The organism is Gemmatimonadota bacterium, from assembly GCA_016719105.1.
Classification (GTDB): Bacteria; Gemmatimonadota; Gemmatimonadetes; order Gemmatimonadales; family Gemmatimonadaceae; genus SCN-70-22.
Genome location: JADKAQ010000008.1, coordinates 230,686 through 287,626, shown reverse-complemented (window position 1 = coordinate 287,626; position 56,941 = coordinate 230,686). Strand labels below are relative to the sequence as shown.

At 68.9% G+C, this 56,941-nt stretch carries 55 protein-coding genes and 1 pseudogene (1 of these 56 cut by a window edge); 46 read left to right on the top strand and 10 right to left on the bottom strand.

Features of this window, described 5'->3' with window-relative positions; translation table 11 throughout:
- Positions 1–160: 160 nt before the first annotated feature.
- Positions 161–520, bottom strand: a complete 360-nt coding sequence (locus IPN47_11715; protein ID MBK9408691.1) for a sulfite exporter TauE/SafE family protein — start codon at positions 518–520, stop codon at positions 161–163.
- 64 nt (positions 521–584) lie between these two features.
- Positions 585–1,301, bottom strand: a complete 717-nt coding sequence (gene mtgA, locus IPN47_11710) for a monofunctional biosynthetic peptidoglycan transglycosylase (GenBank protein ID MBK9408690.1) — start codon at positions 1,299–1,301, stop codon at positions 585–587.
- 1,713 nt (positions 1,302–3,014) lie between these two features.
- On the opposite strand from mtgA, the gene IPN47_11705 reads away from it, so the two are divergent.
- Complete coding sequence (locus tag IPN47_11705) at positions 3,015–3,665, top strand: hypothetical protein (GenBank protein MBK9408689.1); 651 nt, start codon at positions 3,015–3,017, stop codon at positions 3,663–3,665.
- 110 nt (positions 3,666–3,775) lie between these two features.
- Here IPN47_11705 and IPN47_11700 read toward each other — a convergent pair whose 3' ends face one another.
- Entirely contained in the window at positions 3,776–4,537 is a 762-nt protein-coding gene (locus IPN47_11700) for a helix-turn-helix transcriptional regulator (protein MBK9408688.1), read from the bottom strand.
- 577 nt (positions 4,538–5,114) lie between these two features.
- Between IPN47_11700 and IPN47_11695 the strand changes: the two genes are divergently transcribed.
- The 6 genes from IPN47_11695 to IPN47_11670 all read left to right on the top strand — a co-directional run bounded on the left by IPN47_11695 (position 5,115) and on the right by IPN47_11670 (position 11,495).
- The gene (locus IPN47_11695; protein ID MBK9408687.1) at positions 5,115–6,290 is read left to right on the top strand and encodes a PQQ-binding-like beta-propeller repeat protein; all 1,176 of its coding nucleotides are present in this window, start codon (positions 5,115–5,117) and stop codon (positions 6,288–6,290) included.
- A gap of 133 nt (positions 6,291–6,423) precedes the next feature.
- Positions 6,424–6,780, top strand: a complete 357-nt coding sequence (locus tag IPN47_11690) for a PQQ-binding-like beta-propeller repeat protein (protein MBK9408686.1) — start codon at positions 6,424–6,426, stop codon at positions 6,778–6,780.
- 203 nt (positions 6,781–6,983) lie between these two features.
- Entirely contained in the window at positions 6,984–8,219 is a 1,236-nt protein-coding gene (locus tag IPN47_11685) for a DUF1343 domain-containing protein (protein MBK9408685.1), read from the top strand.
- Between the two features lie 46 nt (positions 8,220–8,265).
- Positions 8,266–8,895, top strand: coding sequence for an SDR family oxidoreductase (locus tag IPN47_11680; protein MBK9408684.1), 630 nt, complete (start codon positions 8,266–8,268; stop codon positions 8,893–8,895).
- A 104-nt stretch (positions 8,896–8,999) separates the two neighbouring features.
- A complete protein-coding gene (locus IPN47_11675; GenBank protein MBK9408683.1) occupies positions 9,000–10,241 on the top strand; it encodes an ABC transporter permease in 1,242 nt (413 codons plus the stop codon).
- A gap of 3 nt (positions 10,242–10,244) precedes the next feature.
- Positions 10,245–11,495: an ABC transporter permease gene (locus IPN47_11670; GenBank protein MBK9408682.1), complete on the top strand. Its 1,251-nt coding sequence runs from the start codon at positions 10,245–10,247 to the stop codon at positions 11,493–11,495.
- Positions 11,496–11,642: 147 nt separating this feature from the next.
- Here the strand turns inward: IPN47_11670 and IPN47_11665 are convergent, their stop codons facing one another.
- Positions 11,643–12,863 carry an HDOD domain-containing protein gene (locus IPN47_11665; GenBank protein MBK9408681.1) on the bottom strand — a complete coding sequence of 407 codons (1,221 nt, stop codon included), beginning with the start codon at positions 12,861–12,863 and terminating at the stop codon, positions 11,643–11,645.
- Between the two features lie 171 nt (positions 12,864–13,034).
- On the opposite strand from IPN47_11665, the gene IPN47_11660 reads away from it, so the two are divergent.
- The 4 genes from IPN47_11660 (at position 13,035) to IPN47_11645 (ending at position 16,619) form a co-directional block, all read left to right on the top strand.
- Positions 13,035–13,877, top strand: a complete 843-nt coding sequence (locus IPN47_11660) for a PAS domain-containing protein (protein MBK9408680.1) — start codon at positions 13,035–13,037, stop codon at positions 13,875–13,877.
- Between the two features lie 257 nt (positions 13,878–14,134).
- Positions 14,135–14,620, top strand: a complete 486-nt coding sequence (locus IPN47_11655; protein MBK9408679.1) for a fasciclin domain-containing protein — start codon at positions 14,135–14,137, stop codon at positions 14,618–14,620.
- A 291-nt stretch (positions 14,621–14,911) separates the two neighbouring features.
- Positions 14,912–15,958, top strand: a complete 1,047-nt coding sequence (locus IPN47_11650; GenBank protein ID MBK9408678.1) for a hypothetical protein — start codon at positions 14,912–14,914, stop codon at positions 15,956–15,958.
- Entirely contained in the window at positions 15,933–16,619 is a 687-nt protein-coding gene (locus tag IPN47_11645; GenBank protein ID MBK9408677.1) for a hypothetical protein, read from the top strand. Before IPN47_11650 ends, IPN47_11645 begins: the two co-directional genes overlap by 26 nt.
- 15 nt (positions 16,620–16,634) lie before the next feature.
- Here the strand turns inward: IPN47_11645 and IPN47_11640 are convergent, their stop codons facing one another.
- Positions 16,635–16,889: a DUF4342 domain-containing protein gene (locus IPN47_11640; GenBank protein ID MBK9408676.1), complete on the bottom strand. Its 255-nt coding sequence runs from the start codon at positions 16,887–16,889 to the stop codon at positions 16,635–16,637.
- Between the two features lie 259 nt (positions 16,890–17,148).
- Between IPN47_11640 and IPN47_11635 the strand changes: the two genes are divergently transcribed.
- The 17 genes from IPN47_11635 to IPN47_11555 all read left to right on the top strand — a co-directional run bounded on the left by IPN47_11635 (position 17,149) and on the right by IPN47_11555 (position 28,062).
- Entirely contained in the window at positions 17,149–17,559 is a 411-nt protein-coding gene (locus IPN47_11635) for a hypothetical protein (GenBank protein MBK9408675.1), read from the top strand.
- A gap of 38 nt (positions 17,560–17,597) precedes the next feature.
- Entirely contained in the window at positions 17,598–18,089 is a 492-nt protein-coding gene (locus IPN47_11630; GenBank protein MBK9408674.1) for a hypothetical protein, read from the top strand.
- Positions 18,090–18,288: 199 nt separating this feature from the next.
- Positions 18,289–18,786, top strand: coding sequence for a DUF411 domain-containing protein (locus tag IPN47_11625; GenBank protein MBK9408673.1), 498 nt, complete (start codon positions 18,289–18,291; stop codon positions 18,784–18,786).
- Positions 18,787–18,797: 11 nt separating this feature from the next.
- The gene (locus tag IPN47_11620) at positions 18,798–19,304 is read left to right on the top strand and encodes a hypothetical protein (GenBank protein ID MBK9408672.1); all 507 of its coding nucleotides are present in this window, start codon (positions 18,798–18,800) and stop codon (positions 19,302–19,304) included.
- 72 nt (positions 19,305–19,376) lie between these two features.
- Positions 19,377–20,141, top strand: coding sequence for a creatininase family protein (locus tag IPN47_11615; GenBank protein MBK9408671.1), 765 nt, complete (start codon positions 19,377–19,379; stop codon positions 20,139–20,141).
- On the top strand, positions 20,138–20,974 hold the full coding sequence (speB, locus tag IPN47_11610) for an agmatinase (GenBank protein MBK9408670.1): 837 nt from the start codon (positions 20,138–20,140) through the stop codon (positions 20,972–20,974). Before IPN47_11615 ends, speB begins: the two co-directional genes overlap by 4 nt.
- A 147-nt stretch (positions 20,975–21,121) precedes the next feature.
- On the top strand, positions 21,122–21,703 hold the full coding sequence (locus IPN47_11605) for a hypothetical protein (GenBank protein MBK9408669.1): 582 nt from the start codon (positions 21,122–21,124) through the stop codon (positions 21,701–21,703).
- Between the two features lie 112 nt (positions 21,704–21,815).
- Complete coding sequence (locus IPN47_11600) at positions 21,816–22,154, top strand: YbjQ family protein (protein ID MBK9408668.1); 339 nt, start codon at positions 21,816–21,818, stop codon at positions 22,152–22,154.
- 82 nt (positions 22,155–22,236) lie between these two features.
- Positions 22,237–22,515: a hypothetical protein gene (locus tag IPN47_11595; protein MBK9408667.1), complete on the top strand. Its 279-nt coding sequence runs from the start codon at positions 22,237–22,239 to the stop codon at positions 22,513–22,515.
- A gap of 114 nt (positions 22,516–22,629) precedes the next feature.
- Positions 22,630–23,070 carry a GNAT family N-acetyltransferase gene (locus IPN47_11590; GenBank protein ID MBK9408666.1) on the top strand — a complete coding sequence of 147 codons (441 nt, stop codon included), beginning with the start codon at positions 22,630–22,632 and terminating at the stop codon, positions 23,068–23,070.
- Between the two features lie 956 nt (positions 23,071–24,026).
- Positions 24,027–24,335, top strand: coding sequence for a hypothetical protein (locus IPN47_11585; protein MBK9408665.1), 309 nt, complete (start codon positions 24,027–24,029; stop codon positions 24,333–24,335).
- A 177-nt stretch (positions 24,336–24,512) separates the two neighbouring features.
- Positions 24,513–24,815, top strand: a complete 303-nt coding sequence (locus tag IPN47_11580; GenBank protein MBK9408664.1) for a hypothetical protein — start codon at positions 24,513–24,515, stop codon at positions 24,813–24,815.
- A 449-nt stretch (positions 24,816–25,264) separates the two neighbouring features.
- Positions 25,265–25,654, top strand: coding sequence for an MOSC domain-containing protein (locus IPN47_11575; protein MBK9408663.1), 390 nt, complete (start codon positions 25,265–25,267; stop codon positions 25,652–25,654).
- A gap of 77 nt (positions 25,655–25,731) precedes the next feature.
- Positions 25,732–25,953, top strand: a complete 222-nt coding sequence (locus tag IPN47_11570; protein MBK9408662.1) for a hypothetical protein — start codon at positions 25,732–25,734, stop codon at positions 25,951–25,953.
- A gap of 12 nt (positions 25,954–25,965) precedes the next feature.
- Entirely contained in the window at positions 25,966–27,138 is a 1,173-nt protein-coding gene (locus IPN47_11565) for an alanyl-tRNA editing protein (protein MBK9408661.1), read from the top strand.
- A gap of 31 nt (positions 27,139–27,169) precedes the next feature.
- Positions 27,170–27,649: a hypothetical protein gene (locus IPN47_11560; protein ID MBK9408660.1), complete on the top strand. Its 480-nt coding sequence runs from the start codon at positions 27,170–27,172 to the stop codon at positions 27,647–27,649.
- A gap of 95 nt (positions 27,650–27,744) precedes the next feature.
- Entirely contained in the window at positions 27,745–28,062 is a 318-nt protein-coding gene (locus tag IPN47_11555; protein MBK9408659.1) for a hypothetical protein, read from the top strand.
- A gap of 89 nt (positions 28,063–28,151) precedes the next feature.
- On the opposite strand, the gene IPN47_11550 is transcribed toward IPN47_11555, so the two are convergent.
- Positions 28,152–28,583 (bottom strand): hypothetical protein, encoded by a 432-nt coding sequence (locus tag IPN47_11550; GenBank protein ID MBK9408658.1) that lies wholly within the window; start codon positions 28,581–28,583, stop codon positions 28,152–28,154.
- 627 nt (positions 28,584–29,210) lie between these two features.
- Here IPN47_11550 and IPN47_11545 point away from each other — a divergent pair.
- Positions 29,211–29,687, top strand: coding sequence for a YbhB/YbcL family Raf kinase inhibitor-like protein (locus tag IPN47_11545; protein MBK9408657.1), 477 nt, complete (start codon positions 29,211–29,213; stop codon positions 29,685–29,687).
- 222 nt (positions 29,688–29,909) lie between these two features.
- Complete coding sequence (locus IPN47_11540; GenBank protein MBK9408656.1) at positions 29,910–30,401, top strand: nuclear transport factor 2 family protein; 492 nt, start codon at positions 29,910–29,912, stop codon at positions 30,399–30,401.
- Positions 30,402–30,473: 72 nt separating this feature from the next.
- Here the strand turns inward: IPN47_11540 and IPN47_11535 are convergent, their stop codons facing one another.
- Complete coding sequence (locus IPN47_11535; protein MBK9408655.1) at positions 30,474–30,899, bottom strand: hypothetical protein; 426 nt, start codon at positions 30,897–30,899, stop codon at positions 30,474–30,476.
- Positions 30,900–31,088: 189 nt separating this feature from the next.
- On the opposite strand from IPN47_11535, the gene IPN47_11530 reads away from it, so the two are divergent.
- The 3 genes from IPN47_11530 (at position 31,089) to IPN47_11520 (ending at position 32,932) form a co-directional block, all read left to right on the top strand.
- Positions 31,089–31,808: a hypothetical protein gene (locus IPN47_11530; protein ID MBK9408654.1), complete on the top strand. Its 720-nt coding sequence runs from the start codon at positions 31,089–31,091 to the stop codon at positions 31,806–31,808.
- Between the two features lie 90 nt (positions 31,809–31,898).
- On the top strand, positions 31,899–32,288 hold the full coding sequence (locus IPN47_11525) for a gamma-glutamylcyclotransferase (GenBank protein ID MBK9408653.1): 390 nt from the start codon (positions 31,899–31,901) through the stop codon (positions 32,286–32,288).
- A gap of 38 nt (positions 32,289–32,326) precedes the next feature.
- Entirely contained in the window at positions 32,327–32,932 is a 606-nt protein-coding gene (locus IPN47_11520) for a hypothetical protein (GenBank protein MBK9408652.1), read from the top strand.
- A 30-nt stretch (positions 32,933–32,962) separates the two neighbouring features.
- On the opposite strand, the gene IPN47_11515 is transcribed toward IPN47_11520, so the two are convergent.
- Entirely contained in the window at positions 32,963–34,471 is a 1,509-nt protein-coding gene (locus IPN47_11515; protein MBK9408651.1) for a GMC family oxidoreductase, read from the bottom strand.
- Between the two features lies 1 nt (position 34,472).
- The gene (locus IPN47_11510) at positions 34,473–34,925 is read right to left on the bottom strand and encodes a hypothetical protein (GenBank protein ID MBK9408650.1); all 453 of its coding nucleotides are present in this window, start codon (positions 34,923–34,925) and stop codon (positions 34,473–34,475) included.
- A 188-nt stretch (positions 34,926–35,113) separates the two neighbouring features.
- Here IPN47_11510 and IPN47_11505 point away from each other — a divergent pair, with 188 nt between their 5' ends.
- The 13 genes and pseudogenes from IPN47_11505 to IPN47_11445 all read left to right on the top strand — a co-directional run bounded on the left by IPN47_11505 (position 35,114) and on the right by IPN47_11445 (position 54,583).
- On the top strand, positions 35,114–36,526 hold the full coding sequence (locus IPN47_11505; protein ID MBK9408649.1) for an HD domain-containing protein: 1,413 nt from the start codon (positions 35,114–35,116) through the stop codon (positions 36,524–36,526).
- 240 nt (positions 36,527–36,766) lie between these two features.
- On the top strand, positions 36,767–37,036 hold the full coding sequence (locus IPN47_11500; protein ID MBK9408648.1) for a DUF485 domain-containing protein: 270 nt from the start codon (positions 36,767–36,769) through the stop codon (positions 37,034–37,036).
- A pseudogene (gene actP, locus IPN47_11495) lies at positions 37,033–38,627 on the top strand (cation/acetate symporter ActP). Before IPN47_11500 ends, actP begins: the two are co-directional and overlap by 4 nt.
- A gap of 133 nt (positions 38,628–38,760) precedes the next feature.
- Positions 38,761–40,911 carry an alpha-glucan family phosphorylase gene (gene glgP, locus IPN47_11490; protein MBK9408647.1) on the top strand — a complete coding sequence of 717 codons (2,151 nt, stop codon included), beginning with the start codon at positions 38,761–38,763 and terminating at the stop codon, positions 40,909–40,911.
- Between the two features lie 8 nt (positions 40,912–40,919).
- Positions 40,920–42,557, top strand: a complete 1,638-nt coding sequence (locus IPN47_11485; GenBank protein MBK9408646.1) for a glycogen synthase — start codon at positions 40,920–40,922, stop codon at positions 42,555–42,557.
- A 3-nt stretch (positions 42,558–42,560) separates the two neighbouring features.
- Positions 42,561–44,273 carry a DUF1957 domain-containing protein gene (locus IPN47_11480; GenBank protein ID MBK9408645.1) on the top strand — a complete coding sequence of 571 codons (1,713 nt, stop codon included), beginning with the start codon at positions 42,561–42,563 and terminating at the stop codon, positions 44,271–44,273.
- Positions 44,274–44,320: 47 nt separating this feature from the next.
- Positions 44,321–46,396 carry a DUF3536 domain-containing protein gene (locus tag IPN47_11475; GenBank protein MBK9408644.1) on the top strand — a complete coding sequence of 692 codons (2,076 nt, stop codon included), beginning with the start codon at positions 44,321–44,323 and terminating at the stop codon, positions 46,394–46,396.
- A gap of 164 nt (positions 46,397–46,560) precedes the next feature.
- Positions 46,561–47,445 (top strand): serine acetyltransferase, encoded by an 885-nt coding sequence (locus IPN47_11470; GenBank protein ID MBK9408643.1) that lies wholly within the window; start codon positions 46,561–46,563, stop codon positions 47,443–47,445.
- An 82-nt stretch (positions 47,446–47,527) separates the two neighbouring features.
- Positions 47,528–48,454 (top strand): cysteine synthase A, encoded by a 927-nt coding sequence (cysK, locus tag IPN47_11465; protein ID MBK9408642.1) that lies wholly within the window; start codon positions 47,528–47,530, stop codon positions 48,452–48,454.
- Between the two features lie 241 nt (positions 48,455–48,695).
- Positions 48,696–49,040, top strand: a complete 345-nt coding sequence (locus IPN47_11460; GenBank protein MBK9408641.1) for a PadR family transcriptional regulator — start codon at positions 48,696–48,698, stop codon at positions 49,038–49,040.
- Between the two features lie 22 nt (positions 49,041–49,062).
- Positions 49,063–51,768, top strand: a complete 2,706-nt coding sequence (locus IPN47_11455) for an ABC transporter permease (GenBank protein ID MBK9408640.1) — start codon at positions 49,063–49,065, stop codon at positions 51,766–51,768.
- Between the two features lie 234 nt (positions 51,769–52,002).
- On the top strand, positions 52,003–53,217 hold the full coding sequence (locus IPN47_11450; protein ID MBK9408639.1) for an ATP-grasp domain-containing protein: 1,215 nt from the start codon (positions 52,003–52,005) through the stop codon (positions 53,215–53,217).
- Positions 53,218–53,365: 148 nt separating this feature from the next.
- Complete coding sequence (locus IPN47_11445) at positions 53,366–54,583, top strand: ATP-grasp domain-containing protein (protein ID MBK9408638.1); 1,218 nt, start codon at positions 53,366–53,368, stop codon at positions 54,581–54,583.
- 73 nt (positions 54,584–54,656) lie between these two features.
- On the opposite strand, the gene IPN47_11440 is transcribed toward IPN47_11445, so the two are convergent.
- Positions 54,657–56,941, bottom strand: partial view of a PAS domain S-box protein gene (locus IPN47_11440; GenBank protein MBK9408637.1) — the 3' portion only. The gene runs 238 nt beyond the window's last position; only the last 2,285 of its 2,523 coding nucleotides appear in the window; its start codon lies off the right edge, out of view; the stop codon is at positions 54,657–54,659.

Below are 56,941 nucleotides of genomic sequence, written 5' to 3'. Positions count from 1 at the left end.
GTTCACTCACTGCTTGTCGATTCCGTCAGCTGCACCGCTTGATGCCTGGTATCCCAGCGTGTCAACGTGTCGCTGCGGGCGCAAAGCGTTCTTGTCAGGAGATGTCGTAGCGGTGTCCGAAATGGCGCGCGCGCAGCGTTAGGCGCTTCACACAGCGTCATCACGTCGACATCCACAAGTGCACCGCCACCGCCACCAAAAAGACGGCGAACGCGCGTTGCAACTGACGGGCATCCAGCGACAGCGCCAGCACCGCCCCACCCCACGCGCCAATCGCGAGCCCGGCGGCGACCCAGAGCGCGGCCTCGACGCGCACGTGCCCGCTCTGCCAGTAGCGCATCGCCCCCAGCAGTCCGACCGGGAGGAGCAGCAAGGCGAGCGAAGTGCCGGTCGCCGCTTCGGGCGACAGTCGGGCCAGGAGGACGAGCGCGGGGACGATCACCACGCCGCCGCCGATGCCGAACATCCCCGACAGGACGCCGGCAACCAATCCGATGAGGAGAAACAGGAGGGGGCTCATGCGGCTCCAAGGGGGCGTTTTCCCATCCTAACGAGACGCCCGTCCTACGCACACCGCCCTTCCGCTATCGCTTCACCAGATCCTCCGGCTTGGGCGCCGGATACCGCATTCGCACGACAATTCCCGACGCCCGCCGGCTGGCAATCGACCCCTTGGGCGACCACTTGCGCGGACTTGGCAGCACCGCCGCCAGTCGCGCCCCCTCGTCGCGCGACAGGTTCTTCGCCGACTTCCTGAAGTGCGTGCGCGCCGCCATCTCGGCGCCAAACACCCCATCGCCCCACTCGGCCAGGTTGAGATAGAGGTCGAGGATGCGGTCCTTCGAAAGACAGAGCTCGAGCACCACGGTCAGCCACGCCTCGAGCCCCTTTCGCACGTAACTCCGCCCCTCCCACAGGAAGAGGTTCTTCGCCACCTGTTGCGTGATGGTCGACGCGCCACGCAGGCGACGCCCGCGCTTGGCGCGCTCGAGCGCGTTCTCGATCTCCTCGAAGTCGAAGCCGTTGTGCAGGTAGAAGCGGTCGTCCTCCGAGGCGAGCACCGCGCGCCGCAGGTTGGGGGAGATCTCGTCGCGCGAGACGACGTCGCGCCGCGGATAGACGGGGCGCTTCCCCTCGAACAGCCGCTGCGCACTCCGCCGCAGGATCACCGTGGTGGTGAACGGCTGCACGAGGTTGAGCGGGAGGATGAGCACAAACGGCCCCACGAGGACGAGGAGCACGGCGAACACGGCGAGACGCCGCAGCCGCTGCCAGAGAGTTCGCTTGAGGCGGGTGGCCATGAGGTCGCGAAAACTGCGGGATGCGCGTGGGCGGTGTGATGGGCAGCAGGTTTGCGCGGCGTCGATGCGCACCGCCTTCCGTGCTTCATACGCAGCCGGATTGGTGCGGCCGAGGCGTGGGTGGCGGCGCGCTCAAGGGTTCCAGTCCGCGCAGCAGGTGAAGATCGCGCGACGCGCGGTGTCCCGCGAGGGGAGCTCGGCGGTGACGAGCGGATGGCGCCCGAGAACGCGAACTGCGCCCGGAGCTTCCCGTGCGGCCAACGCCGGTACTCACGTATCACCGACGACGCTCTGTCGCACCGAAGCAGTTTCGCGCTTTGGAGCGATCAGCTGCCCTGTCGGGTACGAGCTTGTACTCCTCGTTAGGCGGTGCAGCGATGGATTCACATGATCACAATCGCGTCAGGTCGCCGCCGTACGGCTGTCCAGGTCGACAACCAACTCGCGGTCCCGCCTCAAAAGCGATCGTTCTCGCCACATTCTGCGCTGGCGCGCTCCGAGAGACATCCCAGATTCGCGCGCGATATCGACGTCGGGCGAGGTTCTTCGATTCTACGCGAAGCGGTGAGCGGTCGGTTGCCCCGCATCGTACACGCGATCGCAGAGGACGGGAGATGCGAACACTTCGGAGCATGATGGTGCTGTATGGGGTACTGCTGACCGTGGGTGGGTGCCGCGACGCGAGCGATCCAGTAGGGCCGGCGGAGACTCGGCGAAAATGGGGATGGGATCAACCGCTTGGCACAGGAACTCCAGCCCCTCCTTCGATGTCGTGCACTCAGCCATCCGCATTCCTCGGGAGCGCGACCTGCACTGCCGCTGGGATCGCGCCAACGGGTAGCCCTTCGTGGAGCTATCAAACCAACGATGGAGTGTACGTCGCGGGACCGAGCTCGACTCTCTCTTGGTCCGGTCCGATGGTAGCGAGCGGCACTGCCACAATCTCCTATACGGACCAGAGCGGGACGCCACAGTCCCTTAGCAGCTCCATCAATGTTCCTCGACGTGCCGTCAGTTGGGCTTCGGCTGTCACTGGTTCCACCGGTCAACCCGGAGAGATCGATGCGTGCTTTCAGGAAGACTGGGACGGGCTTACAGCGAGCAAGTTCTGCAGCTCTAGTGCCGATGCCGATCAGTTCTTCAACCCACGCGTCACTACGCTCAGTTCGGGTAACGGCCTGACAGTTGCGCCGGTCGGCAGCACCGGTCCGAACGCGGGGCTCTACTACATCGCTCAGATGACCGCATCGATGCAACTGCGGACACAGATCTCTCCACGGTATCGGACAGGAGGGACGCAGTACTCGCTCGCATCCGCGCCGTCGGCACTGCAGTCAGCTTGCACCGCCGCGTCGGTGACCGGATCGGCGAGCGTGTATCAGGCTAATGCGATTTGCACGAGCAACCTCGTGAACTTCAACAACCTTGTCTCATGCATCTGGGCTCATGAAGCCCGCCACATGACCGCGGGGCTCGGCACCGCGCGGTACGGTCCGAACGATGTTTACGCTAGGTGGGAGCCCCTAGCGTCATCGAACGCGACGTCGCTCGTGGCAGCAGCCAAGGAGGAGTACGATACCGTGCACGAGCTGGTCTCCGGAAGCATGGATGTGGCGCACAATGCCGGACCAAACACGGGTTTCGCTGGGTGGTGGAAGGTCTTCAATCTAGGCTGGAGCAATCAGACCTACTACCAACACTGTTGAGGTTCCAATGTCTGCCTCACGACTGCAAATCGGCGTACTCGCATGGATAGGCTTCGCGATTCATGCAGATGCTCAGGCATCTTCGCCTCCGGCCGCTCCGCAGCTCCCGATCGCGGCGCAGATCGCGCGCTCTGTCCGCACCTCTGGAAACGACGGGCGGGCCCTACCAATCCTCACGCAGGCGCGACGGTCGGAACGTCGTGCTTTGATGGACGAAATTGCTGACACCCTCACCGCAATCGCCATCAACCCTTCGGTGAACGATCTAGCCAACGCTCGGGCAAGGTCCGTCGCGATTGGCATTCTCTTTCAATCGGGAAAGGGCAACACCGGCTTGGCTGACGATGTACCAGGAACGCCGTACTCAGGAGCAACTTCACGATTGCGGCGGATCGTCGAACTGTCGTCATATGTCGAGAATCGCCAGGTCGCGCTAAAGCGACTTGCTAGCCTGGATCACTCTTCGGCAATGCTGGGCTACCTCCGTCAACTTGCACTCTCATCCGGCAGGATCGCGGGTACCGCAGTGGCAATACTGGCAGATGATAAGGGAGCGGGGGGGCGCGCGATCGCGCGAGAGTTGTACGTTTCTGGTGTGGTGACGGACGCCACCGCCAAGAGATTTCTCTCGACGCGAGCGAACAAGTACGGGTGGTGACGGGATATGAATCGCCTGGCGCTGATGGCGCGGACTATCGGTTTCAGCGGCCGCGCGCGCCCGCGGCAAACGTTTTGTGCGGCGCGCAATCGCGCCAACATGCCGGACGATCAGCGCTCGCCGACTTCTCTGCTGCCAGTGTCCGAAACTGGACGCTCGTCCGAATCGTCTCCCGCCAACACGCGGAACAACTTGTCGAACACGTACTCCGCTCCAACGTTCGCCAGGGCTCGCGGACCCATACCCACCATACGCTGAGTGAACGCGCGCAGTCTCGACGCTGAGCTGAAGCCCGCTCGAAGGGCTGCCTGCTCGAGCGGCATTCGCGATTCCGCTACGGTTTCTGTGACCGACAGCAGACGCGACCACGATAGAATCGTACGCGCGGGTGGCAAGCCCGCAGTGCGCAGTCGCGACGCCAGCGTGGAGCGGTCGATATCGAGGTAGTTCGCCAGTGCCTCTACGCTCGGGTGTCCGTTCGTTGAACCGAAGCAGAACTCGAAGAGGTCGTGGAACTGCGTGGGGACGTGCGGCGCGATGCGTTGCCAGTCCGATACCGCCCGTCGGCGAGCGCAGGCTCGATCGACGGCTGCGGATAGCTCAGCAAGAGATGCCATGGATGTCAGCATCACTTCATCCCCACCTGCACGTGCGAGGTGCATGAGTTGCTGAATGCTGGGCGACGTCGTGTCGCACACGGCGATGATGCCAGTGCGAGGATGATCTCGCGTTATGCGTCCGACCAGGGGTACGGTCGATTCCCCTTTGGGGTCCATCGTTCCGACCACCACACATGCGGGCGCGCCAAAGCGCACATCACCGACAAACTCGAAAGTGTCGTGGTAGATCTTGCCACTGCGTAGTGCTGCCACGGCGCGAACGACGGCCGTACGTTGGGCATCGGTGTCCAAAAGCCCGATGATGCTCGTCCTCGTCTCACCGCCCACTTCCCCTCCCCTCCCCTCACTCGATGTCTCGCTACGGAGTGCGCCGAGCCCCAGACGAACCGAAAGGCGTTCGCTGCCTCGACCCATTAATCATGTCAGCGGAGAACAGCGGTGCACAAGAGGCATCGTCCTCACGCCACCTGCGTGCGCGCGGTAATTGGTCGCGCCGAGCGATCGGCGCCTTGCTGGTCAGTGCGACCGTGAGCTGCAACCAGCGGGCGGCTCCAAGCGGGGCGTCAGGCGATCTCGAGTGGGGCACGGTCTCAGGCGAGTTGACCGGCACCAGATACTCCCCGGCGCCGATCATTTCGCGAGCGAACGTGAAGCATCTTCGTCGCGTTTGGGTGCAACGTACGGGCGACTGGCCAATCAGAGTGGGTGAACAATTCCCAGCTGACAGGACACCTACTCGTGCATCCGCTGCCGCGCTTCCAAGCTACCGTTTCGAAACGACTGCGGTCATGCACCACCGCATGTTGTTCGTCGCGACCCCTTCAACCGCGTGATTGCTCTCGATCCAAGTAGCGGCGCCATCCGCTGGACATTCGATCCACGCATTGCGCGAAGCGAGAGCAATCCCGAGGGCTTCGTCGCTCGGGGGGTTGCCGTCTGGGACGACTCGCTTGTCACCAAGACGTCACCCTGCGCCACGCGCGTGTTTGTCACGACGCTTGACGCTCGACTTATCGCACTAGATGGCGTCAGCGGGCTCCGTTGCGAGGGCTTCGGGCGCAATGGGGAAGTTGATCTCACGTACGGCGCGGGAATCCTTGGTGCCGACGCAGCGCGAGTGAACCTCGCTGTCACGTCACCTCCTGCCATCGTTCAGGATCTGGTGATCGTTGGGTCTGCCGTTCGTGAGACGCTTGGCATCGGAGCCGCATCTGGTGTCGTACGCGCGTATGATGCGCGGCGCGGAACCGTACGATGGAGCTTCGACCCAATCCCGCGAGGTCCAGCCGCGAAGTCCTGGAGACATTGGCACGCCGACGACGCGAAGGACGTCATCGGCGGTAATGTCTGGTCATTGGCAACCGTTGACACTGAGCGAGCGCTGGTGTTCCTGCCGACAGCAAGCGCTGCACCCGACTTCTTCGGAGGGAATCGCAGCGGCCGGAACGACTACGCCAATTCGGTCGTCGCGCTCCGTGCGAGCACCGGAGAGGTCGCGTGGTCCTTTCAGGTCGTTCACCACGACCTCTGGGACTACGACGTGGCAGCGCAGCCGATTCTGGCGGAGCTGTCGCGCGATGCCGGCCGAGTCCCTGTGGTAATCGTAGGGACCAAGAGCGGCATGATATTCGTCCTGAATCGCGAGACCGGCGTTCCAGTTATCGCGGTGGAGGAGCGTCCCGTCCCCTCAAGCGATGTGCTAGGAGAGGCTGCGTGGCCCACACAACCATTTCCTGTCTATCCACCGCCGCTTCTGGGAGTGGGGCTTTCTCCGGACTCGATGTTCGGTGTCACGGATGAGGAACGTTCGTTTTGCCGTGCAGCTGCCGCGGCGCTGCGCAACGACGGAATCTTCACACCTCCTTCGACTCGGGGCACGCTCCAGTGGCCGGGCCCATGGGGGTGGCATCAACTGGGATGGCTTGGCGTGGGATCAGGAACGACAGCGTCTCGTCATCGCACTCAAGCGGGTGGCAATGGCTGTGCGACTCCATCAAAGGAGTGAGAGTACCGAGCGCTACGCACCATCGGGAATCGGCGAGGAGCTGAGCCAAGTCGGTTCGCCGTATGTTGCCACGCGTGTGCCATTGATCGCGCCGTCGGGGACGCCCTGCTCCCCGCCACCGTGGAGCCTGCTCATGGCGATAGACTTCGGGGCACGCGACGCTCGAGTGGCTTGGCAGCGTCCGCTCGGTACGGTGCCGTGGCTCTCACAATATCCGCAGCATCGTGCTTGGGGTTCACTCAGTTTCGGTGGGCCGCTTGTCACTGCTGGCGGTGTGGTCTTCATTGCGGCATCGCAGGACGGAAAGTTCCGTGCTTTGGACGTAGACAGCGGCGCTCAGCTGTGGGAGCATCAGTTGCCGGCGGGTGGGCAGGCATCACCGATGACCTACGTACTCGACGGGAAGCAGTACGTCGTGGTGGCCGCAGGCGGACGGAGTGGAATCGGAGCACCTGGCGACTGGATCGTTGCGTTCGCCCTGCAAGAGTGACTGCGGCACCGCGCGAGGAACCGCTTCCGCCTTGATCTCGTCATTGAGGCGCGAACGTAGCGGGAAGGTCGCTCGGCGCTCGTCTCGCTCCACACCGCCCAGCGCCGCGCCCCTCCGCAGCGTATCCTCGACGTGACACTCGCCCGACCGCGGGGTAAGATCGTCACACTCCGTCCCCCCACGCTCCGCCACGTACCGCCCTCATGATGCGACTTCCCGTGCTGCGCCACGCCATCTCGGCCCTCGCCCTCGGGGCGAGCGCCTTCTCCGTCGTCACCCCCGCACCGGTCCACGCCCAGCGCGTGCGCACCGGGATCGAAGTCCTCGTCACCGACTCGATCCACCTCATCAAGGGGAAGCGCGTCGGCCTCATCACCAACCACACGGGGCTCGGCCCGGCCGGCAAGACGACGATCGACATCCTGTACAGCACACCGGGGGTCAAGCTCACGGCGCTGTATGGACCCGAACACGGCATTCGCGGCGTCGCGCGCGCGGGCGATCACATTGCCTCGACGGTGGATTCGGCGACCGGCGTCCCGGTCTACTCGCTCTACGGCGAGACGCGCGTCCCCACGCCAGAGATGCTCAAGGACGTCGACGTCCTGATCTTCGACATCCAGGAACTCGGCGCGCGCTTCTATACCTACCAGTGGACGATGACGCTGAGCGCCGAGGCGGCGAAGGGGAAGAAGTTCATCCTGCTCGATCGCCCCAACCTCGTGCGCGCCGACATCTTCGAGGGGAACGTGCTCGACCCCAAGTACCGATCGTTCGTCGGCTGGTATCCGGTGTCGACGCGCTACGGGCTCACGATTGGCGAGCTGGCCCAGTACCTCGTGGGGTCGGGTCAGCTCAAGGCCGACCTCACCGTCGTCCCGATGCAGAACTACCGCCGCAACATGTGGTGGAACGAGACGGGGCTGGGCTGGGTGAATCCGTCGCCCAACATTCGCTCGGGTGATGCGGCGCTGCTGTACACGGGGACCTGCTACTTCGAAGGGACCAACATCAACGAGGGGCGCGGGATGACGCAGCCCTTCCAGATGGTCGGCGCCCCCTACCTCACCGATGCCGGCGCGATTGCCAAGGCGCTCAACGCGATGAAGCTCCCCGGCATCGTCTTCGACTCCACGTCGCAGACAGTGGAGCAGGGGTACAAGCACGGCGGGATGACGGTCCCGGTGATCGTGATGGTGGTGAGCGATCGTGACGCAGTGAAGCCGCAGCAGGTGGGGCTGATGCTCCTGCGCGAGATCTACAAGCGCCATCCGAAGGAGTTCCAGTGGCGCACGGCGTCGATCGATCGACTGGCCGGCGGCCCGCGCGTGCGCGAGGCGGTGGAGAAGGACGGCGGCGTGGAGGCGCTGCTCCCGATCATGGAGCGCGAGGCCAAGGAGTACGAGGCCAAAACCAAGCCGTTCTGGATCTACAAGTAGAGAGCAGCCGCCACTTGCCTGACATCCCATCCGCACCGGTGCGCGCGTGAGCACGATTGCCATCTTCGGCGCCACCGGTCGTACCGGGAAACGCCTCGTTGCCGCGGCGCTGGCGGCGGGGCACACGGTGCGGGCGCTGGCGCGAGATCCGTCGCGCGTCGCCGCGCAACCAGGACTCACCGTCGTCGCCGGCGACGTGCTCGATCCGGCGGCGGTGGCGCAGGTGCTCGCCGCTTGTGATGGAGCGCTCGCGGCGTTAGGCGCCGGCACCACCGCCGATCCCGGCACCACGCGCTCGCAGGGGATCCGGAACATCGTGGCCGCGCTGGAGACGTCTGGAGGAGGGCGCTTGCTCGCCGTTGGCGGTGGTGGCGTGCTCGACTCCACCACCGGCCCCGGGCTCCGCAGCGAACAACCCGGCTTTCCCGCGGTCTTTCGGCTGGTCTCAGCCGAACATCGGGCGGCGTGGGAGGCGATGCGCACGTCGTCGCTCGAGTGGACGTACGTCTGTCCCCCTGATATTCCCGACGCCGAGGCGACCGGGGTATATCGGGTCGCGGCCGACGTGATGCCCGATCACCCCACGGCGCTTCCCACCGGCGACCTGGCCGGTTTCATGGTGCAGGAGTTCACCGCGCGCCGCTTCGCGGGGCACCGCGTGGGGATCTGCACCTAGGGACGGGACGCAGGGGGGCGTCGCGCCCCGCTGCTGGGATGGACCGGAGAACGGCCAGGGACGGGGGGCGAAACCCCGATCGTCAGGGGGCCGTACGACCCGCCATGTCCTATCTCGAAGCCATCCGCCTGGCACTCGCCCAGATTCGCGCGCAGAAGCTCAAGAGCTTCTTCACGCTGCTGGGAGTGGCCATCGGCGTGACCTTCCTCATCGCGGTCGTCTCGATCGTCGACGGAATGGGGAAGTACATGGAGGATGATCTGGTCGGCAAGATCATCACCAAGAACTCGTTCCAGCTGCGTCGCCAGCCCAACATCAACATGGGCGACGTCGACGAATCCGAATGGCGCGCGTGGCGCGCCCGCCCGCGCATCACCGAGGACGACATCCTGCCGGTGGCGGCGGTGCTCCCGCCGGATGTGAAATGGGCCTACGAGGGGACCGATGCCCTCTCGGTGGAGTCGCGCTACGCCAACCCACGCAAGGTGCTGGTGCAGTGCGTGGACGGGCAGTGGTTCGAGATCCGGAACCTGGGCGTCCAGGAAGGGCGTCTCCCCTCCCCGCAGGAGTACGACATGGGGACGCCGGTGGCGGTCATCGGCGAAGAGACGAAGAATCACTTCTTTCCCGGCGTCTCCCCCATCGGCCGCGAGATCCGCATCGGCAACATCCCGTACACTGTGATCGGGGTGGCCGAGAAGCAGGGGAGTGCCTTCGGCATCTCCATGGACAAGTTCCTGATCGTCCCCTACAAGACGCCGGCCCATCGCCTGGTCAATCGCTTCAAGGTGATCGACGGGATGACCATCCAGGCCTCGTCGGAGACGCAGCTGGCGGGGACGATGGAGCTCGTGCGGCAGGTCATGCGGACGCGCCACAAGCTGCGCCCGGGGCAGTCCGACGACTTCTCGATGCAGACCGCCGACGCGGCGCTCGCCTTCTGGAAGAAGATCCAGGGCTTCCTCGTGCTCGCCGGAATCGCCCTCCCGGCCATCGGGTTGCTGGTAGGCTCCATCGTCATCATGAACATCATGCTCGTCGCCGTGGCCGAGCGGACGCGCGAGATCGGGGTGCGCAAGGCGTTAGGCGCCAAGCGCGCCGACATCATGTCGCAGTTCATTGCCGAGTCGACGACGCTGGCGATCATCGGGGCGTCGTTCGGGATCGCGGCCGGCTTCGGATTGGCCAAGCTCATTGCCGCGCTCTCGCCGCTCCCGGCAAGCGTGGCCCCCTGGTCGGTGATCCTCGGCGTCACGGTCGGGGCAGGGGTGGGGATCATCTCCGGCGTGTACCCGGCGAGCCGGGCGTCGCGCCTCGATCCGGTGGCCGCGCTGCGGCAGGAGTAGGGCATGGCCGTTACCGACCGAGTGACCTCGCTAGTCGAGGGGATCGTGATCGCCATCGATGCGCTGCGCGCCAACCGCGTGCGGGCGGCGCTCACCATCCTCGGGATCGCCATCGGCGTCTTCGTGGTGGTGGTGATGTCGGCCGCCATCCAGGGGATCAACAACAGCGTGGCCAGCGAGTTCGAGCGCGCCGGGCCCACGACCTTCTTCGTGAACCGCTTCCCGATTTCGCTCGAGGGGTGCAGCGACGCCGACGACGACAGCTGCAAATGGCGCAGCAACCCGCCGTTGCGTCTGACGGAAGCCGAGGCGATCAAGCGGCTGCCGAGCATCCAGGACATCACGATCAGCACCGGCGCCTCGGCGTCGGCCAAGTATGGCGACCGCCTGCTGTCGAGCATGCGCGTGGTGGCCTATACCGCCAACTGGATCGAGGTCGACGGCGGCGACGTGGTGCAGGGACGCGACTTCACGCAGGGTGAGGAGAGCAACGGGGCCCGCGTGGTGGTGATCAACGAGACCGCGGCCGAGCGCCTGTTCACCGGGGTCGACCCGATCGGGAAGATCCTCCTGCTCAACAAGTCGCCGTTCATGGTGATCGGCGTGTACAAGAGCGCGGGCGACTTCATGAGCGAGCCGAGCCCGCGCGCGTACGTGCCGCTGAGCGCCGGGCGTCGCTACCTCAACCTGTGGATCGACTGGATCGACTTCACGATCAAGCCCATGGCGGGCGTGTCGCGCGACGAGGCGATCGACGACGTGGTGGCGACCATCCGCGGGTTGCGCGGCATGCGCCCCGGCACGCCCGAGAACTTCGCCGTCATCACGCAGGACAAGCTGTTCGAGACGTGGGGGAAGCTCACCGGGATCTTCTTCCTGGTGATGATCGTGCTCTCCGGCATCGGGCTGATCGTCGGCGGCGTGGGGGTGGTGGCGATCATGATGATCTCGGTCACCGAGCGCACCCGCGAGATCGGCGTGCGCAAGGCGTTAGGCGCCACGCGCGGGGTGATCCTCTGGCAGTTCCTCATCGAGGCGGCGACGCTGACCGCCATCGGTGCCGTGATCGGCCTGGTCTTCGGCTGGCTCGTCGCCGCCGGCATCCGCAACGCCACGCCGCTGCAGGCCACCGTGCAACCGATGGCCATCGCGGTCTCGTTCCTGGCGAGCTCCCTCACGGGGATCCTGTTCGGGCTCTTTCCCGCGTCGCGGGCGGCGCGCCTGGACCCGATCGAGGCGCTGCGCTATGAGTAGCGGATGAGGGGAAGACGGGAAGACGGGAAGACGAGTGCGCAGGCGCGCGCTGCACGAACGGCGCGCGAGTCTCGCTGAACGCAGAACGGCGCCGCAAGGCGCCGCTCTCGTCTTCCCGTCTTCCCGTCTTCCCGTCTTCCCGTCTTCTCAAGACGCTCTCGCGATCGGCGCCCGTGCCTGCGGCATCTGCTCCGATGCCCACTGGAGCGACTCGCGATAGATCCCGGGGAGTGCGGCGGGGTCGAACTTGATCAGCTGTGCCGCCTCGGCGGCCGACTCCCAGAGCCCGAGTTCGTACGACTCGACGACCGTGAGCGGGCCGGCCATCGGGCCGGAGCGGTCGAGCAGCGCGGCACGCACGTCGTCGGCCAGGTTCACGCGGTCGAGCACCTCGTTCATCGGCATGCGGAAGACGGCGTCGAGGACCGAGAAGAGGCCGATGAGGAAGAGCGTCCCCTTGTCGAGGCGCGTCTGCGGGGTGGCCATGAGTTCGCAGAAGCGCGCGCGCTGCACGGCCTGCCGGACGAGTTCGTCGTCGGTGCCGCGCTTGCCGGTGCGCGAGGTGGCCGAGGCCAACGCCAGCCAGCGCACCACGTTGTTGCGCCCGACGAGGCGCAGCGCGTGCCCGATCGACGTGATGCCGCGCCCGCCTAACGCGGCCGAATTGACGATGCGGAGGAGCTGGAAGGTGATCCCGGGGTCCGAGGAGATGACCGCCTCGAGCTCGCGCTCCGGCGTGTTGGGGTCGCGCGCCAGCGACAGGAGGCGCAGCGCCGCCGCGGTGCTCCCCGGCATCTCGGCCGAGGGGAGCGGTTCGGGACGCGAGAAGTGCGGCCCCTGGAAGCCCTCGAAGCCGAGCGTGAGGCAGGCCTTGTACAGCTTGGCGTCGAGCACGTGGTCGGCGATGGCGCGCTTGCCCTGTCGCTTGAGCGCCGCCACCATCGGCCCCAGCTGCGCCGGGTCCTGGCACCGCAGGTCGATGCGCACCGCCTTGGCGTGGGCCAGGAAGGCGAGGATCGGGGCGCCAGGGGTCTTGGGGAGTTCGAACTCGTCCAGGACCACCGTCACCCCGCGCTTGGCCAGGTCGGCCACCGCCTCGACCACCGCCGTCTCGGCGGGAAGATCGGGAGGGAGGAGGACGACCAGCGACCGCGCCTCCGGGGCGTCGAAGATGCGTTCGACCAACTGCTGCCGACTGGCCCTGACGTAGGCCGGGAGTCCCGCACGCAGGAACTCGAACGAGCCGCTCAGGTAGCTGCGGGCGAACGCGTCGCCGCCATCGTCAGGCTCGCGAAAGCGAAGCTCGTAGCCGACAGCCGAGTCGGAGCGATCGAAGACGGGTTGACGGACGAGGAATATGTCGGACATGTCGGGGAGGCGGAGCGTGCCCCTCGGAGTATCGACCGTGGCCGGGCGCATCTGCAGCGGAGCCCCAACTGGATCGTCATTCAGGAGCACCAGGGGAGACCGACACTAGCAGTGGAACTCCCCGTCGCCAGATTTCGCGGCGACGATCCTTGGCGCTCCCCCGACTCGCAGATGCTGCAAACTCCTTCCCTGCTGGCGGTTGCCATCCCGACCCTTGTGGTCGGGGTGGCGGTCGGGGTGCTCATCGGCCGGCGCGGCGCGGGGGCGCCGGAGCCTGTGTCGACGGAGGGCGAGCCGTCGACCAAACCGGAGGCCGGCGATCGCATCCGGTCGCAGGCGCTCGAAGCAGCGGCGGAGCCGGTGCTGCTCGTCGGCGCCGACGGGCGGGTCCTCGACTGCAATGCCGCGGCGCTGACGCTGTTTGACCGGCATCGCCCGGCGGTCACCGCGATCGAAGCGTCGGTGATTCGCTCGCTCGTCTCTCCGAGCGGGCTCCCCGTGGAGTGGGGCGACCTGGTGGCGACGCGCTCGCCGTGGTCGGGGGAGGCCCATGTGCGCCTCCCGGACGGGAGTCGCCGGGCGATCACGGTTCGGCTGGTGCCGGTCTTCGGGGCCAAGGGCGACATCGCGGCGCTCGTCGAGGTCTATCACGAGTTCCCGACCGATGCGCTGCTCCCCGCCGACCGTTTCCTGCACGCCCTGGACACCGGCGGCGAGAGCGGGGACGTCGACGAGCCGGCCGATGCGGCGCAGCGGGAGCTGCGCCTGCTGGCGATGGGCTTTGCCGATCTCGACCGGGTGGTGCGGCAGTACGAGCTGCTGCTGCCGGCGATGCGTGCCGAGGATCCGTTGGCCGAGGCGATCGCCGGGCTGGCCGCCGAGACGAGCGAAGTGGCGACCGCGGCCGATGTGCCGCGCCTGCTGCACGAGCTGCCGCGTGCGCTCGGGCGGCTGCGCGCGCACATGCTGCGACTGGTCGAGCTGCAGGGCTCGGCGCCCCGCCGGCGCGACTGAGCCCGCCCTTCCTGGAGGGCTGGCGCGCCGACCGACGGTCCTGACGCTGGTTCGGACCCGGGTCCAGTCAGGGTACTAACAATTGAGAGCAGGAACGCTTCGATGAAGGTGCGGCGCGCGCCGCGAGTTCCCGCAAAGCCTGCAGGAACTGCGTGCGTGTCACGCACCGTTCGCCCCTTCGCTGACGCATGGCGTGCGCGGTGCACCGTGACGACGCCGTGCCCTGACCGGATACCTAACGAAGGGAGCAGGACATCATGAAGCGTTTTCTGGCAGCCGCGGTGCTCGCGGCCGCAGTCGTGGCGGCGCCGCGTGCGGCGTACGCGCAGGGGAAGGACATCGTCGAGACGGCGGTCGCCGCCGGCTCGTTCAAGACACTCGCTATCGCACTCGACAAGACGGGGCTGATCGCCACGCTCAAGGGGAAGGGGCCGTTCACGGTCTTCGCCCCGACCGATGAGGCGTTCGCCAAGCTGCCGGCCGGCACACTGGACAAGCTCCTGGCCAACCCCGACCAGCTCAAGGCGATCCTCCTGTACCACGTGGTCGCGGGCGACGTCCCGTCGTCGGCCGCCGCGAAGCTGACCAGCGCCAAGACGGTGAACGGGGCTGCGCTCACCATCCACGCGATGGGGAACGGGCTGATGATCAACGACGCGCATGTGGCCACCGCCGACGTGAAGGCGACGAACGGCGTCATCCACGTGATCGACAAGGTCCTCCTGCCGCCGGCCGCCAAGTAGGTGCCACCCAGCGACGGTCGCCGGCGCGCTCCTACGCCGGCGCCCAGCGCGGGTGAAGGGCCGGCGAGCCGCTGGTGAGCCGCTCGTGCGGGGCCGGTGCGGGGCGGCCGACCGTCGGCACGGTGCTCCGCCTCAGCTCGAGATCGTTAGGCGCTTCGCGGGGTGGCTCGCCCCCCCCGCTCGGCGATACCTTGGAAGGCGCCGTCGCTCCCCGCATCCGGGTGAGCGGCGGCGCCTTGCCCATATCGGGTCCGTCCCCAAATGGTGTTGGGCCCTAGCCAGGAGTGCCGTGTGACGCTCGCGATCCCTGCCTCACCCCAGACCCTCGTCGATGCGACGTGGGAGACCCTCGCCCCACACTACGAGGCGCTCGCCAGCGCCCCCGTCTCGCGCGAGACGGCCGAGGCGTGGCTGCGTGCGTGGTCGGAGCTGAGCGCCGTCGTGGACGAGGCGGGGACCCTGGCGATGATCGCGTACACCTGCGACACGGCCGACCCGGCCAAGGAGGCGGCCAACCTGCGCTGGTCGTCGGAGATCTTCCCCAAGGTGGGGGAGCAGAACGTGCGCCTGGCGGAGCGCCTGGTGGCGATCGGGTGGAGCCGCGACGACATGGCGGTGGTGCTGGACGAGTTTCGCACCGACATCGAGATCTTCCGCGAGGCCAACGTGCCCCTCTTTGCCGAGTTGGAGGAGCACAGCGCCGCGTACCAGAAGATCACCGGGGGACTCGAGGCGGAGTGGGAGGGGGAGCGGGTGACGATCCCGCAGCTGCAACCGCACCTCAAGGTGCGCGATCGCGCCGTGCGTGAGCGGGCGTTCCGGCTCGGGGCCGAGGCGTACCTCGCCCAGCGTGAGGCGCTGGCGGCGCTGTTCGACACCATGTTCGCGCTGCGGCAGCGCCTGGCGGCGAACGCCGGCTTCGCCAACTACATGGAGTACGCCTTCCGCGCCAAGCACCGCTTCGACTACTCGCCGGCGGATTGCGCGCGCTTCCACGCCGCGGTCGAGGCGACGGCGGCGCCGGCGGTGGAACGCCTCATGGCCCACCGGCGGGAGTCGTTAGGCGTGGCGACCGTTCGCCCGTGGGACACGCTCGTGCAGCTGGAGAGCGAACGTCCCGGTGCGCCCCTTCCACGACACGGCCGGTTTCGTGGAGCCGGCCAAGCGCATCTTCGATGCGCTCGACCCGGAGCTGGGGGGGCAGTTCCGCGAGATGGCAGAGGCCGGGCTGCTCGACCTCGAGAGCCGACCGGGCAAGGCCCCCGGCGGCTATTGCACCAAGCTCCCATGGCGCGGCCGGCCGTTCATCTTCATGAACGCGGTCGGCGTGCCGGATGACGTGAACACGCTGGTGCACGAGGCCGGGCACTCGTTCCACGACTTCGCCGCGCACCGCCAGCCGTTCATCTGGCAGCGGGGGACTGGGCACGAGGCGGCGGAGCTGGCGTCGATGTCGATGGAGCTCCTCGTCACGCCGCACCTCACGCAGCCCACGGGCTACTACACGCCGGCCGAGGCGCGGGCGGTGGAGATCGAGCAGCTCGAGGACGTGCTGAGCAGCCTGGTGCACATCGCCAGCGTCGACGCCTTCCAGCGCTGGATCTACACCAGCGGCGAGGGGCACGATGCGGCGGCGCGCGATGCCGCCTGGTTGCAGCTGCGGGCGCGCTTCGAGCGCGGCGTGGACTGGACGGGACTCGAGCGCGAGCGCGTGTCGCGCTGGTATCGCCAGCTGCACATCTTCGAGTACCCGTTCTACTACATCGAGTACGGCATTGCGCAGCTCGGCGCCTTGCAGCTGTGGCGCGACGCGCAGCACGACCCGGTGGGGACGATGCAGCGCTACAAGCAGGCGCTCGCCCTGGGGGGAACCCGCGGACTCCCGGAGATCTACGCCGCCGCCGGCGCCCGCCTCATCTTCGACGAGGCCGGGATGCGCGAGCTGGTCGACCTGGTGGAGGCCCGCCTGCTGGCGTTGCGCGAGGGCCACGCCAGCTGAACGCGCAGCGACCGGCTACTGCGGCTTGTTGACCGCCGTGCCCGGGTCGCGCTCGACGCCGATGGTGTAGTCGGTGGCGAGCGCGGCGATCGTCCCGATGGCCGCCCAGAACGGCAGCAACGCCGCGCCCGCCACCCCGGCGGCGAGCGGGAGATCGAGCAGCGTCCGCCCCTGCGGATTGCGGATCACGATGCGGCGTACGTTCCCCTCGTGAATGAGCTCCTTGAGCTTGGCCTTGAGGTTGCCGCCGGCCACCTTGATCTCTTCCATGATCGCCCTCGCTCGCGTAGTCCCACGCCGGTGCGGGGATCCCCCCGCCCGGACAAGCTAGGACGGCGTGTCGCGCCGTGCCAGCAACCCGTACGGCCCCTCCCGTCCCGGGGTTCCAGGGTCGTCCCTAACGAGACCGCGACCTCCGGCGCCATCGTCTCGCGCCCCGCTTTCTGCCGCGTGCCGGGCGGGGTAAGTTGCCACGTGGCCGCACACGGCGGCCGGTCGGGAACGGAACGGCGTACGGAGACACGGCGCGATGGCAAACCTGGTAGTGGCGCGGTTCGCGGACGGGCGACTTCTCAAGGGGAGCAGCCTGGACGTCGATCACAATCGGCCCACCTGCCACATTCGCGCTGGCGACGGCACGATGACACAGGTCAAGCTCGCCGACCTCAAGGCGCTCTTCTTCGTCAAGTCGATCGAGGGGGACTCGGCGCACGTCGACGGACACGACATCGCCCCCGTCGACCCGCGCCTGCGCGGCTCAAAGCTCGTCGAGGTCACCTTTCGCGACGGGGAGAAGATCGTCGGGTTGTGCATGCGCTACCCGCCCAAGCTGCCGTACTTCTTCCTCGTCCCCGTGGACGCGGACAGCAACAACGTGCGCATCCTCATCAACGGCGACCAGCTGAGCGGGATGCAGCTGATCGATCCCCCGGTTGCGTGAGCGGCCGATGAGCGGCCGATGAGCGGCCGATGAGCGGCATGCGGCGGCTTTGGTCCATCGCCATCGCGGCGCTGGCCCCCCTGGCCCTGGTGTCGGCCAGCCGCGGCGTCGCGGCGCAGGATGCCGCGCCGGCGCTGTCATCGGCGCGCGTGACGGCGCAGGTGGTCGGTGGGACGCTGGCCGCCCCGATCGCCTTCTTCGGAACCGGGATCGCCACCAAGCGCATCGCCCGCGCCATGGGTGCGAGTGACGAGCGCGCGGGGCGCGCCGCATATGTCGGCGCCTACACCGGCAGCTGGCTTGCCGCCGCCGCCGTCCCCGCTGCCATTGCCGGCGATGGACGCTTCCCGGCGGCGCTCGGCGGGTCGGCGGTCGGCATGCTCGCTGCGGCCGGGCTCGTGCGCGTGGGCAACTGGCGCTACGACGCCGATCGCCGAGCCTGCGGACCACTCTGCTGGACGATGGGGGCCCTCGTCTTCGCCCTCCCCGGCATCGGGGCCACCATCGCGTACGACCAGTCGAGACGCTGACGGCGAGCCGCCGGCCGAATCCGGCGCCCGACGCCGTGCGCGCGCTGCTGTGCCCGGACCGTTGGGCGGGTTGCGCCCTGCGACTGCCGGGGCTAGGGTCCAATCAGTCCTGCCGCCCGAAGACCGCGACCGGCCCGTCGGCCCGACGCGCGGCTGATACCGCGACCGGCATCGCCTTCGCCACTGCACCCGCCCCGCCATGAAGCGTCCGTCGATCATCCTCCTCTCGGCGTTTGCCCTCGTCTTTACCCTCGCCGGGGCCTCGGCGGCGCGGGACGGCGCTGACCTGCGCCCCCTGAGTGCCCCCAGCGGAGCCAAGACCGTGATCCAGGTCTACAAGTCGCCGACCTGTGGGTGCTGCACGAGTTGGGTGGAGCACATTCGCGACTCTGGTTTTCAGGCCGAGGTGATCGACGTAACCGACGAAGCGCTGCAGCAGCGCAAGTCGAAGCTCGGCGTGGGACCGCGACTGGCGTCCTGCCACACGGCGATCGTCAACGGTTATGTCGTCGAAGGGCACGTGCCGGCGGCCGACATCAAGCGCATGCTGTCCGAAAAGCCGGCGATCATCGGCATCGCGGCACCCGGGATGCCGGTGGGGAGCCCCGGGATGGAAGTGCCCGGCGGGCGCAAGGACAAGTACGACGTGGTCGCCTTCTCCAAGGGCGGGGCGACGCGCGTCTTTGCCAGCCACTGACCGGAGCCGGCATGTACCGATGCGTCGCGCTCACGCGAGCTGCGGTGCTCGTGCCCGCGGTGGCGCTGCTGGTCGCGGCGTGCGGAGCGCCGCCCGCCGGGGAGTCGGAGGGACCGGTGCGCACCGCTGAGTCGCTGCGCGCCGTGCCGGCCGAGCTCTCTGCCGGGGCGACGACGTTGACGCTCGAGGTCGAGGCGTGGCGCTCGTTCCAACCCACGATGGACAGCGTGGAGAACCGCCTGATCGCCATCCTTCGCGTGAACGCTGCGGGCGGCGGCGTCCCTGGCGCACTGGCGGTCGACACGGTCTGGCTGGTCCACGGAAGTGAGGTCGTCCAGGGTGGGGCCCGCGAGGAGCAATCGCGCGAGCCGGGGGCGAGCAGCGTGGAGTTCGTCCTGCGGGATGGCCCGATGTGGGCGCCGGGAGACTCGATCGACGTCGTCGCCCTGGTCTCGGGGGTGAACGGGCGAACCGCGACATTGCGTGCGCCGCGCATCGTCATCGAGCGCGTGGACTGACGGCAGCGAGCCCGCACGTGGACTCACGCGACCGTCTGGCGTGGGCGGCCGTCGCCGTGTGACACTTGAGTCATGACATCGAGACCGTGGGTTCTGGCGGAGTCGCACTGGCCGACCGTGCGCGAAGCGCGATACGACGTGGTGGTCCTCCCGTGGGGGGCGACCGAGGCGCACAACACGCACCTCCCCTATGCCACCGACGTGGTGGAGGCGAGTGAGGTCGCGATCGCGGCGGCGGCGATTGCCTGGGAGCGCGGGGCGCGCGTCGTGGTGCTGCCGCCGGTACCGTTCGGGGTGAACACGGGGCAACTCGCCGTTCCGTATTGCCTCAACCTCAACCCGAGCACGCAGCTCGCCGTGCTGCGCGACCTGGTGCGGGCCATCGAGCCGCACGGGGCGCGCAAGCTGGTGGTGCTCAACGCGCATGGCGGCAACGACTTCAAGCCGATCCTTCGCGAGCTGCAACCGCAGACGTCGCTCTTTCTCTCGTACGTGAACTGGTGGACGGTCCTCGACGCGCGTCGCTACTTCGACGAGCCGGGCGACCACGCGGGGGCGCTGGAGACGAGCGTCATGATGCACCTCGCCCCGGGCCAGGTGCGCCCGCTCGACGTGGCTGGGCGCGGCGCGGCTCGGCGCTCTCGCATCGCCGCCCTGCGCGAGGGGTGGGCGTGGGCGCAGCGCGACTGGCCGAGTGTCACCGACGACACGGGGGTTGGCGACCCGGCGGGGTCGACGGCGGCGCATGGTGAGCGCTTCGTGCGCGAGGCAGCGGAGCGCATCGCCGGCTTCCTCACCGAACTCGCGGCGGCCGATCCGGCGGCGCTCTACGAATGAGCGCCCGCCCACCCTCCGGCGCTCCACGAACGCGCGCGCTCGGCACCCCCACCCTGCTGGGCGCCTGTCACGACGCCAGCTCGTCGTTCCTGCGCGGCCCTGCGGAGGCGCCGGCCGCCATTCGTCGTGAGCTGCAATCGACGATGTCGAACGCCTGGAGCGAGGCGTTGCAGCTGGTGGAGCCGGGCGTCGCGTGGGTGGACGGGGGCGACGTCGCGTTAGGCGAGGCGCCGCGCGCCGCCATCGAGCGCGCGGTGGACGGGCTCCTGCAGGCGGGAGGACGGCCCTTCGTGCTGGGGGGCGACCACTCGATCACCTACCCGGTGCTCCGTGCGGTGCGGCGCCATCACCCGGCGCTCACCATCCTCCACCTCGACGCCCACAACGACCTGTACGACGACTTCGAGGGGGACCGCTTTTCGCACGCCTGTCCCTTTGCCCGGATCATGGAAGAGGGATTGGCCGAGCAACTGGTGCAGGTCGGCATCCGGGCCATGAGCCGGCATCAGCGCGAGCAGGCCGATCGTTTCGGCGTCGAGGTGATCGACATGCGGCGATGGGTGGCGGGGGAACGCTACACGCTGCGCCACCCGGTGTATCTCTCGCTCGACCTCGATGTCCTCGACCCGGCCTTTGCCCCCGGGGTGTCGCACCGCGAGCCGGGGGGGCTGAGCGTGCGCGAGGTGCTGGGGATCGTGCAGGCGATCGACCAGCCGATCGTGGGTGCCGACCTGGTGGAGTACAATCCGCGCCGCGACCTGAGCGAGGTCACCGCTCCCGTCTGCGCCAAGCTCATCAAGGAGATCGTCGCGGCGATGCACGCGACGGCGTAGGCGCGGTGGGGCGCGCTGGCCGGGGGGGACGAGCAGCCCCACGACCGCCGCGTGGTCCCACTCGCATTGCCGGCGCCCGGTGACCCGGCCATACTCAAGGGGCGGCGTTGCCGCCGTGAGTCCACGCTGCCTGACGAGAGGAGTCCGATGATCACGTCGCCTCACACGATCCGCTTCACCAGCTCCCGAACCATTCGCCGGGCCGCACTGGCGGCGGCGTTGCTGGTCGCCGCCCCTGTGGCAACGACGCTCGGGGCGCAGGACTATCGCGTGGCGGGGGGGGTGACGCTGCCACGAGCGGGGACGACCGGTTCGGACATCGGTGGCCAGGTACAGGCGTCGATGGAGCTCGGGCCGCGCACGAGCGGGGTCGGCATTCGCGTCGACGTGCTCTACTCGCAGACCGCGGCGCAGGCGATGGCGCTGGGCGACGTGGTCTTTGGCGGGCGATCGATGCGCACGATGGCGGCGGCCGGCGGCCTCTTCTACCGGCGCGAGGTGCGCGACTTTGCGCCCTATCTCCTGGCGGGTGGCGGCGCGTACGGGCAGACGGGGATGACCGGGGTCGCCCTCGGGCTGCATGGCGGTGTTGGGGTCGACTACGCCGGGTCGCGCATGCGCCCGTTCGCGGAGGCGCGGTTGCATCGCTGGCGCGGCGACGAGGGGGCGGTGACGGTGCAGCAGCGCGAGCGTTCGCTCATCTCGGCGTTGGTCGGTCTTCGCTTCTAGCGCCGCCGCCGCGTCACGTGGCGAAGGTGGTCGCGCCCGCGTGCGTGGTGATCTCCCTCCCGTCGCACCACTGGTGGCGCGCCGGGGTCTTCCCTGTTCGACATGAGGAACGATGAAGGCTTCGATGGTGACGATGGCGTTCACGCTCGACGGATACCGCATCGACGAAACGCTGGGGGTGGTGCGCGGCATCGTGGTGCGCTCCCGGTCGATCTTCGGGACGATCGGGGCAGGGCTCCAGACGCTCGTGGGGGGGAACATCACGCTGATGACCGAGCTGTGCGAACGCGCGCGATCCGACGCCTTTGCCCAGATGATCGCCCATGCCGAGGCGCTCGGTGCCAACTCGGTGATCGGGGTGCGGTATGACGCCACCGAGATCATGAAGGGCGTGACCGAGGTCCTGTGCTATGGCACGGCGGTCCGCGTCTCGCCCGCTGCAGGCAACTAGGACACGTTAGGCAGCCTCGCCTGACGGGCAGGGCCCGACCCAGGCGTTCACGACACACGACCCCATGCACAGGAGCAGTCCCATGTCCGAATGGAAGCAGCGCGCCCAGGCGCTCATGCAGGAACTGGAGCAGGAACGCGACGAGCTGCGGGTGAAGATGCACCTGGCCAAGGCCGACGCGAAGGACGAGCTGGCCAAGCTCGACGCGCAGCTCGACGCCAAGATGGCCGAGCTCAAGCAGAAGGTCGCGTCGTACGACAAGGACGGCGACGGGAGCGTGATGGACGACCTCGGCGATGCGGCCAAGGGGCTGGCCGACGACATCCGGAGCAGCTTCCAGAAGTTCCGCGAGCGCTTCTAGCCACGCGCCGCGCTCGCGCCACGCCCGGCGTTGCCCGCCTCACCGGAGGCCCCCGGCGCCCTGCGCATCGTGCGCCTGCGCGAGGCAGGCGACGCCGAGGCGTGCGCGCAGATCATGAGCACGACCGAGCCATGGATCACGCTCGGTCGGGACTACGCCCGTTGCCTGACGATCGTGCAGCTGCCGACGCACGAGGCGTGGGTCGCCCTGGACGCGGATGACCGCGTGGCGGGCTTCGTCCTCCTGGTGATGGAGGGGGCGTTCGTGGGGTACATCCGCAGCATTGCGGTGCGGGAGGACCTGCGGTCGCGCGGCGTCGGTCGTGTCCTCCTGTCGTTCGTGGAGCAGCGGGTGCACGAGGAGTCGCCTAACGTCTTTCTCTGCGTGTCGTCGTTCAATCCGCGGGCGCGGGCCCTGTATGAGCGCCACGGCTTCCACGCGGTCGGCGAGCTGCCTGATTTCGTGGTGCAGGGGCACTCCGAATGGCTGATGCGCAAGACGATTGGCCCGATCACCGGCTTCACCCCACGCACCGCGCCGGCATCGCGTACATAGTCCACCCGACACACCAGCGCGACCGGTGGCCGTCGAGCTCGGCCGCCGACGCCTCCCGCGCCGGTCCGGACGCGGGGCCGCACTTTCCGCTGTCCTTGCCGCCCGTACCGCACCGTTCGCCGCTCCCTGGGGCGCGCGCCGGTCGTCGTGGGGTGCGCGTTGTCCGGCCACTCCGTGAGGGCGCGCGGCGGTCCCGGCGTGCGGTGCGCCGCCCGGGAAGGGCTGCGTGGTGCTGACGGGGACGCTCGCGCAAGCGGGAGCCCTGCCCGACGCCAGGGTTGCGCGCGGGGGAGGCCCGGAACGCCGACGTTAGGGGATCCCCATGTTCGCGTCGGCCGGCGGACGAATCGGCATGGCGCGCGGGTGATCCTGCCGAGGGAGGGTCGCGCGCCGCTGCCGGCCCGTCGTCAGGCGGTGCCGGGTGCCCGTCGGTAGGGTGCGCGTCCGGACGTGCGAATGCGGCACGTGGCGTGAGGCATCTGGCGTCAGGCACTTGGCGTCAGGCGCTTGGCGTGAGGCACTCGGCGTCAGGCGCTCGGCGTGAGGCACTCGGCAGCAGGGAGCGGCACGGGCACCGGCGGGGGGCCCGCGTCAGGCACACCGGGGGGTTGCACCCCGCGTCAGGCACCGCGGGTGGCCGCGCTCGCGTCAGGCAGCGCGGGGAGTCGGACCCCGCGTCCGGAAGGTAGGGTAGGCGTCAGCCGAGCCGCCCGCGTCAGGCAGGCGTCAGAAGAGGCGTCAGGCGCACCGGAATACGCCAGTTTGTGACCGGGAGGGCCTAACGGTAGTCCTGCCTTACGCGGCGCGTCAGGCAGGGGGAGCGAATTCCGGCCGATGGTGGTATACTAGGCGCGCCTGCCGACCGGACTCCCCCCGCGCGACTCGCATCCGGCGCCCGTTTTTCCACGTCGTTGTCCGGCGCTCGTCAGGCGCTGGCGACCCAGCCCCAGATTCACATGGCAGCGAAGAAGGCAGTCAAGAAGGCCGCGGCGAAGAAGGCGCCCGCGAAGGCCGCCAAGAAGGCGGCCGCCAAGAAGCCGGCAGCGAAGCGCAAGAGCGGCGCGACCGCGGTCCCCGGTATCAGCCGCATCGACCAGGAGTCGACGCGCACCCACGGCTACTTCGTTCGCGTGGGCTACCACCGCACGAAGGAAGGGGCGTGGCGCCCGAAGCACCGCGCGTTCTTCGGCGACGCCGGACACGGCGGCAAGGAGAAGGCGTTCAAGGCCGCGGTGAAGTGGCTCAAGGAAGCGCAGAAGAAGTAGTCGCCGCGTGATCCGGCGGCGCGGCCACCACTTCGCGACCGTCCCTCTCGACGACAGCCCACGCCGGCGTGCCCCGTCAGGGGTGCGCCGGCGGCGCCGTTCCTGCCCGTCCCCCCTTGTCCGCGGCCCGGTATGCGTACGACGCAACCGGCGCGGGCGATCCCGGTGCCTGGCGCCATGACCACCCCCAGTGACTCGCCGCTCCTCGGGCGATGGCGCCTGCTCCGCGCCGACCGTACACTCGAATTCGCCCCGGGCGTACGCATGGACTTTCAGCCCGGAGGGCGCCTGCTCTACGCCTTCGAGGTCGGCGACCAGCGGCAGGAGGTCGCCCTCTGCTACCGCACCGATGGCGATCAGCTGCATACCGACAGCCCTGCCACCGCCCACGAGACGACGGCGCGCTTCGTCCTGGGCGAGGGCGGGGTCCTCATCCTCGACTTCGGCGGCGCCAAGGCCTGGCTGGTCCCCGAGCTGTAGTCTGGCCCAGCCGGTGGCGAGCGCGGGTCGTCGCGCGCCACTCGCGGCCACCTGCCAGCGCTCACGACGCCTCCGCGCCCCAATCTGCCCCGCACCTGACCCGCATGACTCCCGTCCGCTCGGGGCCCTCCGCCTGCCCCCCCCCCCCCCCCCCCCCCCCCCCCCCCCCCCCCCCCCCCCCCCCCCCCCCCCCCCCCCCCCCCCCCTGCCCCCGCCTGTCCCCCCAGCCGCAGGAGGCCGTCACGCTCCGTCTTCGTGCGGCGGCTGTACGAAGGCGCCGCCGCGGACTACCTCTGGGCCCCTTGCATCCTGGCCGTGACTTCATGTTCCGCGGCGCTCCCAGCCCCGCCTAACGTTCCCGTCGCCCGTTCCTCCTGCTCGTCTCCCGCGTCCCAACGCCCGTGGGCACCCTCGAACGCATCTGGGTCAAGCGCGCCAAGCGCGGCCCCATGGACCCGGCCCGCGAGGTGCAACTCGACGCGCGCGGCATCGTCGGCAACGCCAACCGTGGCGGCAAGCGGCAGGTCACCATCATCGCCCGCGAGGTGTGGGAGCGACACATGGCCGCACTCGGCGGTGCCCTCGACCCGGCCGCGCGTCGCGCGAACCTCATGGTGAGCGGATGCGCGCTAGAAGGGGCCCGGGGGCGAGTCCTCCGCATCGGCACCTGCCGCATCGCCATTCGCGGCGAAACCAAGCCGTGCGAACGCATGGACGAGGCGCTGGACGGTTTGCGGGCGACGATGTTCCCCGACTGGGGTGGTGGCGCCTTTGGCGAGGTCGTGGCGGGGGGGACGATTCGCGTGGGCGACGTCGTGGCGTGGGACGACGCCCCCTAGATTACCACGGCCATCGATCGCGACGGCGCCCCGAGCGCCGCGCGCGTCGGACCTCGACCGCACCACCATCGCCAGCCGTGCCGATCTTCCAGAAGTCGATCTTCAGGACCGAGTGCGACGAGTGCAACATCCCGTTCTCCGTGAACACCGGCGGGGTGTGCGAGACGTGCCGCCGCATCCTGTGTGGCAAGCACCTGCACGGCTCCATCACGCACAAGCTCCTCATCGCCTTCGGGGCCCGGATGATCTGCGTGCGCTGCCGGGCCGGCGAGACGCCGACCGCCTCCAGTAACCGTTAGGCACGGCCTCCGATGACCGATCGCCTGTACTACACCGACGCCTACTGTGCACGCTTCGGGGCGCGCGTGACGTCCCGCGCCGAGGACGGGCGCCGTGTCTACCTCGACCGCTCGGCCTTCTACCCGACTTCGGGGGGGCAACGGCACGACCTGGGGACGCTGGGCGGGGTGGCCGTCACCGACGTCGTCGACGAAGACGATCGAGTCGCGCACGTCCTGGCCGCGTCGCTCGATGCCGACGAGGTCGAGGGGGTCGTCGACTGGCCGCGCCGCTGGGATCACATGCAGCAGCACACCGGGCAGCACCTGCTGTCGGCGATCGGCGCCGACCGTTTTGGCTGGGAGACGGTGAGCGTGCACTTCGGTGCCGAAAGTTCGACGATCGACTTCGGCGTCGAGTCGATTGGACCGGAGACGTTGCAGGAGCTGGAACGGCTTGCCAACGCCGGCGTGACCGAGAACCGCCCCGTGACCGTGACGTTCGAGGAGGCCGAGATGGCGACCGGGCTGCGCAAGCCGTCGGACCGCGGCGGGGTGCTCCGGATCGTGTCGATCGAGGGGATTGATCGCAGCGCCTGCGGCGGGACCCACGTGCGTGCGACCGGGGAGATTGGTGCGATCATGCTGCGGCGGGTGGAGAAGGTGCGAAAGGCGACGCGGGTCGAGTTCCTCTGCGGCATGCGGGCCATTGCGCGCGTGAGGGGCGAGTACGATGTCCTCGCCCGGCTCGCCAACGGACTCTCGTGCAGCATCGACGAGCTGCCCACGCTCGTCCCGGCGCAGGCCGAACAGCTGCGAGCGCTGGAGAACGATCGTCGGCGGCTGGAGGGGGAGGTGAACGCCGCGCGCGCCCGCGACGTGCACGCGGCGCTCCCCCCCGGGGACGATGGGGTGCGGCGCCTGCTCGAGCGACGTGCCGGCGGAAAGGTCGACGATGCGCGTGCGCTCGCCCTGGCCTTTGCCGCGCTCCCCAAAGGGGTCGTGGCGGTGGCGGTGGCCGCTCCGCCGGCCATCCTGGTCGCCGCCTCGGACGATAGCGGGGTGGACGCCGGACGCCTGCTCAAGGAGGCGTTGGGCGCGGTGGGCGGACGTGGCGGGGGAAGCGCGCGCCTGGCGCAGGGGACGGTCCCCGATGCGGCGGCGCTGGAAACGGTGATCGCCGCACTCGGCTTCACCTCGGCATAGCGTCATTCGCCCTCCTGTCCGAGAGTCGAGCATGACCCCTCCGCTCCCCGCTCCCTTTTCGCGCCATCAGATCGTCCCCGCCCATCAGGTGCGGGAGCGGTCGGGGCTCACCGCCTTCGCCAGCTCGCATGAGCGACGCGGGGACTGGGAGCTGCCGAGACAGCTGCGCATCGCCTGCGTGTTGGGGAGCGTGAATGCCGACCTGCGGGAGGCGCGGATTCCCGAGGGGGTCTCGGAGATCGAGCTGTACGCGCTCATGGGGTCGGTCGAGCTGATCGTCCCGCCGGGGGTGCGCGTGGAGATGTCGGTCGACGCCTTTGCCGGATCGGTCGAATACCACCCCGACCCCACGATCGGGCCCGACCCTGGGGCACCGGTGATTCGACTGGTGGGTGATGCCTACTTCGCGTCGGTGGAGGTGTTCGTGCGCCTCCCTGGCGAGAGCGGGCGCGAGGCCAAGCGGCGGATCAGGGCGGCGTCGAAGCTCACCTCTCGCCAGATCGGCTGGTAAGTGCTACCGTAGCGCGGCAGGCCAACGGACCAGCGCGCGCGCCCCCCCCCAAACCCCGGCGTGCGGCGCGGGTCCCCTCTGGCAGGAGCGGTGACATGGAGCACGCGTTGCTCGACTGGCTCGCGCGCGTCGGATCGAGTGCCTTCCGGTACTCGGCGCTCGCCTTCGTCGTCGTGAACGGCGCGGCCATCGCGGCGGTGGTGATGACGCGCGATCGCAGCCTGGTGAATCGATGGACGGGACGTGTGCTTGCGGCCAACCTCCTGCTTGCCGGTACCGGGCTCGGCGTGCCGCTCGTCACGACCGTGTCGCGTCTCGGGATCATGGCGATCTCGCCGTCGATCCGGGTGATCCCGGTCGTGGGGGACCAGGGGCGCGACGAGGCCATCGAGTCCTCGCCATTGCAGCGCTGACCCTGGCCCGGGTGCCACGGCCTCGGTAAACGCAACGCCCCGGATCGTCTCGTGCGATCCGGGGCGTTGCGGCTTTCAGTCGTTGGGCTTTACGGCAGCTGCTTCTTCTCGCGACGGCGCTCGCGGGCATCTTCCTTCCTGTCGCGCACGTTCTCCTTGCGGTCGCGCACGTTCTCCTTCTTGTCGCGCACGTCCTCGCGCCGGTCGCGCACGTCCTCGCGGGCGTCGCGACGATCCTCGACCCGGTCGGCGCGCCCGCCGACGTGCTTGGCATCGCGCACGTCCTCGCGCCGGTCGCGCACATCCTCACGGCGATCGGCCACGTTCTCGCGGCGGTCGCGCACGTTCTCCTTGCGGTCGCGCACGTTTTCGCGCCGGTCGCGGCGGTCCTCGACCTTGTCGCAGGTCGACCCCTCCTTGCACTTGGCGCGGGTGGTGTCGGTCGCCTGTGCCGACGTGACCGAGGTCACGGTGACGAGCGCCACGGTGGTCATGAGCGAAGCGAGAATGGAAGCACGCATGGGAAGTACTCCGAGTGAGGGGTCGCGGGGTGTCGTCGCGCCTGCTCACCGTCAGACGACCGACCGGAGGCGACGTTAACGCCCTGTTGCCCGCCGGGGATCTCGCCACCGGTCGCAGGGCGGGGCGGCGCTCGTGCGGCACGTGCGGCACGGCGCGCTTTGGGCCGCGCGCCTTTGGCCGCGCGCCTTTGGCCGCGCGCGTTGGGCAGTGCGCGTTGGCGGTCGCGCCGCATCGACCACGCGAGTGCATCTGACGGAGCCGTGCACCTGCCGACAGCATCGCCGTCGCCGATGCGCGAACGGGCTGCATCGCGTCGCGACGGAGTGGTGCGTCGCGAGAAGCATCCTGCGTGGCGCGGCTCACCGCGAGGCGCCGCACCGCGCGAGGCATGCGCCCGCGCCCGACACTGCTCGGTCGGCGATGGGGCTCGCGCGGCTAGTCCTCCCCCCTTCGCGCGCGACGCCGCAGGTCGCTGTATCCGAGCGCCCCCGCCCGGATGACCGCGATCTGGGGAAGTGCCCCGTTGACGACGGCGGATTTCTGCGCCATTCCTCCACGCGTCAGTTCGATCGTGGGAGCACGACGAGACACCCGCGCTCCCTTCGCGAATTCCTCCGCACCCCCTGATGTCGCTCTCCCTGACCTCCCCCTCGTTCACGCACGGCGGGACCATCCCGGCCCAGCACACCTGCCAAGGGGCCGACGCGTCGCCCGCCCTCGCCTGGAGCGGCGTCCCCGCCGGCACCCAGAGTCTGGCGCTCATCGTCGATGATCCGGACGCTCCCGATCCGGCCACCCCCAAGCGGGTCTGGGTTCACTGGGTGCTGTGGGACCTCCCGCCCGACGCCACCGGCCTCCCCGAAGGGGTCAGGGACGCGCAGCTCCCGGCCGGGTCGAAGATCGGGATGAACGACATGAACGACTTCGCCTACGGCGGACCGTGCCCGTCCATCGGGCGGCATCGCTACTTCCATAAGCTCTACGCGCTCGACACCGTCATCGGCGAGCTCGAGAATCCCACCAAGAAGGCGCTGCTGGCCGCCATGGACGGACACGTCCTGGCCATGGCGGAGCTGATGGGGACCTATCAGATGGCGAAGTAGGGGAGCGGTCCACCCCCATCCCACGTCCCCTCGTCCCCCGCGCCCTCGCGCGCGGGAGGATCCGCGGGCCATCATGTGGCATGCGGCGCGTCCCCCACGCCCGCCCGCGCGACGCGCGCCAGCGCGCGCATCGCCTCTGCACCGCAATTGCACCGCGTTCTGCACCGCGTCTGCATTGCGCCTGCATCGTCCGATCACGCCTAACGCCAACCGACTCTCGCCATGCTGCGACCCCGCCTTGCCCGCCTGGTTACCGCCCTCGCCGTCCTCGGGACAACCGTGGCTCCCGCCTCTGCGCGCGCCCAATCGGCCGATGCGAAGGCCGACGTGATGGCCGTCATCAAGCGGATGTTCGATGGAATGCGTGCCAGCGACTCGGCCCTGGTGCACGGCACCTTCCACCCGCAGCTCCGCATGGTGACGGTGGGGAAGGGGCGCGAGGGGACGCTGCGCGTGTCGGTGGAGGAAAGCCCCGAGGGTTTCCTCAAGGCCATCGGCACGCCGCGCCCCGCCAAGCTGGACGAGCGGATCTGGGGAGAGCGGGTCGAGATCGACGGCGCGCTGGCGTCGGTGTGGGTCGACTACAACCTCTACGTCGGCGACAAGTTCATGCACTGCGGCATCGACCACTTCCTGCTCGTGCGTGGCGACGATGCGGCGTGGAAGATCATCTCGCTCGCCGACACGCGGCGTACCGAGGGGTGCAAGCCGTAGCCGATGTGCGGGAGGCGCGCGTGACCGGCGCGCCTAACGGGTCCGCGTGACAGGCGCCCCTGATCGGCGCGCCTAACGCTCGAGCACGAAGACGGGCTTGGGGACGCCGACCAGTCGCAGGATCACGGAGCCCCCGACATCGGTCTCGGCCACCAGCGAGTCGCCACGGATCACGAGTTCGTGCGTCTCGCCTCCCCGATCCGACGAGAGCCTCAGGCGGTCGTTGTCGACGGCGTACGTCCCGTAGGACGTGTTGCGATCGCCCTCGCCGCGCACGGCGACGTCCACATCCAACGCGTACTTCCCGCGACCATCGAGGGCGAGCGCGGCGTAGAAGCGCCATGGAATGGTGACCGTGCGTCCCGAGCCGGCGTACACGTAGCGCCCCTTCACCCCGCGGTTGCGGAACGCCTTGGCGATGGTCGAGTCGTGCCCGCAGGCGCTTGCCGAGGTGACCAGGGCGGCGAGGGAGAGAAAGACGGCCAATCGGCGGCGCATCGCGAAGGGCTCCGGTATCGGGTGGTGACTCGACCTACGCGCATTCGGGGGGAGGAGGTTTCGAGAAGGGAAACCGACATCCGCAAACAGCGTATGGCATACGCACGCTGTCGTTCCTGGCCGGCACGCGTCACGAGCGCCAACCGGGCCACATCGCTGGACCACATCGCTGGACCACTCCGATTCTTCATGACCATGCGCCGTTCGCTCATCATGCTGGCTGCCGCCGCCACCGCTTTCCACTTCGCCGCCTCGGTTGCTTCGGCGCAATCCAAGTCGCCGTTCGATCCACGGCTGATGCGTGAACGCAGCGACTCGTTCGCCATCGTGGTGCAGGGGGCGCCGCGCGGCTTCATGAAGGAGTCGATAACGGCCCGCCCGGGCGGCTTTCGCCTCACCAGCCAGCAAGCGCTCGGGACAATGATGTCACAGGAGACGCAGGTCGACTTCACCGGCTCGCTCGAGATGCAGGAGGTTCGGCAGTCGGGGACGGCGCGCGGAATGGAGATGAAGATTGGCGTGGCGTACGCCAGCGGGCGCGCGACGGGGACGGCGACCACCCCCGGTCCGCAGGGGATGAAGAGCATCACCGTCGACGCTGCGTTCCCGGCGGGGGCTGTGGACGACAACCTCCTCATGTCGCTCCTCCCGACGCTCGAGCTGACTCCCGGAGCGACTCATGCGGTCCCGGTCTTTGCCTCCGGCAAGGGGACGCTGGCGACGATGACCCTCACGGTCGGCGCGCGCGAGACGGTGACGGTGCTGGCCGGGAGCTTCGAGGTGCATCCGGTCTCGCTCACCGGCGGCGACGTTCCGGTCACCTTCTTCGTCTCGGCCGCCGCGCCTCGACGCGTGGTCAAGATGACGATGCCCGGGTCGCCCCTGTCGTTCGAACTGGCGCGTCCGTAGCCCGACTACAGCGACTCGGACAGCGGCCCGTAGCGGGTCGACGACCACGCGCGCAACTTCCCGCTTCACCCTTGGCGGGAGTTGTGCGAGATGTCGGCCGTCCGGTTGTTCGTGTATGGGTCGCTTCGGCGTGACGCCGAGGGGATGTCGCACCCCCTGCTCGCCGATGCGCGCTGCCTGGGGGCCGCGACCGTGGCCGGCGCGCTCTATCGCGTGGACTGGTACCCCGGGCTGGTGCTCGGGGGCGAGGGGGTGGTGCATGGGGAGTTGTACGAACTCCCGATCGACAAGGTCGACCACATGCTCACCTCGTTGGACGACTACGAGGGGGGTGGCTTTCGGCGCCGGAAGGCGTCGGTGACGGCCGACGGAATCGATCACGCCGACGCTTGGGTCTACACCTACATCGGCCCCACCCACGCACTCTCGGCGATCGATTCGGGGGACTACGGCGCCCCGATTCATCGTGCGCGGCCGTAAGCGACCCCTCCCCTCCTCGATCTCTCCAAGGCGGTACCATGCGTTCCATCTGTCGCCTCACGCTCCCCGCCCTGTGCGCCGCTTCGCTCGCCGCCGTCGCGTTACCGCGGCCCGTGCGGGCGCAGCACACGGACCACGCCGCACACCAGGCGGCGGCGAAGCGCGACACGTCCGCGGCGAAGCGCGACACCGCTGCGACGCGCACGGCGACGCTCCCTGGGCAGGACGCCTTTGGTGCCATCGCGGAGATCGTGAAGATCCTCAAGGCCGATCCGGCGACCGACTGGTCGAGGGTGAACCTCGAGGCGCTGCGTCAGCACCTGATCGACATGCACGAGGTGACGCTGAACGCCGTGGTGCGCAGCGAGGAGGCGCCCGGCGGACTGTGGCTGACGGTGACCGGGCAGGCGCGCACGCGCGACGCCATCCAACGCATGATCGGCGCCCATGGCCACATGCTCATGATGGAGGGGCTCGAGGGCGAGGCGGAGCCCATCGCCGACGGCATGCGCTGGCGGGTGACCACCCGCGACCCCAAGCGCGTGGCCGAGCTGCGCGGACTCGGCTTCATCGGCATCATGACGCTCGGCGATCATCATACGGCGCACCACGTGCAGCTGGCTCGCGGCGGGAACCCGCACTAGGAGCCGCCGGGGGGGAGACCCGCGCGCGCGTCAGGCGCGCCAGTCGTCCCGGATCCCCTCGGCCACGCGGTCGGCCAGCGCCATCACGGTGAGGTAGGGGTTCACCTCCACCGAGTCCGGAAAGAGCGAGGAGTCGGCGACGCGCAGCCACGGCATGCCGTGCACCCGCCCGCGCGAGTCGGTTACGCTCGCCCCTTCCTGCCCCATGGCGCACCCTCCCATGAGGTGCGCGGCCGAGACCGAGATGCGCCCCGGGAGGAAGTGACGCTCCACGATGAGGTCGTCGAGCCGATACGCCTGCTCCCGCTCGATGAGCGTGGGGTCGGCCGAGGGCGCGTGCACGCGGCGCGCGCCGGCGGCGAAGAAGATGCGGGCGCTCATCCGGGTCGCCGAGACCATGGATCGAATGACCGCCGGGGTGAAGGTGTAGTGCACCACGGCCTTCCCCGCGGCGTCGACGGTGATGCGGTTGCCCGGGACCGCCTTGTCGCAGGCGAGCACGAGGATCATCTGCAGCCGCGGGAAGGCGCGCATGAAGGTGCTGTGCTCGACGCCAAAGCCGGTGAGGTTCTTGGCGGTCACGAAGGGGAAGTACATGCACGTCTCGAGGACGTACCCTTCGTGCTCGGCGCGATCGAGGTAGTAGCTCTTGGGATGCCCGACATCGTTGGTGATCTCGCGCTCGTGCTCGGCCACCAGGATGTGCGCGGGGTGGCAGGTGAAGCGCTCGCCCACGCCGCGCAGCGCGGCAAGCGCCGGCGACCGCAGGAGCAAGGCGCTCGTCCCGATGCTTCCGCCAGCCGCAACCACCATCCGGGCCGTGATGCGATAGTCGCCGGGCGCCCACGACGACGGCAGCCCCTTTTCACCGGGGCGTCGCTCGTGCACGCGCGCGACGACGGCGTGGTCCTCGATGCGCAGCGCCTCGGCCCGCGTCACCACCTCGACGCCGCCGCGCTCGGCGGCCGGCAGCTGCACGCGGTGCGTCCCCATCTTGGCCGCGTTGGGACACCCCATGTTGCATAACGACGAGCCCTTGCAGCCGCGCAGGTTGAGCGGGAACTGCTCCGCCTTGGCCCCCACCCGCGCGCATCCGGTCACGAAGAGCTTGTTGTTGTCGTTGAGCAGGACGCGCGGGAGGTAGTGCACGTCGTTCTGCGCCATGAACTTCTGCGAGCGCCGCTCGACGTCGCTGAAGTCGAGCCCCGGGACGCACCAGCTGCGAATCACCCGGTCGGGGGCGATGAGCGACGTCCCGGTGTAGACGACCGTCGATCCGCCGTAGGCGCGCCCGAAGGCGAGTGTCATCGTCCCGTCGGCGGTGAGGAAGCCGCCGGCATCCTCGTACAGCGCGCTCGACATCTCGAGCTCGCGCCCGGTGAATTCGTGCTCCTCGAGGCGCGCCCCCTGCTCCAGGACCAGGATGCGCACCCCCTGCGCCACCATCGGCGCGAGCTCCTGGGCGACGGTGCCGCCCCCCGCCCCGGAGCCGATGATGACGATGTCGTACTCGCGCGTCTCGCCGTCGGGTCGCGTCATCTCACCCCTCCCCGAGCGGCTCGGCGGCGGCGGCGCGCATCTCGGCCGTCGTCCGGCGCGCGCTCCACCCGTCGGCGTGGGCGCGATAGCCCAGCGCTCCCTGCACGTCATCGCGCGTGTAGTAGCCGAGGAAGACGAGGGTGCGCAGCCCCCACATGCCACGCCGGAAGAGCGGGCGCGTGGAGGACTCGAAGCCGCGCAGGATCCCCGTGCGCGCGTCGAGCGACAGTCGTGAGAAGCGCCGGAAGTGCTTGAGCAGCGGGAGGTACTCGATGACGCGGAGAAAGGTCACGAGCTGCCGCTGCATGGCCTCGGGGCGCGAGGCCAGTGCCGTTTCAACTTGGGCTTCGAGTTCACGCCATCCCTCCGGACTCAGCGACGCCGCTTCCCGCACCACCGCCTCAGCCACTGCCCGAAACGTTGCTCGTACCGGAGCCAGGACCGATCCGCTCACGCCTTGCTCCACAGAAGACCCGCGGGAGACCAACTACTCAGGGATGTCCGGCATGCGGCGATAAGGTAGGAACGGATGTAGGCAGCAGCAACGATGGCGCGACACTCGTTTGGCGGCAGGATCGCATCGGGGGGTGTTTCCCCCGACTGGGGGGAGCCGTCTGATGAAGACGCCGTCCCCCTCGACGCATGGCCATCGACCTCCCCGCCACTCCCCCGCCCGATGTCCCCGTTCGCGGGGAAACGTCGGCGCTCGTTCGCATTCCGCTCTCCGAAGTGGTCGCGTCGCTCTCCAAGGCGCTCGACCTGACCGAGGGGCAGCCGCTGGGCCACTCGGTTCGCGCCTGCATCATCGGCATGCGGCTGGGCCAGGAGATCGGGCTCGACGAAGAGCGACTCGGGGCGCTGTACTACGCGCTACTCCTCAAGGACGCCGGGTGCTCGTCCAACGCCTCGCGCATGGCGGCGCTCTTCGGCTCCGACGACCGCGCCGTGAAGCCGCAGATGAAGGTCGTGGACTGGGACGACAAGATGCGCCTGGCGGTCGAGACGTGGCGCAACACGGGGCTGCAGTCGTCGATCGTCTCGCGCGTGCGCTACTTCCTGGGGATCGCTCGGCAAGAGCAAATGAGCCGCGACATGATCGCGGCGCGCTGCGAGCGTGGTGCCGACATCGCTCGTCGGCTGGGCTTTCCCGACGAGACGGTGACGGCGATTCACTCCCTCGACGAACACTGGAACGGCAACGGCTATCCCGAAGGGAGGCGCGGAGATGAGATCCCCCTCTTCTCGCGCATCCTGAACATCGCGCAGACCGCCGAGGTCTTTCTCGCGAAGGGGGGATCCGATGCGGCGCTGGTGGTCCTGCGCGAGCGTCGGGGGCGCTGGTTCGACCCTGCCTTGGTCGACACGGTCGTGGGGTGGCGAGCGGACGGGAGCTGGTGGAACTCGGTCACGGCCCCCGATCAGATGGCGCACGCCACCCTGCTCGAGCCGGCGCAGCACGCCCGTGAGGTGGACGACGCGGGGCTGGACCGCGTGGCGGAGGCGTTCGCAGAGATCATCGACGCCAAGTCGCCGTTCACCTACAAGCACTCGTCGAACGTGGCGATGTATGCCTGTGCTATCGGCGAGCGGCTGGGCTTCGATGCGCGGACGATGCAGCGCACCCGCCGAGCCGGGTTGCTGCACGACATCGGGAAGGTGGGGGTGAGCAACCGCATCCTGGACAAGAACGGCCCGCTCGCCGACGACGAACGCGCCGCGGTGCAGTCGCACCCGATGTACACGTGGGAGATCCTGGGACGGGTGAGCGCCTTCGCATCGTTCGCGCGTCAGGCGGCAACGCACCACGAGAAGCTCGATGGGAGCGGCTACCCCTGGAAGCTGCGCGGCGATGAACTCGACAAGCCGTCGCGTGCCATGGTCGTGGCGGACATTTACGAGGCGTTGACGGCCGATCGTCCCTACCGCGCCGGGATGCCGGTGGAGAAGGCGCTGGCGATTCTTGAGCAGGAGCGCGGCGACAAGCTGGACGGGGACGCGATCGATGCGTTGGCGGAGGCGGTGTCGGGGCGCGAGCGAGAGACGGGTGCGCTGTAGGGGGCGGTAGACGAGGGTGCGAGCGCTCGGCGCGGGGGCAGTGCGCGCGAGCAGTGCGCGCGAGTGTGCTCACGCAAAGGCGCGAAGGCGCAAAGATGTGAGGGGAGCGGTGGCTGGTTCGGGGCGACGCCTTGCAGCATCGGCGGACCGCGCGCACGTTCCCGCCCCGACGCCATCACCACATGCGATGGGCCCCCAGCGTCGCTGGGGTGCTGACTCCGCTCGTTTTCTTGTCCTCTCATGCATAACGACGCCCGCCTGCGGGCCCTCGCGGCTCGACGGACGCGGTTTGCGGTCACGCTGACCATCGCGATGATCGTCATCTACTTCGGCTTCATCCTCCTCATCGCCTTCAACAAGCCGCTCATGGGGGGGCTCGTGGCCCCGGGGCTGAGCCTCGGGATCCTGCTGGGCGCGCTGGTCATCGTCGCGTCGTGGGTGCTGACCTGGCTCTATGTCCGGTGGGCCAACAGCTACTACGACCGCGAGTTGGCGGAGATCAGGCGATGAACGCGCCGGTCCATGCACTCCTGCAGGCGGTCCCGGCGGCCGGCGATTCGGTGCGGCGCGCGACCCAGATCGGCGAGCCGAACACGGTGGCGATGGGCTTCTTCTTCGTGTTCATCGCGATCACGCTCGGGATCACGTACTGGGCGGCGAAGAAGACGCGCACCACCGAGGATTTCTACGCGGCCGGGCGCTCCATCTCCGCTGGACAGAACGGCTTCGCCCTGGCCGGCGACTACATGAGCGCCGCGTCGTTCCTTGGCATAGCAGGTTTGGTATCGACGACTGGGTTCGACGGGTTGATCTACTCCACCGGGTGGCTGGTCGGGTGGCCGGTGGTGCTCTTCCTGATCGCGGAGCCGTTGCGGAATCTCGGGAAGTACACCTTCGCCGACGTGGTTGCGGCTCGACTGCGGCAGACGCCGGTCCGCATCGCAGCGGCGATCGGGACGCTGGCGACGGTGATCTTCTACCTCATCGCGCAGATGGTGGGGGCGGGTGGATTGATTAAGCTGATGTTCGGCCTGACGTACGAGACGGCGATCGTCGTCGTGGGGATGGCCATGATTGCGTATGTGCTATTCGGTGGGATGATCGCGACCACGTGGGTGCAGATCGTGAAGGCGGTGCTGCTGCTGGGGGGGGCGACGATCCTCGCCGTGATGGTCTTGAGCCGGTTCGGCTTCTCGCCGCTGGCGCTGTTTCGAGCGGCGGCCGAGCGATATGGCGACGGGGTGTTGGCCCCGGGAAGCTGGTGGCCAACCCGATGGACGCGGTGTCGCTGGGAATGGCGCTGATGTTCGGGACGGCGGGGCTGCCGCACATCCTCATGCGCTTCTATACGGTTCCCGACGCGCAGGCGGCGCGAAAGTCCGTCTTCTACGCCACGGGGCTGATCGGCTTCTTCTACCTGATGACCTTCATCCTGGGCTTCGGGGCGATGGTGCTGGTGACGCCCGAGGTGATCACCTCGGTGGACAAGGGGGGGAACATGGCCGCCCCGTTACTCGCCGAGACGTTGGGGGGGACGCCGTTCCTTGGATTCATCGCGGCGGTCGCGTTCGCGACGATCTTGGCGGTAGTGGCTGGTTTGACGCTCTCTGGTGCCGCTGCACTGTCGCATGACCTGTGGGTGAGCGTCGCTCGGAAAGGTGAGGCGACCCCGATCGAACAGCTGCGGGTGGCGCGTATCTCGACGGTGGCGCTCGGCGTTATCGCCGTCCTCCTGGGCATCCTGTTCAAGGGGCAGAACGTCGCCTTCATGGTGTCGCTGGCCTTCGCCATCGCGGCGAGCGCGAACTTCCCCGCGCTCCTGCTTTCGATCTTCTGGCGACGGTGCACGACGCTCGGTGTCGTGACCAGCATGCTGGTCGGGACGATCTCGACGCTGCTGCTGATCTATCTGTCGCCAACCATCCAGATCGACATTCTCAAGCACGACGCGGCGCTCTTCCCGCTCAAGAACCCGGCGCTCATAACAATTCCGCTATCGTTTGCAGTCGGGATCGTCGTTTCGCTGCTCACCTCCGATCCTGAGGCGAGTGCGAAGTTCGCGCAGGTCGAGCGTCAGGTGCATCTGGGGGCGAAGGGCTGAGCGGCGACGTTTCGCCCCCCCGTCGCTCTGCGTCTAGTGCTCGTGGCCGAGTTTCCCGCTTTCGGAAATCCCGGCCACCCAAGGCGGTGTAAACGGTTACGCCACGCTGTCAGGCCTCGTTAAGTTGCCACCCATGCCTGTAGATCGAGCCAAAATCCCATATCTGCCCGAGCGCATCGAAGGGCTCGGCGCCGTCGCAACGAACCTCTCATGGAGCTGGAGCCGGGACGCCCGGCAGCTGTTTGCCATGATCGATGAGCCGTTGTGGCACCTCACGCGGCACAATCCCATTGCCACCCTGCGGCGCATCCCCCCGGAGCGCCTGAGTCAGGTTGCGCGCGAGCCTCGGTTCCTCGACCTGTACGACCGGGTCATGGCCGATTTCCGACGCGACCAGTCGTTCGACAACACCTGGTTCAGCAACGCGTACCCGGCGTTCTCGTCGGGGACGATCGCGTATTTCTGCGCCGAATTCGGGCTGCACAATTCGGTACCCATCTATTCCGGGGGACTCGGCGTCCTGGCCGGCGACCACTGCAAGTCGTCGTCGGACCTGGGGATCCCGCTGGTCGGCATCGGACTCTACTACACGAAGGGCTACTTCGACCAGAAGCTGCGGCTCGACGGATGGCAGGAGGACTCGGACGAACAGTTCGACGTCGCCAACACGCCGCTCGAGCGGGTGCAGCTCCCCGGCAAGGAGAAGTGGCTCGCGAAGGTCAGCACTTTCGGGCGCGACATCTACATCGCCGCCTGGCGCATGAACGTGGGGCGGGTGCCGGTCTACCTGCTCGACAGCAATCTCGAGGAGAACGATCCGGCCGATCGAGAGCTGACGTCCAAGCTCTACACGGGTGGCCCCGACGTGCGCCTGCGCCAGGAGTGGATCCTCGGGGTGGGCGGGGTGCGCGTGCTGCGCGCCCTCGGGATCGCGCCGTCGGCGTGGCATGCCAACGAAGGGCATGCGGCCTTCATGCTCGTGGAGCGCGTTCGCGAGCTCATGAGCGAGGGGGTGACGTACGAGGAGGCGGTGTCGCGGGTGCGGTCGTCGAGCATCTTCACCACGCACACGCCGGTCCCTGCCGGGCACGACACCTTCTCCAAGGAGCAGGTGCAGCAGTGTGCGGGGCCGTTGTGGCGAGAGATCGGGATCGAGCGCTTCCTCTCCATCGGGCAGCATCCCACCGAAGAGGCGGGACGTTTCCACATGACGGTCTGCGCGCTTCGCCTGTCGCGGCACGTGAACGGGGTCGCGCGTCGACACGGGGAGGTCTCGCGGCAGATCTGGGCGCCGCTCTGGCCCTCCCGTGACGTGAACAAGGTGCCGATCGGGCACGTGACCAACGGGGTGCACAAGGCGACGTGGATGTCGAAGGAGATGATGGAGCTCTTCGACTTTCACTTCGGCCACGATTGGGGCAACCGGGTGGAAGATCCGGCGCTATGGGAATCGGCACTCGAGATCGATGATGTGCGGCTGTGGAACACGCACCTCGAGCTCAAGACCGAGTTGATGAACTTCGTGCGCGAGCAGGCACGTCGTCGTTGGGCGCGACACTGGAAGGAGGCAGCGCACGTGGTGGGGGCGGGGACGCTGCTCAATCCGCAGGTGCTCACGATCGGCTTCGCGCGTCGTTTTGCCACGTACAAGCGTGCCGACCTCATGTTTGCCGATCTCGAGCGCCTCAAGGCGTTGCTGGTCGACAACTCGCGTCCGGTGCAGATCATCTTCGCCGGCAAGGCGCACCCGGCGGACACGCCGGGGAAGGAAGTGCTGCGCACCGTCTATGGCTTCACGCGCGACCCGCGTCTCGAGGGGCGCGTGGCCTTCATCGAGGACTACGATCTGCACCTGGCGCACCGCCTGGTGCAGGGGGTCGACCTGTGGCTCAACCTTCCGCGGGTCCCGCTGGAGGCCAGCGGCACGAGCGGCATGAAGGCGGCGCTCAACGGGGTCCCTCAGCTGTCGACCCTCGACGGGTGGTGGCACGAGGGCTACGATGGGCTCAACGGGTGGGCGATTCCGCCCGCGGCGTCTAGGGCAACGCCTGACGAGTGGGACGCCGACCGCTTTTATACGTTGCTCGAGGAGCAGGTCATCCCGTTGTACTACACGCGCGACGAGCGCGGTGTCCCGCACGGGTGGTTGCAGAAGATGAAGCATGCGATCCGCGTGGCCGGACAGCAGTTCACTTCACGTCGCATGCTGCAGAACTACGCGAACGACTACTACACCCGCGCGATGCGCGGGGAGACGCAGGGAGACGATCCCCCGATCGGATGAGGTAGGGAATGGCAGCGCGCAAGCGGAGTACGGCGACCACGACGAAGCGTCGGACTCGCAAGGCGAGCGAGAAGGGTGGGGCAGGGGGGAAAGAGACGGCGGCGGACGCCGATGCGGCGTCCGCTGCCAGCGAGGCGGTGGCAGCGCGTCCGTATCCGCTGCACACCGCGGGGGGGCAGCCGGTCGCCGTGGTGCACGTGGTGGCCGAGCTGGCCCCCTTTGCCCGCACGGGTGGCTTAGGGGAAGCGGTCGCCAACCTGGCCAAGGCGCAGTCACGGGCGGGCCTTGCCGTGTCGCTCATCATGCCGCTCTACCGCCAGGTGCGCGAGGTCGTGAGCGACTTCGTCCCGGCCAGCGACCCGTTCTTCGTGCAGGTGGGGCCGCGCGCCGAGTACGCGCGTCTGTTCGAGTCGCAGTCGCTGCGCGATCGCACGGGCGAGGGGATGCCGCGCGTGTACTTCGTGGACAACGAGTACTACTTCGGCGGGCGTGACGGGATCTACGGCGACGCGCGCGGCGACTACGGCGACAACGACCGTCGTTGGGCCTACTTCGCGCTGGCGTCGCTGACCGCGCTCCCGATGATCACGCAGGCGCCGGTGATGATGCACTGCCACGACTGGCACACCGCGCTCGCCCCGGCGTACCTGCGCGCCCTCGAGGCGGGGAACGACTTCCTGCGCCATACCTGGACGGTGATCACCGTGCACAACGCCGGCTTCCAGGGGCACTTCCCGCCACCGTCGATGGCCGACGTGGGACTGCCGTGGGAGTTCTACAACCATCACATGTTCGAGTGGTACGGCAAGATGAACATGCTGAAGGGGGGCATGGCCTGCGCCGATGCGGTGACGACGGTGAGCCCCACGCACGCGCACGAGCTGCGCACGGAGAAAGGCGGCTTCGGGTTGCACGATGCCTTCGTGGCGATGCGCGAGCGTTTCGTGGGGATCATCAACGGGATCGACAACGCCGACTGGAATCCGGCCAACGACCCGTTCATCGCCTACAACTACTCGCGCACCAAGCTGTCGCCCAAGAAGCAGAACAAGCTCGCCCTGCAGCGGATTTTTGGGCTCCCGGAGCGTCCGGGGACGCCGGTGATCGGGATGAGCGCGCGCATGGTGGCGCAGAAGGGACTCGACCTCATCCTGGGGTCGCCGCGTTTCCTGTCGCTCGACGCGCAGTTCATCTTCCTGGGGCAGGGGGAGAAGCGCTACGTCGACATCCTCGAGGAGCTGGCGGCGCTCGTCCCCGGGCGCATCGGGGTGCAGACCGACTTCACCGTCGAGCAGGAGCACCGCCTGCTGGCCGGGGCCGACATGATCGTGATGCCGTCGCAGTACGAGCCGTGCGGCCTCACGCAGATGCGTGCCCAGCGCTACGGGACGCTGCCGGTGGCGCGCAAGGTGGGCGGGCTCGCCGACACCATCGAGGACAACGTCACCGGCTTCCTGTTCGACGACTACACGCAGGCCGGCTTCATCTCCGCCTGTGCGCGCGCCATCGACCACTACCGGCATCCGCAGGTGTGGACGCAGATGGTCAAGGAGGCGATGGGGCGCGACTTCGGCTGGGAGCGCTCGGAGGGGAAGTACCGCGAGCTCTATCGTCGGGCCATCCACTGGCCGCGCGGGAGGCGTTAGGCGTTGCCCGAGCGTCAGGTCGACTTCGTCCTCCTGCTCCACTCGCACCTCCCGTACGTCCTCCATCACGGCCGCTGGCCGCACGGGAGCGACTGGCTGTGCGAAGCGGCGCTGGAGACGTACCTCCCGCTGATCGAGACGCTCCGCCAGCTCGAGGCGGGAGAGGTCGCTGCCCCGGTCACCCTCGGGCTCACCCCGGTCCTCGCCAACCAGCTCGCCCATCCCACCTTTGCGGTGGAGTTCGAGGCGTTCGTGGCGCAGCGCCTGGCGGCGTGCGACGCCGCGGCCGCCGAGCTGGCGGGGACGCCCGACGAGGCGCTGATTCCGCTCACCCGCTTCTGGTCCACGCGCCTCACGCGCATGCGCGCGCTGTGGGACGCACTCGGCGGCGACCTGCTCGGGGAGTTCCGCCGGCTGCAGGCGGCCGAGCGACTCGAGCTCGTGACGTCGGCGGCCACGCACGCCTTCCTGCCGCTGCTGGGGCGCGACGAGTCGATCGCCCTGCAGTTGCTGCTGGCGAAGCGTGAACACCGTCGCCTGTTCGGGCGCGACGCCGAGGGGTGCTGGGTGCCGGAGTGCGGCTATCGTCCGCGCGGGCGCTGGTCACCACGAGCGGATGCGCCGGGGGCGGGGGTGCGTCGCGGGATCGAGGAGCACCTGGCCGACGCGGGCTTCCGCTATTTCGTGGTCGACGCGCACACGGCGCGCGCCGGCGCACCGTTAGGCGTCTACGGCGACCGCATCGGCGGCGAGGCGACCCACGTGGCGGCCCCCGGCCGCGAGCGCGGCGGTCGCTTCCCGCAGTCGCCGTATCGCGCCTATCGGGTCTCGGGGGCGCGGGCCCCGGTGGAGGTGGCGGCACTCGTGCGCGACCCACGCTCGTCGGTACGCGTGTGGAGCCGCGGGGATGGCTATCCTGGCGATGGCGCGTACCTCGAGTTCCACAAGATCCGCTGGCCGGGAGGGCTCCGCTTCTGGCGCGTCACGGCGCGCGACGCCGACCTTGGCGACAAGGCGCCGTACGACCCGCTCGCCGCGCGCCTCACGGCCCGTGCGCACGCCCACGACTTCGCCGAGTTGCTGGGGGAAATTGCCGGCGAGCGCTCGGGGAGCGCGTCGCTGATCACGGCGCCGTTCGACACGGAGCTGTTCGGCCACTGGTGGTTCGAGGGCCCCGACTTTCTCGCCGACCTGTACGCCGCGCTCCCCGGCGTGCCGCGCCTGCGCGCGGTGACCGCGGGGGAACATCTCGCCCGCCATGCCACCCGCGTCTCGACCAAGCTGGTGCGCGGCAGCTGGGGGCGGGACGGCGACTACTCGATGTGGTTCAACGAGCGCGTGCAGGCGATGTGGCCGGTGATCTGGGAGCTGGAGGAGGCGTTCTGGGACGTGGCGCCGGCGGCGCTGGCACACCCTCAGGCGTCGGCGATCCTGGCCCAGGCGGCGCGGTCGCTCCTGCTGTTGCAGTCGAGCGACTGGCCGTTCATCGTGACGACGGGGGCGGTGGAGGACTACGCGCTCGCCCGATTCGAGGGGCACGCACGCGACGCGCGCCTGCTGCTGGCGGCCGTTCGCGGGGTGCTGGACGGAGGAGAGGCCACGGCGGGCCGTGCCCTCGCCGATGAGCTCCGGCGCCGCGATGACCTCTTTCCCGACGTGCTGGTGGCGGTGGCAGAGGCGTTAGGCGGTTCCGCCGTCGCCGCCGCGGTCGGGTAGTCCCCTTTCACCGGCGGCCAGCCAGGCGCCGACACTTCGAAGCCACGATGCGCTCTGTTGTCATTCACGCCCACTTCTACCAGCCGCCGCGCGAGCACCCGTACTTCGACGAGATCGAGGCGGAGGTCTCGGCGGCCCCCTACCACGACTGGAACTCCCGCATCGACCGCGAGTGCTACCGCGCCGTGGTCGCGGCGCGCGTGTCGGGCGCGCACGGGCGCATCGCGCGGATCGTCAACACGCTCGAGCACCTGTCGTTCAACGTGGGGCCCACGCTGTGCACCTGGATGGAACGGCACTCGCCCGATGCCTATCGGGCGATGCTGGCCGCCGATCACGAAAGCTGCCGGCGGTTAGGGGGGCATGGCAACGCCATCGCCCACCCCTACCACCACGTCATCCTCCCGCTGGCGTCGCGCCGCGACAAGGTGACCGAGGTGCGGTGGGGGATCGCCGACTTCAAGCGGCGATACGGGCGTGACCCGGAGGGGTTCTGGCTTCCCGAGACGGCGGTGGACGACGAGACGCTGGACGTGTTGGCGCAGGAAGGGATCCGCTTCACGATCCTCGCCCCCTACCAGGTGCAACGGCGTCCGCCCAACGGCCTCCCCGGGCGCTACACGACGCAGCAGGGGCGTACGATTGCGCTCTGCACCTATCATGGCGACCTCTCGCACGGCATCGCCTTCGGCGGGCTCGTGCGCGATGCCGACCACTGGGCCTACGAGATCCTGGCGCAGCCGGGCGACCTCCCGGCGGGGGAGGCGCTCCCCGGTGCGCCCGTGACGCCCGGCGGCTCGCCGGCGCCGATCCTCGTCTCGATGGCGACCGACGGCGAGACGTACGGGCACCACCACAAGTTCGCCGAGATGGCACTGGCGCGCGTCTTCGACGTCACGGCCCATCACGGGGTGCGCGTGGAGAACTACGCCTCGTTCCTGGCGCGGCACCCGGCGTCGATCGACGTGGAGCTGGTGGCGCCGACGGCGTGGAGCTGCGCGCACGGCGTGGAGCGCTGGCGGTCGAATTGCGGCTGCCGGAGCGACGGGATGCGCTACCCCAGCCAGGCGTGGCGCACGCCGCTGCGGAACGGGCTCAATGCACTGGCGGAGGCGCTGCACGACATCTTCGAGCGCGACGGAACGCCGCTCCTCGGTGACGTCTGGAAGGCGCGCGATGCGTACGGCCACGCCGTCAGCCAGGACGCCGACGCGCGTCGCGCCTTCTCGGCCGCCCAGCTCGACTCCACGGCGACCCCGGACCAGAAGCGGCGCGTGGCCGAGCTGCTGGAGATGGAGCGCGACGCGATGCGCATGTTCACCTCGTGCGCCTGGTTCTTCGACGACATCGGCGGGCTGGAGCCGCAACAGGTGCTGCGCTACGCCGAGCGGGCGATCGCACTCTCGGGGGAGGCGCCGCGGCTGACGATGCTGCTGCGCGAGCAGTTGCGGCTGGCGGAGAGCAACGACCGGCACACCGGGACGGGTGAGGACGTCTACCTGCGCCTGGCGTCGGGGCCTGACGCCGCGGCGCGCACGGCGGCCGCGGCCGCCGCGCTCACGGCGCTCGGCATCGATCCCAATGGGCACCTCTCGGCCCATGCCGTGGTGGCCGAGATCACGGGCGATCGCGTGTCGGTGACCGCGCGTGACACCGGGACCGTCCGGCGTTTTCGTGTGTCGGTGGTGGAGCGGCGGGCTAACAACGTCACCTGCGACGTGACGTCGATGGATGGCGACGACGCCCGCATCTGGCGCATCTCGCTGGCCGACTTTCCCGAACGTCCGCGCCGGGCCATCCGTCATGCGCTGCGGCGCGCGCTGTTGCCGCAGAACCTGACCGCCGAGGAGATCGAACGCCTGGCGCTGGGCGATGCGTCGCTGCGCGGGGTGATTGTCGTGGCGCTGCAGCGCGCGGTTGGGCAGTTGGCCACCGACGAGTCACCCGAGGCGCTCGACGTGGCGAACGCGCTGCTGGACCTCTTCGAGCAGCTGGAGAGCAACGTCCCCTTCGACGTGCAGACGACGTTCTGGTCGGTGTGGGAAGGGGCGTCGTCGGCGCGGCGGGCGCACCTGCAGGCGTTCCGGGAGCGGCTGGGCTTCGAGCCTGCGTTCGAGGGATAGCGCGGGAGCACGTGGGAGCGCGCGCGATATCGCGCAGGACCACGTGGCTCCATACGGGGTGGCAGGGGCCGGGCGGGGTGATGTGGCGTGAGAAGGGTGGTGTGGTGCGGACCTTCCGGCGGCGATGCGGTATTCTTCCCGTGTCCCCTTCGCGAACTGGAGCCATGTCCCATCACGTCCCCGCCACCGCGTCCTGGCTCGATGATCTGTGCCGGGAGCGTGCGGCGTACAACCTGCCACCGCGCGCCAACGCCCGGGCCGGCTCGTTTGCCGACGGCATCCTGGCGTTCCTCTTTCCGCACTTTGCGCCGCGACTGGACGGGCATCGTGCGGCGCTGGATCGCGAGCTGGAGATCATCGCCGAGGAGAGTCCGGCGCTCTTTGCCGACTTCCTGACCCACCAGGCCGGGCCGGGGATCACGCAGACGCGCGAGGCGTCGATCGATGCCGACGGGACGGCGTCCGGGCGCGCGTTCGTCGCTGGGCTCCCGACGCTGCGCGACGACCTGCTGAGCGACGCCGCGTACCTGGTGGCCTCCGATCCGGCGGCGACGTCGGTGGACGAGGTGATCCTGGCCTATCCCGGCTTCTACGCCATCGCCTGCTACCGCCTGGCGCACCGCATTCGGGGGTTGGGGATCCCGCTGCTGCCGCGCCTCATCAGCGAGCACGCGCACATGCGCACCGGGATCGACATCCATCCGGGGGCGACGATCGGTGTGCCATTCGCCATCGACCACGGGACGGGGATCGTGATCGGCGAGACGGCGACCGTGGGCGTGCGCGTGCGGGTGTACCAGGGCGTTACGTTAGGCGCCCTGTCGGTGGAGAAGGGGCTGGCGAGCGCGAAGCGCCACCCGACGATCGGGGACGAGGTGGTGCTCTACGCCAATGCCACGGTGCTCGGCGGGCGCACCGTCGTGGGGGCGGGGAGCGTGGTGGGCGGCAACGTCTGGCTCACGCGGTCGGTCCCGCCGCGCTCCGTTGTCGTGCACCAGGCGATGGACACGCATACTGCCGAGTCGCCGGCGCTCGAGTTCCACATCTGAGGAGCGTGCTGGGCGGTTGCGGGGGCGGAGCGCATCCGTCAGCCGCAATGTGGGGCGTCCACTACCGGAGGGTCGGGTTTCCATGAAGGTCGAGAGTATCCTTGCGACGATCGGCAATACGCCGCACGTGCGGCTCAACCGCCTCTTCGGGGGGACACATACGGTCTACCTGAAGCTCGAGCGCGCCAACCCCGGCGGGTCGATCAAGGATCGCATCGGGCTGGCGATGATCGAGGATGCGGAGCGGCGCGGGGTGATCAACCGCGAGACGACGATCATCGAGCCGACGTCGGGGAACACCGGGATCGGCCTGGCGATGGTCGCGGCGGTGAAGGGGTACAAGCTGCTGCTGGTGATGCCGGAGTCGATGTCGGTCGAGCGACGGCGCGTGATGCGGGCCTACGGGGCGTCCTTCGACCTCACGCCGCGCGAGCAGGGGATGAAGGGGGCGATCGAGCGGGCGAAAGCGCTCGTGGCCCAGATCCCCAACTCGTGGATGCCGCAACAGTTCGACAACCCCGCCAACCTCGAGGTGCATCGCCGCACCACGGCGCGCGAGATCGCCGCCGACTTCCCCGAGGGGTTGGACTATCTCATCACGGGGGTGGGGACGGGTGGACACATCTCCGGGGTGAGCCAGGTGCTCAAGGAGTCGACGATGCCCGGGCTCACGACGTTTGCGGTCGAGCCGGTGAAGTCGGCGGTGCTGTCGGGAGGGGGCCCGGGGCCTCATCGCATCCAGGGCATCGGCGCCGGCTTCGTCCCTGGGGTGCTGGATCGCGGTACGCTCGACGGCGTGCTGCAAGTCACGGAGGAAGACGCCTTTGCGTGGGCGCTGCGCGCCGCACGCGAGGAGGGGATCCTCGTCGGCCCATCGTCGGGCGCGTCGTTGGCGGCGGTGGCGCAGGTGCTCGCCTCGGCGCCGCCCGGACGGCGCGTACTGACGTTCTGCTACGATACGGGGGAGCGGTACCTGTCGGTGGAGGGGCTCTTTCCGCTGGATCGCTGATCGCCGCGGAGTGCCCGCCGGAGGACCGACCCTCGTGGTAGGGCGGTGCCGTGCGCGATCACGCGCTGTCGGGCGCGACTCGTCCGGCGACTCGTCGGGCGACGTGTGCCGGCACGCGCGTCACGACTCGTCACACCGGGAGTGCCACGCTCGTGGCGAGCGAGTGGCGAGTGCGGTGCGTGCGACACGCATGTATTCCCTCAACACTTGATGGAATAGCGCGTCGAGCGTATGGTGACGCATGGCGCAACCCGAACTCGACCTGCTGCAGGGGACGCTCGATGTCCTCGTCCTGCGCGCGCTCTCGTGGGGGCCGATGCACGGCTACGCGGTGGCGCGCTTCATTCGCGACGGCTCCGACGGGAGCTTCCGTATCCTCGATGGTGCCCTCTATACGTCGCTGCACCGCATGGAGGAACGCGGGTGGGTGGACGCATCGTGGGGCAACTCCGACAAGGGGAAGCGCGCCAAGTTCTACCAGCTCACGACCGCCGGCCGAAAGGCGTTGCGCGCCGAGGCGGCGTCGTGGGATCGGTACGTCATCGCGGTCGCCAAGGTCATGAGCGCCACGCCGGCTCCCGCCTAACGCTCCCCGATTCCCCTCCTTCATGCATCGCGACGCTCGTCCCGCCGCCTGGCGACGATACCTCCGCTTCCTGGGCCCCGACCTCGAGGGTGACATCGACGACGAGCTGTCCTTTCACCTCGCCGAGCGCATCGAGGCACTGCGCAGTGAGGGACGGTCCGAGCCCGCGGCGCGTGCGCAGGCGCTGGCCGAGTTTGGCGACGTGCGTGACGTGCGCGCCACGCTGCGCACGATCGATCGTCGCATCGAGCAGCGGCGCTCGCGCGCCGAGTGGCTGGCCTCGATGGTGGCACGGATACGCCATAGCCTGCGCGTGCTCGTACGGCAGCCGTCGTTCACGATCCCCGCGGTCGTCACGCTGTCGCTGGGACTGGCGGCCGCGGTGGCGATCTACACGCTGCTCGACACGATCGTCCTGACGCCCCTCCCCTTTCCCAACGCCGAGCGGCTGGTGGCACTCTCGTCGCCGATGCCCAAGCTCAACGACACCTGGGGGATCGCTCGGCACCAGCTGTTCTACTACAAGCAGAACGCCCGCTCGATCGAGGAGATGGGGTTGTATCGCGCGAGCGAAGCGACGCTCACCGGCGATGGAACCTCGACCTTTGCCGAACGCGTCCCGATCGCCACCGTGACATCGGGGATCTTTGACGTGTTGGGGATTATCCCGGCGCTCGGCCGCTTGCTCACGCCGGAAGACAACCGCAACCGGGACGCCGCGGTGGTCGTGCTCGGACATGACTTGTGGATGCGCCGCTTTGGCGGCGACCGCATGATCGTGGGAAGGACGATCGACCTGGAAGGGTTCCCGCATCAGGTGGTCGGCGTTGCACCTGTGAACGCGCAGTTGCCCGACCGGCGCGTGGACCTTTGGCTGCCCGACTGGGCCGATCCGGCGGCGGCGGCGCAGAACAACCACGTGCGCCAGGCGGTCGCGCGCCTTCGCCCAGGCGTGAGTGCGGCGACCGCCGAGGCCGACCTGGCGCCACTGGTGTTGCGCATGGAGGAGGTCTTTCCGGCCGCCTATCCAAACCACTGGATCCGCAACTCGGGCTTTCGCACGGCGGTGGTCCCGCTCCGAGATGACGTCGTGGGAGCGACGATCGCGCGGGCGCTCTGGATCCTGCTGGCAGGGGTGGGCCTCGTGCTCGTGGTCGCGCTGGCCAACGTGTCCAACCTCTTCCTGGTGCGCGCCGACGGGCGACGGCGCGAGGTCCTGGTGCGATCGGCGTTAGGTGCCCGGCGCGGCGACCTGCTCGTCTTGCACCTCACGGACGCCCTGGTGGTGGCCCTGTTGGCGGCGATCATTGCCTTCGCGCTGGTGCGCAGCGCCTTGGGCGTCCTGGCCTGGTTCGCCCCCGAGGGGCTCCCGCGCTTGGCGGAGGTGCACGCGGGGTGGGCGACCGGGCTCCAGTTGCTGGCGCTGTCGCTGGCCATCGGCCTCTTGCTGGGTCTCGTGACGGCTGGGAGCGCGCGGGGGGATCATGCGGCACTGCGCGATGCATCGCGCGGCCTCACGCTCTCGCGCCGTCAGGTGGCGGTGCGAGGGACGCTCGTGGTGGCGCAGGTGGCGCTCGCCGTCGTGCTCATGGCGGGCGCCGGACTGATGGTGCGTTCGTTCCAGAAGCTGCGCGGGATCTCACCGGGGTTTGCGCCAGACGGTGTGGCGACGATGGATCTTGCCCTGCCGGCGGCGCGCTTCGATGCCGCCACGCGCGTTGCCACCTTCTACGAACAGGTGAGCGAGCAGCTGCGCGCGATTCCCGGCGTGACACATGTCTCAATGGTGGAGCAGTTACCGCTCACGGGGCGCTCGGGCTGCACCGGGGTGGTCACCAACCAGCCCGGGGCCATGGGACGCGCCGAACAGTGCGTGACGACGCTGCAGGTTGCGCCCGGCTACTTCGAGGCGTTGCAGATCCCGGTGCGCGGGAGCGCACCGACGTGGGACCAGGTGCACCAAGCGACAGGTGGTGCGGTGGTGACGCGCGCGTTGGCAGAGGTGCTGTGGCCGGGCGAGGACCCCATCGGCCGCACGATTCGCTGTTGTTCGGTGGGAGAGGGATGGTTCCACGTTGGTGGCGTTGTGGACGACCTGTATGACGCCGGCCTCGACGCCCCGAAGATGCAGGCCGTCTTCTTTCCCCTCGTCCCGCCGCCCGGGGCCGACCTGCAGTGGTTGGCGCGCGGCGTGAGTCTCGTCGTCCGCGCGCCGTCGATGACGCCGGCGCAACTCTTCCCGCTGGTGCAGCGTGAGGTGGCGCGGCTGGATCCGCAGGTGCCGGTGACCAACCCTCGCGGGTTGGACGAGGTGGTGGCCCGTTCGATGGCTCGGCGCACCTTCACCCTGACCCTGCTCGCGGTCGCCGCGACCATCGCCCTGCTCCTGAGCGCGATTGGCCTGTATGCGGTGGTGTCGTACGTCGTGAGCCATCGAATCGGCGAAATCGGGATCCGGATGGCGCTGGGGGCGCGGTCGTCGCAGGTGGCGCGGCTGGTGGTGCAGCAGGCGTTGACGCTCACATCGTTAGGTCTGGTGCTCGGCGTCGGTGGCGCGCTGGCCACGACACGCGTGCTGGGGGCGCTGTTGTACGAGGTGCAACCGGGCGATCCGCTGGTGCTGAGCGCGGTGGCGGTCCTCCTGATTGCGATTGCCCTCGCCGCGAGCCTGGCCCCCACGTGGCGGGCGGCGCACGTGGATCCGTCGACGGCGTTGAGGGGGGAGTAAGCGGGCGGGAAACGGAAGTCGTAACGTATCGCTCCTCCCGTGCCGCCGATTCGGGCTCGGGGCGAGGATCGGCGCTCGGGGGCGTGACCGGAAGCGGCCGCACCGTCGCGGGCACGCTCGAGGGGGCGTCGTCGTTTCCCGATCGGGGTCCTGCCTAGCCGAGCACGTCGGGAGGCAACAGCTTCCCAACACGTCCGTCTCCCGTCTCCCTTCCCCCGTCTCCCGTCTCCACACATGCCGTTCGTCATCTTCGCCGCCCCCATCTTGAGCGACAATGCGTTTCGCATGGTCGAGGCGGCGGCGGGGCTTCCCGATGTGCAGCTGGCGGTCATCACACAGGACGGCGAGGACCGACTGCTCGGGCTGCGCGGGCACGTGCGGCACTGGCAGGTGGCCGACATCCTGGATGTGGAGCAGCTCGCGTGGGCTGCCGAGGGGTTGGCGCGCCAGTTCGGGCCGATCCATCGCCTCTTCGGGGCGTTCGAGCAGATCCAGGTGCAGCTCGCGGAGGTGCGCGCGCGACTGGGGATCGAAGGCATGGGGGTGGAGGCGGCGCACAACTTCCGCGACAAGGCGCGCATGAAGACGCTGCTGCGCGCGGCCGGGCTTCCGTGCGCGCGGCACTGCCTGGCGTCGACGCTCGACGAGGCGGTGGCCTTTGCGGAGGCCAACGGGTTCCCGGTCGTGGTCAAGCCGCCGGCCGGAGCGGGGGCGATCGCGACCTTTCGGGTCGACAACATGCAGTCGCTGATTGCGGCGCTCTCGCGCACGCCGCCGACGGCCGAGCACCCGGTCCTGCTCGAGGAGTTCGTGCAGGGCGAGGAGCACTCGTTCGAAACGATGACGGTGAATGGCGAGCACGTCTGGCATTCGCTCACGCACTACTACCCGACCCCGCTCACCGTCCTCGAGAATCCCTGGATCCAGTGGTCGCTGGTGCTGCCGCGCGAGGTGGATGGTACGCAGTACGACGACATCCGCTCCGCGGCGCGGCGCGCCCTCGACGTGCTGGGGATGCACACCGGGATCTCGCACATGGAGTGGTTCCGGCGGAGGGATGGCACCATCGCGATCAGTGAGGTGGCGGCGCGTCCGCCAGGCGCACAGATCACGCAGCTCATGTCATACGCGCACGACTTCGACCTCGTGCAGGAGTGGGCGCGGGCGATGATCTTCGGCGAGTTCCATGTGCCCGAGCGCAAGTACGCGGCGGGGGCGGCGTTCCTGCGGGGGCAGGGGCAAGGTCGCATTGCGGCGGTGCATGGCGTCGACGAGGTCAACCGTGCGCTCGGCCCCCTCATCGTTGCGGCCAGGACGCCGCAGGTGGGAGGGCAGCCGTCGGTGAGCTACGAGGGGGACGGGTGGGTCATTGTCCGACACCCCGAGACCGCCGTGGTACAACGGGCCGTGCTGACGGTGATCAGCACGATCAAGGTGGAGCTCGGATAGCGGCACTGGGCGCCCCGGATTGCGCGTCCGGCACGGAATCAGTAGTTAGTCCAGTCAGCCCACGACGAAGGGGCTCCTCGCGACACGGCGTTCCCCGCGTTCGCCGGGACAGCCCGTTCGTCTCCCCGTCTCCCCGACTTCCGTTGCGATGAATGTGATCATGCTGGCCCCGGGCTACCCGGGCGAGATGCCCTACTTCTGCCGGGCGCTGTCGGTGCATGGCGCGAAGGTCTACGGGCTGAGCGACGTGCCGTACGATGCGCTTCCCCCGCTGACCAAGGAGCACCTGTCGGGGTACCTGCAGGTCCCCAACTTCACCGATGAAGAGGCGATCGTTCGGCAGGTGGTGCAGTCGGTGGGGTCGCACTCGATCGATCGCGTGGTCTGCATGTGGGAGCCCGGCGTGCTGCTGGCGGCCAAGTTGCGCGAGGCGTTAGGCGTCGCCGGGCAGGGGGTCGAGCAGGCGACGATCTTCCGCAACAAGGACCTGATGAAGCAGGTCATCACGAAGGCTGGCCTTCGCACCGCGCGCCACGCCTCGGCGCGATCCATCGCCGAGGTGAAGGCGGCAGCGGAGCAGATCGGCTTTCCGATCATCGTGAAGCCGATCGCGGGCGCCGGGTCGATGGATACGTTCCGCGCCGGCTCCATGGCCGAGCTCGAGGCGGAGCTGGCGAAGGTGACGACCTACGACGAGGTCAACGTCGAGGAGTTCATCGAGGGCGACGAGTACACGTACGACACGATCTGCATCAAGGGCGAGGTGCAGTACGAAAACGTCTGCTTCTATCGCCCCAATCCGCTCGTCGCGCGCAGCACCGAGTGGATCTCGCCGCAGACGCTGGCGCTGCGTGACATGACACCGACACCGGTCGCCTCGGGGGTCGCGTTAGGCCACGAGGTGCTCAAGGCGATGGGGTTCCAGACCGGCTTCACGCACATGGAGTTCTTCTGGACGCCCAAGGGCGAGGCGGTGTTCGGTGAGATCGCGGCGCGGCCGGCCGGTGCGCACACGGTCGACCTCATGAACTACGTGGGAGACATCGACCTCTACATGGGCTACGCCGAAGCGGAGCTCAACGGCACGTTCTCGCAGTCGACAGTTCGCAAGTACAACGTCTGCAACATCTTCAAGCGGGCCGAGGGGCAGGGGCGCATCAACCGCATCGAAGGATTGCAGCACCTCCTGCAGCGCTACGGCGAGCACATCGTGCACATGGACCTGCTCCCGGTGGGGGCGGAGCGACGCAACTGGATCCTCACGCTCGTCAGCGATGGCTACGTGGTCGTGCGGCACCCGGAGTTGCAGGCGTGCATGGACATCTCGGATGCGGTGGGGACGGACCTGCGGCTGTTCGCGTCCTGATCGGACGAGACCACTCGATTGCGTCAGCACGCGCGCGGGGACGGCCCATGAGTCGTCCCCGCGCTTCATTTCGCTAGGGAGCCGCTCCTTTCGCTGCATCGAGCACGCTGCGGACGGTGTCGAGGAGTTGCTGGCGCCCGTAGGGCTTGGCCAGGAATGTGGTCGCGCCGTCGAGCCGGGAGGTGTCGAGGCGATCCTCGGTGTAGCCGGAGGCGAAGAGGGTCCGCAAGGCAGGCCATCGCCGCTGAAGCTGTTCGGCGAGCTGCGGGCCGCTCATGCCGGGCATGATCACGTCGCTGAAGAGGAGGTCGGGGGCGGCATCCATCGACGATGCGAGCGTCTCCGCCTCCACGCCGGAGCGCGCGACGCGCACATTATAGCCCGACTGTCGCAGGACGCGTTCGGAGAAAGTGCGCACGCCATCGTCGTCTTCGACGAGCAGGATAGTCTCAGGGCCGCCGATGGCCTCGCCACGGTTCGAGGCGACCGGCGTGGGGGCCGCGTCGGCGACACGAGGGAGGCGAACGGTGAAGGTGGTCCCCTCACCCAGGGTGCTGCGCACCGCGATATGCCCACCCGCTTGTCGCACCAACCCGTACACGGTCGCCAAGCCCAGGCCGGTTCCGTAGCCCAGTTCCTTGGTCGTGAAGAACGGCTCGAAGACGCGCTGCAAGACTTCGGTGGTCATCCCTGAACCGGTGTCCTCGACCTCGACCTGCACGCAGTCGGCAGACTCGAGGCCGCAGGCGGCGGCTTCGTCACCGGTGAGCGTGACGTGTGAAGTCCGGATGGTGAGTGCACCACCTCCGGGCATGGCGTCGCGGGCGTTGACGGCGAGGTTGAGCAGGAGCTGTTCAAACTGCACGGGGTCCATGCACACCGCGCCCGTTCCCTCCGGGGCGTCGACGCGGAGTGCGACATCTTCTCCCACCACGCGCTCGAGGAATCGCTGCACGGCCCGCAGCTGTGCGGCCACGTCGAAGATGCGCGGGACGACCACCTGCCGGCGGGCGAAGGCCAGGAGCTGCATGGTGAGCTCGCGCGCGCGCTCGCCGGCGCGGCGGATCTCGATGACGTCGTCGAGGGCTGGCGTCCCCGGGGCGAGCATCCCTTGCACCTCCTCGGCGTAGCCGAGGATGGCGGTGAGCAGGTTGTTGAAGTCGTGCGCGACGCCCCCCGCCAGCCGTCCGAGCCCCTCGAGCTTGGCGGTTTCGCGCAGTCGCTCGGTGGCATCGTGCAGGGCGGTGATGTCGTGGAAGATGCCGAAGACCTTCACGACCTTCCCGTCGCGTTCCTCCGCTTCGCCCTGGGCCCGCACGAAGAGGCGGCGCCCGGTCGCCGTCACGAGGGGGAGTTCGAGGGAGAAGCTGGTCCCGGCGGCGACGAGCGTGTCGAAGGCGTGCTGGATCGCGGGACGTGCTTCGGGGGCGTAGAATCGGATGGCCGAGCCGACGTCGGGGACGAAGGAGGGGGGGACGTCGTGCAGGCGCCGCACTTCGTCGTCCCACGTGACGACTCCGGTGTCGAGGTCGATCTCCCACGCCCCTAACTGGGCAATGCGGCTCGCGCGGCGCCAGAGGGCGGCGCGGCGCACGAGTTCCTGCTGGCTTCGCACCCGCTCGCTCACGTCGCGAAGGATCACGAGGACCCGACGCTCGCCCGTGGCGCGCACCAATCGACGCCCCGTGACCTCCACCCAGCGCGTCGCGCCGTCGACCTGCCGCGTCGACACCGTGAAGGCCGGGATCGTTTCGCCCTCGAGGGCGCGCGACAACATTGCGTACGAGGTGCCGAGATCCTGCGGGGCGAGGATCCCCATGTCGCCCAGCTTTCGCCCGGTGAACGTCGCGGCCGGGAAGCCGAAGAGGTCACGCGAGGCATCATTGACCTCGAGAAAGCGGCCGTGCTCGTCGAGCACCATCACGAGGTCGGGGAGGGCGCGCACCAGCTCGGCGTAGCGACTTTCGGTTTCCTCGAGCGCCGTGCGCGACACCGCCAGTGCCTGCGTGGCCGAGACGAGGCGTTGTTCGCGCACGCGAAACTGGTCGCGCACGTCGCGCAGGGCGCGCGAGAGGAAGGCGATCAGGACGGCAAGGAAGACAAACTGTCCGAGGACGACAATCGTATCGACGGTGGGGTCGGTGGGGGCGGGCGGGGGGAGGATCGGTCCGAACGCCCCGCCGGTGGCGAGCAGCAGCAGGCAGGTGAGCCCCAGCAGCGCGACCGCGAGGGCGGCCCCACCCCACAACGCCATGAGCACGGTCGCCATCACGAGCGATGGGAGCGCCGCGGCGCGGATGCCGTGCACCCCGATCGCAAACATGGCGCAGAGCCAGAGCGTCCCGATCACCGTCCCGC

Coding starts and splice junctions, on each gene's coding strand:
- IPN47_11615 (MBK9408671.1), top strand. CDS start 19,377: ATGACATCGAGACCGTGGGTTCTGGCGGAGTCGCACTGGCCGACCGTG.
- IPN47_11585 (MBK9408665.1), top strand. CDS start 24,027: ATGGCAGCGAAGAAGGCAGTCAAGAAGGCCGCGGCGAAGAAGGCGCCC.
- IPN47_11520 (MBK9408652.1), top strand. CDS start 32,327: ATGCGTTCCATCTGTCGCCTCACGCTCCCCGCCCTGTGCGCCGCTTCG.
- glgP (MBK9408647.1), top strand. CDS start 38,761: ATGCCTGTAGATCGAGCCAAAATCCCATATCTGCCCGAGCGCATCGAA.
- IPN47_11560 (MBK9408660.1), top strand. CDS start 27,170: ATGACCCCTCCGCTCCCCGCTCCCTTTTCGCGCCATCAGATCGTCCCC.
- IPN47_11670 (MBK9408682.1), top strand. CDS start 10,245: ATGGCCGTTACCGACCGAGTGACCTCGCTAGTCGAGGGGATCGTGATC.
- IPN47_11540 (MBK9408656.1), top strand. CDS start 29,910: ATGCTGCGACCCCGCCTTGCCCGCCTGGTTACCGCCCTCGCCGTCCTC.
- IPN47_11485 (MBK9408646.1), top strand. CDS start 40,920: ATGGCAGCGCGCAAGCGGAGTACGGCGACCACGACGAAGCGTCGGACT.
- IPN47_11690 (MBK9408686.1), top strand. CDS start 6,424: ATGGCGATAGACTTCGGGGCACGCGACGCTCGAGTGGCTTGGCAGCGT.
- IPN47_11470 (MBK9408643.1), top strand. CDS start 46,561: ATGTCCCATCACGTCCCCGCCACCGCGTCCTGGCTCGATGATCTGTGC.
- IPN47_11500 (MBK9408648.1), top strand. CDS start 36,767: ATGCATAACGACGCCCGCCTGCGGGCCCTCGCGGCTCGACGGACGCGG.
- IPN47_11580 (MBK9408664.1), top strand. CDS start 24,513: ATGACCACCCCCAGTGACTCGCCGCTCCTCGGGCGATGGCGCCTGCTC.
- IPN47_11460 (MBK9408641.1), top strand. CDS start 48,696: ATGGCGCAACCCGAACTCGACCTGCTGCAGGGGACGCTCGATGTCCTC.
- IPN47_11475 (MBK9408644.1), top strand. CDS start 44,321: ATGCGCTCTGTTGTCATTCACGCCCACTTCTACCAGCCGCCGCGCGAG.
- IPN47_11640 (MBK9408676.1), bottom strand. CDS start 16,889: ATGGAAGAGATCAAGGTGGCCGGCGGCAACCTCAAGGCCAAGCTCAAG.
- IPN47_11685 (MBK9408685.1), top strand. CDS start 6,984: ATGATGCGACTTCCCGTGCTGCGCCACGCCATCTCGGCCCTCGCCCTC.
- IPN47_11545 (MBK9408657.1), top strand. CDS start 29,211: ATGTCGCTCTCCCTGACCTCCCCCTCGTTCACGCACGGCGGGACCATC.
- IPN47_11565 (MBK9408661.1), top strand. CDS start 25,966: ATGACCGATCGCCTGTACTACACCGACGCCTACTGTGCACGCTTCGGG.
- IPN47_11675 (MBK9408683.1), top strand. CDS start 9,000: ATGTCCTATCTCGAAGCCATCCGCCTGGCACTCGCCCAGATTCGCGCG.
- IPN47_11555 (MBK9408659.1), top strand. CDS start 27,745: ATGGAGCACGCGTTGCTCGACTGGCTCGCGCGCGTCGGATCGAGTGCC.
- cysK (MBK9408642.1), top strand. CDS start 47,528: ATGAAGGTCGAGAGTATCCTTGCGACGATCGGCAATACGCCGCACGTG.
- IPN47_11450 (MBK9408639.1), top strand. CDS start 52,003: ATGCCGTTCGTCATCTTCGCCGCCCCCATCTTGAGCGACAATGCGTTT.
- IPN47_11635 (MBK9408675.1), top strand. CDS start 17,149: ATGGCAAACCTGGTAGTGGCGCGGTTCGCGGACGGGCGACTTCTCAAG.
- IPN47_11535 (MBK9408655.1), bottom strand. CDS start 30,899: ATGCGCCGCCGATTGGCCGTCTTTCTCTCCCTCGCCGCCCTGGTCACC.
- IPN47_11445 (MBK9408638.1), top strand. CDS start 53,366: ATGAATGTGATCATGCTGGCCCCGGGCTACCCGGGCGAGATGCCCTAC.
- IPN47_11590 (MBK9408666.1), top strand. CDS start 22,630: ATGAGCACGACCGAGCCATGGATCACGCTCGGTCGGGACTACGCCCGT.
- IPN47_11630 (MBK9408674.1), top strand. CDS start 17,598: ATGCGGCGGCTTTGGTCCATCGCCATCGCGGCGCTGGCCCCCCTGGCC.
- IPN47_11600 (MBK9408668.1), top strand. CDS start 21,816: ATGAAGGCTTCGATGGTGACGATGGCGTTCACGCTCGACGGATACCGC.
- IPN47_11455 (MBK9408640.1), top strand. CDS start 49,063: ATGCATCGCGACGCTCGTCCCGCCGCCTGGCGACGATACCTCCGCTTC.
- IPN47_11595 (MBK9408667.1), top strand. CDS start 22,237: ATGTCCGAATGGAAGCAGCGCGCCCAGGCGCTCATGCAGGAACTGGAG.
- IPN47_11575 (MBK9408663.1), top strand. CDS start 25,265: ATGGACCCGGCCCGCGAGGTGCAACTCGACGCGCGCGGCATCGTCGGC.
- IPN47_11605 (MBK9408669.1), top strand. CDS start 21,122: ATGATCACGTCGCCTCACACGATCCGCTTCACCAGCTCCCGAACCATT.
- mtgA (MBK9408690.1), bottom strand. CDS start 1,301: ATGGCCACCCGCCTCAAGCGAACTCTCTGGCAGCGGCTGCGGCGTCTC.
- IPN47_11655 (MBK9408679.1), top strand. CDS start 14,135: ATGAAGCGTTTTCTGGCAGCCGCGGTGCTCGCGGCCGCAGTCGTGGCG.
- IPN47_11505 (MBK9408649.1), top strand. CDS start 35,114: ATGGCCATCGACCTCCCCGCCACTCCCCCGCCCGATGTCCCCGTTCGC.
- IPN47_11530 (MBK9408654.1), top strand. CDS start 31,089: ATGACCATGCGCCGTTCGCTCATCATGCTGGCTGCCGCCGCCACCGCT.
- IPN47_11525 (MBK9408653.1), top strand. CDS start 31,899: ATGTCGGCCGTCCGGTTGTTCGTGTATGGGTCGCTTCGGCGTGACGCC.
- IPN47_11550 (MBK9408658.1), bottom strand. CDS start 28,583: ATGCGTGCTTCCATTCTCGCTTCGCTCATGACCACCGTGGCGCTCGTC.
- IPN47_11515 (MBK9408651.1), bottom strand. CDS start 34,471: ATGACGCGACCCGACGGCGAGACGCGCGAGTACGACATCGTCATCATC.
- IPN47_11645 (MBK9408677.1), top strand. CDS start 15,933: ATGAACGCGGTCGGCGTGCCGGATGACGTGAACACGCTGGTGCACGAG.
- IPN47_11620 (MBK9408672.1), top strand. CDS start 18,798: ATGTACCGATGCGTCGCGCTCACGCGAGCTGCGGTGCTCGTGCCCGCG.
- IPN47_11715 (MBK9408691.1), bottom strand. CDS start 520: ATGAGCCCCCTCCTGTTTCTCCTCATCGGATTGGTTGCCGGCGTCCTG.
- IPN47_11705 (MBK9408689.1), top strand. CDS start 3,015: ATGTCTGCCTCACGACTGCAAATCGGCGTACTCGCATGGATAGGCTTC.
- IPN47_11665 (MBK9408681.1), bottom strand. CDS start 12,863: ATGTCCGACATATTCCTCGTCCGTCAACCCGTCTTCGATCGCTCCGAC.
- IPN47_11660 (MBK9408680.1), top strand. CDS start 13,035: ATGCTGCAAACTCCTTCCCTGCTGGCGGTTGCCATCCCGACCCTTGTG.
- IPN47_11625 (MBK9408673.1), top strand. CDS start 18,289: ATGAAGCGTCCGTCGATCATCCTCCTCTCGGCGTTTGCCCTCGTCTTT.
- speB (MBK9408670.1), top strand. CDS start 20,138: ATGAGCGCCCGCCCACCCTCCGGCGCTCCACGAACGCGCGCGCTCGGC.